This window comes from Blautia sp. 1033sp1_1033st1_G9_1033SCRN_220408, assembly GCF_040929965.1.
GTDB classification, from domain to species: Bacteria; Bacillota; Clostridia; order Lachnospirales; family Lachnospiraceae; genus Blautia_A; species Blautia_A ammoniilytica.
The window spans coordinates 1-57,671 of record NZ_JBFKZO010000013.1; the positions used below are offsets into that span (position 1 = coordinate 1).

Annotated in this window: 56 protein-coding genes and 1 tRNA gene (1 of these 57 running past the window's edge); 3 read left to right on the forward strand and 54 right to left on the reverse strand. The window is 42.2% G+C overall.

Annotated features, from left to right (window positions below):
• Window positions 1–523 precede the first annotated feature (523 nt).
• From AB5916_RS10525 to AB5916_RS10655, 27 genes are all read right to left on the reverse strand, one after another.
• The gene (locus tag AB5916_RS10525) at window positions 524–2,101 is read right to left on the reverse strand and encodes a helix-turn-helix domain-containing protein (RefSeq protein WP_368190720.1); all 1,578 of its coding nucleotides are present in this window, start codon (window positions 2,099–2,101) and stop codon (window positions 524–526) included.
• 4 nt (window positions 2,102–2,105) lie between these two features.
• The gene (locus AB5916_RS10530) at window positions 2,106–3,890 is read right to left on the reverse strand and encodes a sensor histidine kinase (protein WP_368190721.1); all 1,785 of its coding nucleotides are present in this window, start codon (window positions 3,888–3,890) and stop codon (window positions 2,106–2,108) included.
• 130 nt (window positions 3,891–4,020) lie between these two features.
• Entirely contained in the window at window positions 4,021–4,875 is an 855-nt protein-coding gene (locus AB5916_RS10535) for a carbohydrate ABC transporter permease (RefSeq protein ID WP_262582656.1), read from the reverse strand.
• A gap of 2 nt (window positions 4,876–4,877) precedes the next feature.
• On the reverse strand, window positions 4,878–5,774 hold the full coding sequence (locus AB5916_RS10540; RefSeq protein ID WP_262582655.1) for a carbohydrate ABC transporter permease: 897 nt from the start codon (window positions 5,772–5,774) through the stop codon (window positions 4,878–4,880).
• 96 nt (window positions 5,775–5,870) lie between these two features.
• Window positions 5,871–7,157 (reverse strand): ABC transporter substrate-binding protein, encoded by a 1,287-nt coding sequence (locus AB5916_RS10545; RefSeq protein ID WP_368190723.1) that lies wholly within the window; start codon window positions 7,155–7,157, stop codon window positions 5,871–5,873.
• Window positions 7,158–7,180: 23 nt separating this feature from the next.
• Window positions 7,181–7,972 (reverse strand): ThuA domain-containing protein, encoded by a 792-nt coding sequence (locus AB5916_RS10550; RefSeq protein WP_368190725.1) that lies wholly within the window; start codon window positions 7,970–7,972, stop codon window positions 7,181–7,183.
• 27 nt (window positions 7,973–7,999) lie between these two features.
• Entirely contained in the window at window positions 8,000–9,064 is a 1,065-nt protein-coding gene (locus AB5916_RS10555; protein WP_368190727.1) for a Gfo/Idh/MocA family protein, read from the reverse strand.
• A 239-nt stretch (window positions 9,065–9,303) separates the two neighbouring features.
• Entirely contained in the window at window positions 9,304–10,677 is a 1,374-nt protein-coding gene (gene radA, locus AB5916_RS10560; RefSeq protein ID WP_368190729.1) for a DNA repair protein RadA, read from the reverse strand.
• Between the two features lie 80 nt (window positions 10,678–10,757).
• Window positions 10,758–11,171, reverse strand: coding sequence for an endosialidase (locus tag AB5916_RS10565; protein WP_173726559.1), 414 nt, complete (start codon window positions 11,169–11,171; stop codon window positions 10,758–10,760).
• Window positions 11,172–11,289: 118 nt separating this feature from the next.
• Window positions 11,290–13,752: an ATP-dependent Clp protease ATP-binding subunit gene (locus AB5916_RS10570; protein WP_368190731.1), complete on the reverse strand. Its 2,463-nt coding sequence runs from the start codon at window positions 13,750–13,752 to the stop codon at window positions 11,290–11,292.
• Window positions 13,753–13,768: 16 nt separating this feature from the next.
• On the reverse strand, window positions 13,769–14,137 hold the full coding sequence (locus AB5916_RS10575; protein ID WP_158420680.1) for a GntR family transcriptional regulator: 369 nt from the start codon (window positions 14,135–14,137) through the stop codon (window positions 13,769–13,771).
• A 115-nt stretch (window positions 14,138–14,252) separates the two neighbouring features.
• A complete protein-coding gene (locus tag AB5916_RS10580; RefSeq protein WP_368190732.1) occupies window positions 14,253–15,017 on the reverse strand; it encodes an SseB family protein in 765 nt (254 codons plus the stop codon).
• A gap of 34 nt (window positions 15,018–15,051) precedes the next feature.
• The gene (locus tag AB5916_RS10585) at window positions 15,052–16,245 is read right to left on the reverse strand and encodes an FprA family A-type flavoprotein (RefSeq protein ID WP_173726556.1); all 1,194 of its coding nucleotides are present in this window, start codon (window positions 16,243–16,245) and stop codon (window positions 15,052–15,054) included.
• Window positions 16,246–16,259: 14 nt separating this feature from the next.
• Window positions 16,260–17,534, reverse strand: a complete 1,275-nt coding sequence (gene purD, locus AB5916_RS10590) for a phosphoribosylamine--glycine ligase (protein WP_158420677.1) — start codon at window positions 17,532–17,534, stop codon at window positions 16,260–16,262.
• 48 nt (window positions 17,535–17,582) lie between these two features.
• Window positions 17,583–18,209: a phosphoribosylglycinamide formyltransferase gene (gene purN / locus AB5916_RS10595; RefSeq protein ID WP_158420676.1), complete on the reverse strand. Its 627-nt coding sequence runs from the start codon at window positions 18,207–18,209 to the stop codon at window positions 17,583–17,585.
• Window positions 18,203–19,228 (reverse strand): phosphoribosylformylglycinamidine cyclo-ligase, encoded by a 1,026-nt coding sequence (purM, locus tag AB5916_RS10600; protein WP_158420675.1) that lies wholly within the window; start codon window positions 19,226–19,228, stop codon window positions 18,203–18,205. The genes purN and purM overlap by 7 nt, the downstream gene beginning before the upstream one ends.
• An 18-nt stretch (window positions 19,229–19,246) precedes the next feature.
• Window positions 19,247–19,747, reverse strand: coding sequence for a 5-(carboxyamino)imidazole ribonucleotide mutase (gene purE, locus AB5916_RS10605; RefSeq protein WP_173726552.1), 501 nt, complete (start codon window positions 19,745–19,747; stop codon window positions 19,247–19,249).
• An 86-nt stretch (window positions 19,748–19,833) separates the two neighbouring features.
• A complete protein-coding gene (locus tag AB5916_RS10610; protein WP_368190808.1) occupies window positions 19,834–21,852 on the reverse strand; it encodes an aminopeptidase in 2,019 nt (672 codons plus the stop codon).
• Window positions 21,853–21,867: 15 nt separating this feature from the next.
• Window positions 21,868–22,473 carry an HD domain-containing protein gene (locus AB5916_RS10615; RefSeq protein ID WP_368190733.1) on the reverse strand — a complete coding sequence of 202 codons (606 nt, stop codon included), beginning with the start codon at window positions 22,471–22,473 and terminating at the stop codon, window positions 21,868–21,870.
• Window positions 22,473–22,787 (reverse strand): hypothetical protein, encoded by a 315-nt coding sequence (locus tag AB5916_RS10620; RefSeq protein WP_158420672.1) that lies wholly within the window; start codon window positions 22,785–22,787, stop codon window positions 22,473–22,475. Before AB5916_RS10620 ends, AB5916_RS10615 begins: the two co-directional genes overlap by 1 nt.
• The gene (locus AB5916_RS10625) at window positions 22,771–23,244 is read right to left on the reverse strand and encodes a VanZ family protein (protein ID WP_262582652.1); all 474 of its coding nucleotides are present in this window, start codon (window positions 23,242–23,244) and stop codon (window positions 22,771–22,773) included. The genes AB5916_RS10620 and AB5916_RS10625 overlap by 17 nt, the downstream gene beginning before the upstream one ends.
• Before the next feature lie 38 nt (window positions 23,245–23,282).
• On the reverse strand, window positions 23,283–23,435 hold the full coding sequence (locus tag AB5916_RS10630) for a hypothetical protein (RefSeq protein ID WP_368190735.1): 153 nt from the start codon (window positions 23,433–23,435) through the stop codon (window positions 23,283–23,285).
• 15 nt (window positions 23,436–23,450) lie between these two features.
• Window positions 23,451–24,125, reverse strand: a complete 675-nt coding sequence (gene pyrE, locus AB5916_RS10635; RefSeq protein ID WP_173726549.1) for an orotate phosphoribosyltransferase — start codon at window positions 24,123–24,125, stop codon at window positions 23,451–23,453.
• 20 nt (window positions 24,126–24,145) lie between these two features.
• Window positions 24,146–25,051 (reverse strand): dihydroorotate dehydrogenase, encoded by a 906-nt coding sequence (locus tag AB5916_RS10640; protein ID WP_158420669.1) that lies wholly within the window; start codon window positions 25,049–25,051, stop codon window positions 24,146–24,148.
• On the reverse strand, window positions 25,048–25,830 hold the full coding sequence (locus tag AB5916_RS10645) for a dihydroorotate dehydrogenase electron transfer subunit (protein ID WP_368190737.1): 783 nt from the start codon (window positions 25,828–25,830) through the stop codon (window positions 25,048–25,050). The genes AB5916_RS10640 and AB5916_RS10645 overlap by 4 nt, the downstream gene beginning before the upstream one ends.
• A gap of 10 nt (window positions 25,831–25,840) precedes the next feature.
• Window positions 25,841–26,770, reverse strand: a complete 930-nt coding sequence (pyrF, locus tag AB5916_RS10650) for an orotidine-5'-phosphate decarboxylase (protein ID WP_158420667.1) — start codon at window positions 26,768–26,770, stop codon at window positions 25,841–25,843.
• Window positions 26,763–28,058, reverse strand: a complete 1,296-nt coding sequence (locus tag AB5916_RS10655) for a dihydroorotase (protein WP_158420666.1) — start codon at window positions 28,056–28,058, stop codon at window positions 26,763–26,765. Before AB5916_RS10655 ends, pyrF begins: the two co-directional genes overlap by 8 nt.
• 288 nt (window positions 28,059–28,346) lie before the next feature.
• On the opposite strand from AB5916_RS10655, the gene AB5916_RS10660 reads away from it, so the two are divergent.
• Window positions 28,347–28,547 carry a cold-shock protein gene (locus AB5916_RS10660; protein WP_008705499.1) on the forward strand — a complete coding sequence of 67 codons (201 nt, stop codon included), beginning with the start codon at window positions 28,347–28,349 and terminating at the stop codon, window positions 28,545–28,547.
• A 296-nt stretch (window positions 28,548–28,843) separates the two neighbouring features.
• Here AB5916_RS10660 and AB5916_RS10665 read toward each other — a convergent pair whose 3' ends face one another.
• On the reverse strand, window positions 28,844–29,104 hold the full coding sequence (locus AB5916_RS10665) for a hypothetical protein (protein WP_158420665.1): 261 nt from the start codon (window positions 29,102–29,104) through the stop codon (window positions 28,844–28,846).
• Window positions 29,105–29,188: 84 nt separating this feature from the next.
• Complete coding sequence (locus tag AB5916_RS10670) at window positions 29,189–30,028, reverse strand: DegV family protein (RefSeq protein ID WP_158420664.1); 840 nt, start codon at window positions 30,026–30,028, stop codon at window positions 29,189–29,191.
• A 168-nt stretch (window positions 30,029–30,196) separates the two neighbouring features.
• Between AB5916_RS10670 and AB5916_RS10675 the strand changes: the two genes are divergently transcribed.
• Window positions 30,197–30,700: a DUF5721 family protein gene (locus AB5916_RS10675; protein WP_173726463.1), complete on the forward strand. Its 504-nt coding sequence runs from the start codon at window positions 30,197–30,199 to the stop codon at window positions 30,698–30,700.
• Window positions 30,701–30,777: 77 nt separating this feature from the next.
• Here the strand turns inward: AB5916_RS10675 and AB5916_RS10680 are convergent, their stop codons facing one another.
• From AB5916_RS10680 to AB5916_RS10710, 7 genes are all read right to left on the reverse strand, one after another.
• Window positions 30,778–31,101, reverse strand: a complete 324-nt coding sequence (locus AB5916_RS10680) for a sporulation initiation factor Spo0A C-terminal domain-containing protein (RefSeq protein WP_158420662.1) — start codon at window positions 31,099–31,101, stop codon at window positions 30,778–30,780.
• A 313-nt stretch (window positions 31,102–31,414) separates the two neighbouring features.
• A complete protein-coding gene (gene htpG / locus AB5916_RS10685) occupies window positions 31,415–33,484 on the reverse strand; it encodes a molecular chaperone HtpG (protein ID WP_368190740.1) in 2,070 nt (689 codons plus the stop codon).
• A gap of 192 nt (window positions 33,485–33,676) precedes the next feature.
• Window positions 33,677–36,634: a hypothetical protein gene (locus AB5916_RS10690; protein WP_368190741.1), complete on the reverse strand. Its 2,958-nt coding sequence runs from the start codon at window positions 36,632–36,634 to the stop codon at window positions 33,677–33,679.
• Between the two features lie 136 nt (window positions 36,635–36,770).
• Window positions 36,771–37,028, reverse strand: coding sequence for a glyoxalase (locus AB5916_RS10695; protein WP_158420659.1), 258 nt, complete (start codon window positions 37,026–37,028; stop codon window positions 36,771–36,773).
• Between the two features lie 99 nt (window positions 37,029–37,127).
• Window positions 37,128–37,949: an HAD family hydrolase gene (locus AB5916_RS10700; RefSeq protein ID WP_368190743.1), complete on the reverse strand. Its 822-nt coding sequence runs from the start codon at window positions 37,947–37,949 to the stop codon at window positions 37,128–37,130.
• Window positions 37,942–38,607, reverse strand: a complete 666-nt coding sequence (locus tag AB5916_RS10705) for an HAD family hydrolase (RefSeq protein ID WP_368190744.1) — start codon at window positions 38,605–38,607, stop codon at window positions 37,942–37,944. Before AB5916_RS10705 ends, AB5916_RS10700 begins: the two co-directional genes overlap by 8 nt.
• 4 nt (window positions 38,608–38,611) lie before the next feature.
• Window positions 38,612–39,202 carry a Maf family protein gene (locus AB5916_RS10710; RefSeq protein WP_158420695.1) on the reverse strand — a complete coding sequence of 197 codons (591 nt, stop codon included), beginning with the start codon at window positions 39,200–39,202 and terminating at the stop codon, window positions 38,612–38,614.
• Window positions 39,203–39,387: 185 nt separating this feature from the next.
• Between AB5916_RS10710 and AB5916_RS10715 the strand changes: the two genes are divergently transcribed.
• Entirely contained in the window at window positions 39,388–39,765 is a 378-nt protein-coding gene (locus tag AB5916_RS10715; RefSeq protein WP_368190746.1) for a hypothetical protein, read from the forward strand.
• A gap of 55 nt (window positions 39,766–39,820) precedes the next feature.
• Here AB5916_RS10715 and AB5916_RS10720 read toward each other — a convergent pair whose 3' ends face one another.
• The 18 genes from AB5916_RS10720 to AB5916_RS10805 form a co-directional block, all read right to left on the reverse strand.
• On the reverse strand, window positions 39,821–41,488 hold the full coding sequence (locus AB5916_RS10720) for a glutamine--tRNA ligase/YqeY domain fusion protein (RefSeq protein WP_368190747.1): 1,668 nt from the start codon (window positions 41,486–41,488) through the stop codon (window positions 39,821–39,823).
• A gap of 91 nt (window positions 41,489–41,579) precedes the next feature.
• A tRNA-Thr gene (locus tag AB5916_RS10725) sits at window positions 41,580–41,652 on the reverse strand.
• A gap of 176 nt (window positions 41,653–41,828) precedes the next feature.
• Window positions 41,829–44,894: a SpaA isopeptide-forming pilin-related protein gene (locus AB5916_RS10730; RefSeq protein ID WP_368190749.1), complete on the reverse strand. Its 3,066-nt coding sequence runs from the start codon at window positions 44,892–44,894 to the stop codon at window positions 41,829–41,831.
• Window positions 44,887–45,522: a hypothetical protein gene (locus AB5916_RS10735; protein WP_368190751.1), complete on the reverse strand. Its 636-nt coding sequence runs from the start codon at window positions 45,520–45,522 to the stop codon at window positions 44,887–44,889. Before AB5916_RS10735 ends, AB5916_RS10730 begins: the two co-directional genes overlap by 8 nt.
• A gap of 2 nt (window positions 45,523–45,524) precedes the next feature.
• Complete coding sequence (locus tag AB5916_RS10740) at window positions 45,525–46,016, reverse strand: signal peptidase I (protein ID WP_368190752.1); 492 nt, start codon at window positions 46,014–46,016, stop codon at window positions 45,525–45,527.
• The gene (locus tag AB5916_RS10745) at window positions 46,013–47,287 is read right to left on the reverse strand and encodes a hypothetical protein (RefSeq protein ID WP_368190754.1); all 1,275 of its coding nucleotides are present in this window, start codon (window positions 47,285–47,287) and stop codon (window positions 46,013–46,015) included. Before AB5916_RS10745 ends, AB5916_RS10740 begins: the two co-directional genes overlap by 4 nt.
• On the reverse strand, window positions 47,271–47,948 hold the full coding sequence (locus AB5916_RS10750; protein ID WP_368190755.1) for a hypothetical protein: 678 nt from the start codon (window positions 47,946–47,948) through the stop codon (window positions 47,271–47,273). Before AB5916_RS10750 ends, AB5916_RS10745 begins: the two co-directional genes overlap by 17 nt.
• A gap of 116 nt (window positions 47,949–48,064) precedes the next feature.
• Window positions 48,065–48,760, reverse strand: a complete 696-nt coding sequence (locus AB5916_RS10755) for a hypothetical protein (RefSeq protein ID WP_368190756.1) — start codon at window positions 48,758–48,760, stop codon at window positions 48,065–48,067.
• Window positions 48,757–49,260: a SipW-dependent-type signal peptide-containing protein gene (locus AB5916_RS10760; RefSeq protein ID WP_368190757.1), complete on the reverse strand. Its 504-nt coding sequence runs from the start codon at window positions 49,258–49,260 to the stop codon at window positions 48,757–48,759. The genes AB5916_RS10755 and AB5916_RS10760 overlap by 4 nt, the downstream gene beginning before the upstream one ends.
• Window positions 49,261–49,668: 408 nt before the next feature.
• The gene (gene sigH / locus AB5916_RS10765; protein WP_173726451.1) at window positions 49,669–50,265 is read right to left on the reverse strand and encodes an RNA polymerase sporulation sigma factor SigH; all 597 of its coding nucleotides are present in this window, start codon (window positions 50,263–50,265) and stop codon (window positions 49,669–49,671) included.
• A 26-nt stretch (window positions 50,266–50,291) separates the two neighbouring features.
• A complete protein-coding gene (rlmB, locus tag AB5916_RS10770) occupies window positions 50,292–51,023 on the reverse strand; it encodes a 23S rRNA (guanosine(2251)-2'-O)-methyltransferase RlmB (RefSeq protein ID WP_158420647.1) in 732 nt (243 codons plus the stop codon).
• 17 nt (window positions 51,024–51,040) lie between these two features.
• Complete coding sequence (locus tag AB5916_RS10775) at window positions 51,041–51,463, reverse strand: Mini-ribonuclease 3 (protein WP_158420646.1); 423 nt, start codon at window positions 51,461–51,463, stop codon at window positions 51,041–51,043.
• Window positions 51,448–52,857, reverse strand: a complete 1,410-nt coding sequence (cysS, locus tag AB5916_RS10780) for a cysteine--tRNA ligase (protein ID WP_368190759.1) — start codon at window positions 52,855–52,857, stop codon at window positions 51,448–51,450. Before cysS ends, AB5916_RS10775 begins: the two co-directional genes overlap by 16 nt.
• Window positions 52,854–53,345 (reverse strand): 2-C-methyl-D-erythritol 2,4-cyclodiphosphate synthase, encoded by a 492-nt coding sequence (ispF, locus tag AB5916_RS10785; RefSeq protein ID WP_368190810.1) that lies wholly within the window; start codon window positions 53,343–53,345, stop codon window positions 52,854–52,856. Before ispF ends, cysS begins: the two co-directional genes overlap by 4 nt.
• A gap of 148 nt (window positions 53,346–53,493) precedes the next feature.
• Window positions 53,494–53,871 (reverse strand): RidA family protein, encoded by a 378-nt coding sequence (locus AB5916_RS10790; protein ID WP_158420643.1) that lies wholly within the window; start codon window positions 53,869–53,871, stop codon window positions 53,494–53,496.
• 142 nt (window positions 53,872–54,013) lie between these two features.
• Complete coding sequence (locus AB5916_RS10795) at window positions 54,014–55,462, reverse strand: serine hydrolase (RefSeq protein ID WP_368190761.1); 1,449 nt, start codon at window positions 55,460–55,462, stop codon at window positions 54,014–54,016.
• Window positions 55,463–55,621: 159 nt separating this feature from the next.
• Window positions 55,622–57,448, reverse strand: a complete 1,827-nt coding sequence (glmS, locus tag AB5916_RS10800; protein WP_158420641.1) for a glutamine--fructose-6-phosphate transaminase (isomerizing) — start codon at window positions 57,446–57,448, stop codon at window positions 55,622–55,624.
• Between the two features lie 100 nt (window positions 57,449–57,548).
• Window positions 57,549–57,671: the 3' end of an ATP-dependent DNA helicase gene (locus tag AB5916_RS10805; protein WP_368190762.1), read on the reverse strand. It continues 2,244 nt past the right edge of the window; the window shows 123 of its 2,367 coding nt (coding positions 2,245–2,367); its start codon lies beyond the right edge, outside the window; its stop codon occupies window positions 57,549–57,551.

Genomic DNA, 57,671 nt, shown 5'->3' on the forward strand with positions numbered 1-57,671 from the left:
CTTAGTTATCTCTCGTCATTACTGTTTTAAAGTTCATTCACTCAAACAATGAAGTTCGGTTTTTAAAAACCAAACCGTACTCTCACTAAACTCAGCTTCGCTTCGTCAAGTGATCGTAGTGTAAAAGAATTTTCGAGAATCGTATGTGTTTCACTGTTTAGTTATCAATGTTCATTGTTTCTCACTGTCTCTCGACAGCTTATTTAATTTATCATATCTTCTTTTGTTTGTCAATAACTTTTTTAAAGTTTTTTCAAACTTTTTCGAGAAGTTGATATCTGTCATTCTGTTTCAACGACTGAATTACTTTATCACAAGTTCAGTCATTTGTCAACATTGATTTTATATTTTCTGAAAACTTACTATTTTTTCAGTTGTCCAGAAACATTTTCTTGCGACAGCTTGTTTACTTTACCACACCCAAAAGCATTCGTCAAGCACTTTTTTATAAAATTTAAAATATTATGTTTTTTATATTTTTCTCGCAGAATATTACTTGTAACCTGAAAATAAATCTATTCTATTACTGATGCCTGAATTCCTTGGGCGTCATATGAAACTGTTTTCTAAAGCATGAAATAAAATAGGATGAGTCGCTAAATCCAACATACTCGCCAATCTCGCTGATGCGTAAGCCGCTATTTTTTAGTAATTCGGCTGCTTCCTTCAAACGAATTGTAAGTAAATATTTAGAAAAAGTCTCTCCTGTAGTAGCTTTAAAAAGCCGGCTCAGATAGGACGCATTCATAAACAACTGCCGTTCTGCAAGATCCTGTAACGAAATCTGCTGCTGATAATTCTCTTGTACATATTTGATAACCGTATCCACAATGCCCGAAGCATCATTGCTTTCTTCAAATGGAACGCTCATACATTTTTCCAATTGGCCGATAATGAAATTCTCTAATTCCCTCATACTGTAAAATCGGTACAAATCATAGGATCTTTCCTGTACTGAAAAACCAATGTTTCCCCATATGTTTCCGGCTTCAGCAGAATATATGCTTATAGTACTTAATATATCTGCAATTCCCTGATACACAGGATCTAAGGATTTTAGATTTATAAGGCGTTTATCATTAAAAAGTCCATGAACGATTTCATTTACTCTATTAGCATTGTTCTTTTGAAGTTCCTTTTTCAGCCCAATTTTCTGTCCTTCCGTAAATAAAACTGTAGAATCATTTTCAATATCTGAATAAAAAAAGATTTCATTCCAACCTTTTATCAAGCGCAGATTGATCGCCTCTATCGCACTTTTATAGGCAGTAATAAATTCTGATTTTCCACTCATTATGTCACTGATTCCAACGGTAAACCGGAAATTGACTTGGAATCCAATATAAATCGCAATACTGTTCATCAGCATTCTAATTTCATTTTCAGAGAGGGCTTTACACTGATCTGATAACACCAGCACCCACTCATGGCCTGTAGGAAAATGCCAAAGTACAGTTTGTACTACATGAAGCACCTGCCATTTCTTAAGTAATTCATGCATCTTCTTCTGCTGTTCTTCGTTATTATCATTGATCTGAATGACTGCAAGGCGGTATTTCTGCCAGGCATTATTATCCGGCACGTTTTCAATCAAACGATTCAGTAATTTCTCATTGGATACAAGCTGTCTCACTGATAATTGTTGTTTGGAAAATTCCAAGATGTCTTCCTCTTTTTGACGGTTCTTGGAGATTTCCTGTTGTTTTTTTCTGCTGATAATACGATCCACTGCATCAAGTAAAGCTGCCTGTTCAATAGGTTTTGTCAGATAGTCCTTTACCTGATATTGGATTGCCTGCTTGGCATAGGAAAATTCGGCATAACCAGATACCAGGATCACCTGTGTCCTGTATTTCTTTTCCATGATGCACCTTGATGTCTCCAATCCGTCAATGTCCATCATCCGAATATCCGTGATCAAAATGTCAACATCACCATCCGTTCTATTCAGATAATCTAGAACCTGGGCACCTGAATCAAACTCTCCAACAATTTCTATCGGAATATCTGAACGCAAAAGCATACTGGCAATTGCTTTTCTTGCAAGGATTTCATCATCCGCCACTACTATTTTCATTTTATATTCTGCCTCTGCGCCCATACCGTCAGCTCCTTTCCGAATCTATTCTTTTTAAATCCAGATAAACCTCTGTATTTCTGTTTTTCTTTTCAATGTGGACACCATAATCCGGTCCATAGAACCCTTTGATCCGTGCATTTACATTTCTAAGTCCGATTGTTTCCCATTCAGCCTCATCAAATTCATCTCCTGGAACATAAGATGCATTCTCAGATTCCAAGATATGATTCCAATATGTAACATCCTGTTCCGACATTTGATTTCCATTATCCCATATCACAATTTTCAGGTCATCTTTTTCACTGAATACATTAATTCCAATTTTTCCACCAGTGCGTACATTTTTCAGTCCATGGTTAATGGCATTTTCCAGCATAGGCTGAAGCAGAAACTTCAGCATACTCATAGATTCAAGACCTTCCTGCACGAAAAATTCCACAGTAAACATATCTTGAAAGCGAATCATTTGAATTGCCAGATAATCCCTGGCATTTTGCAATTCCTGTGAAACCTGAACGATTTCCCCTCCTTTCACATTGTAACGCATAATCCGTGAAAGGCTACCTGCCACCTGGCAGACACTGTCGATGCCTTCAATGCAGCCAATTGAATGAATGGTATTTAAGGTATTATAAAGAAAATGAGGATTGATCTGATATCTGAGCATCTGCATTCTCAGTTTTTGCTTGGCAATCTCGGAAGCAATCTCTTTCTCTTTGCTTTCATTTATACAAATAACCATTTCATTGTAGTTCTGAATCAATCTCCCCACGTCATTCTCATATGTTGCCGTATTGTCTGGAATCAATTCCAAATGTCCGTTTTTGCTTTTAGATATTGTATCATCTATAACCTTGAGCGGCTGACTTATAAAATATGCCAGTAAATAACTTACAACCAGAAATACAACTGCCAATCCAATCATCAGATACAAGATATCACGCATACTGTTGAATGCGTTTTCATATAAAGCATTTTCAGACTGATATTGTATAATACTCCATCCGGAGGTGTCATTTTGTATTGCTGTCAGCAAATAATATCCCTGATCTATCTTAATCCTTTGGAATGTATCATTTCCCATCAGGAAATTCCTTGTCTGGTTTCTGAACCGTTCCAATGATTCCGGATCATCATTCAGGGACATTTTAGATGAAGGTGACTGATAAATCAGTCCATGATCATTCAAAACTGCAATACCTGTACTGTCAGCCTTTTTTGCGCCATCATCCAGAACTTCACATATGGTACTGAAATTAATATCTACTGCCAAAAGCCCCAAGCATCTTTTCGTACTATAATCATATAGATACGACAGCATTGTCACAACTCCATACTTTAAAAGATCAATCTCTTCCTCAAAAACCTCAAGGTAAACGGTTTTGCCAATGCTGTCCAACTGTGTTTTTTCTGCTATATCAACTATCCTGCTTCTATATTCATCACTTACATAACCAAGAGTACTGTAAGTTTCATCCTCTGCAATAATGGTCGCCCTGATAATATTCGGGTTGAATTCTACCGCATGCTTCATCGCTCTTTCCATATATCGGATATTCTCCCAGCGCTGATGAATAGGCAGTTCACGATTATTCTCTCGCAGAATAGACTTGTACTTCTCATCATACATCTGGATGCTTTTCAGCTGATCCGCACTTGTCAGTATTGTAGTCAAAAGAGTATTAATGTTCTCATTCAACTGAGTCATATAACGGATGTTTTCCCTTTGGATATCGGTGATGGTTTGTTTGCAGAACAGCAGGAAAATACACCCAATCAATATCCAGAGCACACAAAATGATGCTATCATCTTCCCTCTTAATGAACGTCTGCAAAACCACTTTCTCACCACCACATATCCTTTCATATTACACAATGAATTATTTCGTTACTCTCTTACAAACATGTTACCACTTCCATTAATTTCATGCAATGCTCAATCAGCTCTTTACAGCGCCTTGTGTCAACCCATCCACAATGTAGCGTTGCGCAAAAATATAAACCAGAATAATAGGAACAATCGCCACCAGATAAGAAGCAAATGCCATATTATAATCGAATGTGTACTGTGATTTGAAATTGTACTGGAACAATGGCAGTGTCCAGGAGTCAGGAGATTTGTTTAAAATCATTAAGGACAGCTGGAAGTCATTCCAGATCCACATTGCATTTAACACAAGCACAGTAACAAGCATGGGACTGATCAGTGGAAGTACAATACGCCAATACGCTCCAAATGTTGTACATCCGTCAATCAGTGCAGCAGATTCCAGATCCTGAGGCACAGAACGTATGTAGTTCACCAATAAGAAAACTGCTTGTGGTGCAGCAAACGTAACATGTAACAGAATCAAACCAAATTGATTATTCAGATTCAAAGCAGCTGTATAATTAACAAGCGGAACCATAAGTGCCTGAAACGGAACAAAAAGTCCTGCCAGAATATACAGATAAACAAACTTAAAATACTTTTTTTTCATATTTCGCGAAATCGCATAAGCACACATCGGTGTTAGCAGCATGATCACTGCAACAGACACAACTGTGACAAAAATAGAGTTCATGAAATATCTGAGATAATTTGCTTTTTTGAATACTGACTTAAAGTTTTCCAGATATAAGCTCTTTGGAAAGGCGAAAAAGTTTTGTGTTGATTCAGCCGGAGACTTAAAAGCTGTGATCACTGTAATATACAGAGGATATAGGATCAGCAATAATCCTGCCAGCAATAGACCATATACAAGCACTTTAAACAGCACTGATTTCATTGAGATATGTTTTTTTGCTGCTTCCATAATCATTCCTCCCCTACCTGTTTACTGCTGGTCACTCTCATTGTGAAGAAAGATATTAGGCCAATCACAACAGTCAATACCATAGAAATTGTTACTGACTGGCTGTACTTGCTTTCCAGCAACGCATATTTATAAATCAGCAAACCGACTGCCTCTGTAGCTCGTCCAGGGCCTCCATCTGTCATTGCTTTAATATAGTCAAAAATAGTAAGACCTTCTTTGGTCTGCATAATAATGATCATATTGATAATTGGAATTAAAAACGGAACCGTAATGTTTTTAAACCTTTGAAAAGCACCTGCTCCATCAATTGTGGCTGCTTCATACAGTTCAGCCGGTACACTCTGAAGTCCGGCAATCAACAGCATAACTGGTACTGCACAGCCCTGCCATAAACTTACAATCAAAATTGCAACCATCGCCAGCTTTGGATTTCCCAGCATACTGGTACTCAGCCACTCGATACCAAGTTTTTGTCCGATTACCGGAATGACACGGAAAAATAATTCATTCCAGATCAATCCAACGGTGATCAAACTAAGTACTGCTGGTATAAAATATATGGATCGGAAAAAAGTAGAAAACCTTTTTATACGATTGATCATCAGTGCCACTGCCATAGAAATCACCAGTGTAAAAACAACAAGCAGTACCATATATACAACATTAAATTTGATTGCATTCAGGAAACGTGTATCCTTGAAAATTTTCAGATAATTAGAAAGACCTACAATCTTATAATCGCTGCTTAATCCATTCCAGTTTGTCAAACTGTAATAAAAACCTATTGCAATGGGAATCAGAAATAAAAAAGAATACAGAAATACGATGGGGAGCGTAAACCCAATCATCCCCCAGCTGTTTTTTTTCTTATGAGGAACAACACCTTCTTGTGACATAGTAATCTCCTCCCTTTATGTTGTCGTGCATAGCAGCCCTGCCCCACAATCTTTATCCGGTTGTGAGGCAGGAGCATCTTATGTATGAGTTGTCTCTTACTCAGCTGTCAGTTCTTTCCAGATCTCATCCAATTTGTTCAGACATTTGGTTATATCTCCATCCATAACCATTTCCTGAAGCTCTGCACGCTTCTCCTGCTCAAATCCTGCCGGTGGAGCCATGGCATCAAGGACACCGTTTTTCTCAATGGACTCCATCATCATCGGAGCCTCTGGAATATCTGCTACAACACCTTTAATAGCAGACGGCGTATGATCTCTGTCTGCAAAGATCTGTGCTGCTTCTGTGCTGGTCAGATACTGCATAAAGGTATCAACAGCCTCTTTGTTATCATTTTTATTATTTCCTGCTGCAATTGCCCAGTCAACATTTAACATTTCTTTTGGATCATCGTTGTATGCCGGCCATGGGAATACTTTAAAGCTAGCATCCGGATTACTGGTCTTAAGAGAAGGCAGTGCAAAAGAACCGGACGGCATCATCATGCCTTTTCCATTAACAAAATCTGTGATTGCCTGGTCATAGCTAACAGAAATGCTGTCTGTCTGTGCGTTGTCGATTACCCATTTTGCTTTTTCCAGGCTGTCTTTTGCTACTGGATTCTGGGAATAACTGTCTTTGCCAGCCAGCATATCTTCATAAAAACCTTGGTATGTACCAATCTCTTTTGTCATAATACCTGTCCACAGGTCAGAAATGGTCCAGCCTTCTTTATTGGAAAGAATAAAAGGAGTATCTCCGTTTTCTTGCATCTTATCTACTAAAGCAACCAGGTCATCCCATGTCTCCGGTACTTCGTAGCCTTTTTCTTTGAAGCGGTTTTCCTCGTAATAAATACCCAGATATGCTAAGGAAATTGGTGCAATATAATTCTTTCCGTCAATCTCTGCTGATTTCAGATAGTCCGGATTAATTGTTTCTGTACATGGCTTTCCTGTTATATCAAGAACTTTTCCTTCTTTAACAAAGTTTGTAAAGTCTGCATAGATTGGATAATGTGTAAATACATCCGGTAAATCATCTGCAGCCGCTCTTGTCATCAGTACAGATTCTCCATCTGGAACAGTAACCTGCTCCACATCAATATCCGGATGCTGTTTTTCAAACTCAGCAATCAAATAATCTACTGTGTCAACCGCTTCTTTTTTCATCTGAAAAAACTCAATATGTGTTACATCATCCTTCTTAGAGCTTGCTGTCTCAGTTGACTCTTTGGATGATGTCTCTTCTTTCTGAGTGCTTTCCTGACTAGATCCACATGCAGTAAGCATACCTGCGCTTAAAAGTGCCAGTGCAATTGCTGTTATTTTCTTCATCTTCATAGTGTAAAACCTCCCCATACTTATCAATTTGACTGATGTTCATGTAATCCATCGATCTCTGAAAAATCTTCCGCTTTTTTAAACTCAATGGTAGGAATTGTCTGATCCCATTGACGTGCGATTTTGGGGAAGTTAAGCGGCCTTGCCCATTTCACAGCATTAATAATAATCTGCTGGATTTCCGGAATTTCATAAGTTGGAAATGCCTCATGGCCACACCGTAAATAGAATACTTTTCCCATACCTCTGTGCCAGCAGCAGCCGGACCGGAATACTTCTCCGCCTTCAAACCAGCTGATAAATACCTGCTCGTCAGGCTGCGGGATCAAAAAGTGTTCGCCATACATTTCCTCATTAGGCAGCACGATTTTTTCAGGTAATCCTTCTGCAATCGGATGAGAAGGATCTACGATCCACATAATTTCTTTTTCCCCATCCTCTCTCCATTTAAGCCAACCGGTGTCTGTACCCATTAACTTATGGAAGATTTTTGAGTCATGTGCAGAATGTAATACAATCAGGCCCATACCTTCCATAATGATTCTATTATATACGCGCTCTACAACTTCATCACTTACTTCTCCCGGGGCAATATGGCTCCACCAGATCAGCACATCAGTCTCATTCAGCACTTCTTCTGTCAGTCCATGTTCCGGCTCCCTCAGGATAGCTGTTTTCACATCCATTCCGGCTTTCTCCAGAAATTCTGCAATGCAGCCATGGATTCCTTTTGGATATACCTTACGGATTTCCTCAAACTCTACTTCATGTATATTTTCATTCCACACCGTTACACGGATTTTATCTGTTTTCATTTTTTTCTCCCTTCTGAATTATGTATATTAAACTTCTTGCCAGTTTCCTGATTTTGCAGATTCTATTACTGCATCTATCACTTTCTGATCTTTCAGACCGTCATAAATATTCGCTGATAAGCCATCGCCTTTTTTCAGGCAGATATCTGCAAATGACTGCATCTGGTCTGCATAATACTTACTTGGAATTGGCAGCTTTGTAAACGTAGCGGCTGATGCATATGGTTCACCGATACACACTTCCAATTCGTCCACTCCAGGTGTTTCATCCAGTTTATAAATTAAAGCTCCCTTGCCGCCTGACAGTTCCAGTCTCTGGTAATTTCCTCTTCCATACCCAAACCGGGTAAATAACAGGGATGCGGAAATGTCGCCATCTAATTCAGCAAGAATGTGTGTAAAATCATCCACATCCACGGTTCCCATGCCACCTTCTACTCTGCAGCGTTCTTTTACATATGTGCCTTGATTGCCGATTACCTTTGTATAATCTTTTCCGGTTATGAATCTGACCAGATCAATTCCATGACTTCCTAAATCGCCAAGCACACCGGAGCCCGCATATTTTTTTTCATGATGCCAATACATGTGTTCATTCTGATAAGGCATGCCCCATGCCTGAGAATACTGCATATGTGCATGATAAATATCTCCAAGCTGTCCAGACTGTACCAAATCTCTGGCATAACGTGCAGCTGCTTTGAATCGATAAGAAAAGCAAACCATATGAGCCAGTCCTTTTTCCTTTGTCATCTCAGCCAGTGTATTTGCCTCTTCTGCATTCAGTCCCACAGGTTTTTCCAGATTATATGGTTTTCCTGCTTCTATTGCATATTTTGCAACAGGAAAGTGCAGATAATTCGGTGTACAGATATCTACTGCATCTACCTCCGGACAGTTGATCAAATCTTTAAAATCAGTAAAGCAATGTGCGTCATCAATTCCATACAATGCCTGTGCAGCTTTCACTGCCTCTGGATCGGTATCACAAATGGCCTTTAATTCTAAATCCGGGCATTTCTGAATACCAGGTAAATGAACACCAGTTGCGATCATACCCAATCCCACTATACCAATGCCTATCTTTTCCACTCATCTTCCTCCATATCATTTCGTTGAAATAGGTTTTTGTTTACTGTGTAATAGTAACAAATAATGTAAATTATTAATATTAATTTTATTACTTGTTTATATTATTATTTTTACCTAAAAGATAACACATGAAAAATAACCAATTTTTTTATTGTAAATAACCATATACAAAAAAATCCATCCAAAGATACTGCTCTTCAGATGGATTCCCTAAATTTTCAATATTCCCTTGATTTCTTTTATTTTTTCATAATATAAGTGATGGCGTCCTGGATCCTTTTTACAAACACCAGTTGAATCCCTTCTGGCTTCTCCACAGAGGTTTTGCACACTTCCGGCAGGATCACTGTGTCAAACCCCAGCTTTTTCGCTTCTTTTACCCTTTGGCCTGCCATACTCACTGCACGTACCTCTCCAGAAAGCCCGATCTCTCCAAAAGCCATCAGACCGTCAGGAATTACAATATCCTTCACGCTGGAAACAATGGCAAGGCAGATCCCCAGGTCAATGGCCGGTTCTGTCATCTTCATTCCGCCTGCAATATTCACATAGGCATCACTGGAAGCCAGATGCAGGCCAACCTTCTTCTCAAGAACTGCCATCAAAAGGTTTACCCTGTTAAAATCCGTCCCTACTGCAGTCCTTCTGGGAATCCCGAAATTGCTTTGGCATACAAGTGCCTGGATCTCTACAAGGATCGGTCTTGTCCCTTCCATGGAGCAGGCCACTACACACCCGGAAGCATTCTCCGGCCGGCCATCCAGAAGATATTCTGATGGATTGGCCACTTCCTGAAGACCTGATTCTTTCATTTCAAAAACACCGATTTCATTGGTAGAACCGAATCTGTTCTTCACTGCCCGAAGGATACGATAAGAAGCATGTCTGTCCCCTTCAAAATAAAGGACTGTATCTACCATATGCTCCAGCACACGGGGTCCTGCCACATTTCCTTCTTTTGTTACATGACCTACAATAAAAATCGTGATCCCAAGCCCCTTAGCGATCTGCATCAGCACATTGGTAGACTCTCTTACCTGGGAAACACTGCCTGGGGCAGAGCCAACTTCCTCCGAAAACATGGTCTGTATCGAGTCAATAATGGCCACCTCAGGCTTCAGCCTTTCCATCACCTGACGGACGGTATCCAGATTCGTCTCACACAGAAGCTGCATTTTGTCATTAAAGGTACCGATCCGATTGGCCCTCAGACGAATCTGTCCTAAGGACTCTTCTCCTGATATATACAGGACAGAATTACCATCCTGAGAAAGATTCCTGCACACCTGTAAAAGAAGGGTGGACTTTCCGATACCCGGATCTCCACCCACAAGAACCAGAGAGCCTGGCACAATACCACCGCCAAGCACTCTGTCTAATTCCCCTATCTCGGTTGTTTTTCTTTCGTCTTCGTCCAGCCGGATATCCTTCAGAAGCATTGGCTCTGCCCTGCCTGTCAGTCTGCCGGCTGTTACTCCGGTACTTTTCCTGACTGTGGATACCGGCTCCTCTACAAAGGTATTCCAGGCCTTGCACCCAGGACACTGCCCCATCCATTTTGCAGACTCATATCCGCATTCCTGACAAAAAAATACAATCTTTTTACTCTTCATTCTTTTAATTAAATTCTTTAATTCAACTTACTTATTCTTCTGGTTACCAATCAGCTTGCCTGATCTGAACCTGTCTCTGATTATCTTTTTACAATCTTTACAGCCACTTTTGCTGCATTGCCAAGCTCTACACTGAAAGAAAGCTTGCCGCCAAGATTGGTCTCAACAACACCTGTACTGGCATCATTAATAAAAACCTCATATCTGGTCTCAGCTTCCATCTCTACTGTGATCTGTGCGTCTTCTGCACCTTCTACAGTAAAGCTCATGATACTGCCATCCTGCTTCAGGTCAAACACTGCTGTGCCTGGTACTGACTCATAAACAAACATGCCATTTCTCTCAAGCTTTGTGATCTCTTTAAATGTCTTTACTTTATACATGTCGCCCTGATGCTGATAATCTGATAATTTTGACTTCTGGCTCAGTTCATAATCTCCAAAGCTGATAGTGCCATTGTCCTCTGTGCGGATCAGTTCTTTTACTACTGCCATGACTTTATGTCCTCCCTAAGACTCTTTTGTTGATCCAGCCGGTGATAAAAATACTTCTCCGGCGATGCTCTGATTATATAATAAATCCTCTTTTTTGACCAGTCTCTTAAGTGAAATATTATCCTTTTTTCACTGTAAAATGAACCTGTTTGTTTTTCATCTGTACGGAAATCAGATCTCCCTGATGAATCCTGCCTTCCAGCACCTCATTGGCCAGCGGATCCTCAATCTTTGTCTGGATCGCCCGGCGAAGAGGCCTTGCCCCATACTTACTGTCAAATCCTGATTCTGCAAGATAGTCTTTTACAGAAGCAGCTACCCGAAGGGTAATATTCATCTGCTCCTGGCACCTTTTTTCCAGTTTTTTCAGAAGAATGGAAACGATCTTCTGAATATCTTCCTTCTTCAGAGTATGGAATACCATGATCTCATCAATCCTGTTAAGAAACTCCGGTTTAAAGATCTTACGTACCTCTTCCATAACTCCGGCTTTCATCCGTTCATAATCCTTTTTTCCATCCTCCTCTGAGATAAAGCCTAACCGCTTTGGTTCAACAATAGCCTGTGCACCTGCATTGGAAGTCATAATAATAATCGTCTGTTTAAAGTCCACACGCCTGCCATGGGCATCTGTAATATGTCCGTCATCCAACACCTGAAGAAGAATGTTGAATACATCCGGATGTGCCTTCTCAATCTCGTCAAACAAGAGCACACTGTATGGATTCCTCCGAACCTTTTCGGAAAGCTGTCCACCCTCTTCATATCCTACATATCCTGGCGGGGAGCCGATCAATTTAGATACGCTGTGCTTCTCCATATATTCAGACATATCTACCCGGATCATAGCCTGCTCACTGCCAAATACCGCCTCAGCCAGTGCTTTGGACAGTTCTGTCTTACCAACCCCGGTAGGCCCAAGGAACAGAAAAGAACCAATGGGGCGATTAGGATCTTTCAGTCCTACACGTCCTCTTTTTACTGCCTGGGATACTGCCGCCACAGCTTCCTCCTGTCCAATCACCCTCTTATGGAGTTCCTTTTCCAGGCGTGCAAGACGTTTACTTTCCCCTTCTGTCAGCTTCTGCACAGGAATCTTCGTCCACTGGGATACAATATCCGCCACCGTCTTTTCATCAACCAACAGTGGTTTTCTTCTGGCTGCCTTCTGTGCTTTTTCCTTTCGTTTTTCAAAAGAAGCTTCCAGCTCCTTCTGCTGTTTCTGGATCTCTCCCGCCTTTCCAAGATCGCCGGCCTTTACTGCATCTTCCTTCTCCTGGATCAATTCCTGTATCTGCCTTTGCATTTCTTCCAGCTCAGGAGCAGTCTGAAACCCCTGCAGCTGAACCTTTGAAGCTGCTTCATCGATCACATCAATGGCTTTGTCCGGCAGAAAACGATCCGATATATACCGGATGGACATTTCAACTGCGGCCTTAAGTGCATCATCCTGTATCTTCACCTTATGGTGGCGTTCATAATAAGGTCTCAGGCCTTTTAAGATCTCAAAAGTTTCTTCTTCTGTAGGCTCTTCTACAGTCACTGGCTGGAATCTTCTTTCAAGAGCCGCATCCTTCTCAATATATTTTCTATATTCTTCCAGAGTTGTTGCTCCGATAATCTGGATCTCTCCTCTTGAAAGAGAAGGCTTTAGGATATTGGATGCGTCCAGGGCACCTTCTGCTCCCCCTGCTCCGATAATGGTATGAAGCTCGTCAATAAACAACAGGATTCCCTGGTGCTCCCGTACCTCATCTACAACACCCCGGATTCTTTCTTCAAACTCACCTCTGTATTTGCTTCCTGCAACCATGCCGGAAAGATCCAGTACAACCACCCGTTTGTCCTTCACTGTATCCGGCACCATCCCCAGAACGATCCTTTGTGCAAGCCCCTCTGCAATGGCGGTCTTACCTACTCCTGGTTCACCTACCAGACATGGATTATTCTTAGTCCTTCTGCTTAAGATCTGGATCAGACGGCCGATCTCCTTATCCCGTCCAATCACAGGATCCAGCCTGCCTGCTGCCGCAAGCTCTGTCAGATCCCTGCTGTACTTGTCAAGGACAGGTGTGGCTGATCCATTACCAATGGAACCGGCCTTGCCTGATCCCAAATTGTCATTTTGAAGATCTCCTTCATATCCCATGGCTGTAAGCACTGCACTGTACAGCTTCTGGATGTTGATCCCAAGGGTATAAAGAAGTCTGGTGGCCACACAGTCCGTCTCCCTGAGCAGTGCAAGTAGAAGGTGCTCAGTACCTGCCGGTCCTTCCTGCATCTCCTCTGCCAGATCCAGTGCCTCCTGGATCACTCTTTCTGCACGTGGACTGTAATGCTTTTCCCTAATCTGCACATTTCTGCTTTCAGCAGGAGGTGCAATCAACTTCTGTATCAAATCCAGCAGCTTCTTTGGCTCTACATGGAATTCCTCCAGAACTTTCCCTGCAGCACCTTCCTTCTCTGCCAGAAGTCCTAAAAGGATATGCTCTGTCCCTATATATCCGTGATTAAGATCCTTAACCACATCCTCAGCCAGTGCGAGGGCATTTTCTGCCTGTCTGGTAAATCTGTTATCCATAAATGTCCTCCTGAACTTATATATATTCGTCAAAAATCTCATCAATCAGCTGATGCACTTCTTGTCTTGTTACATTTTTGCAGCTTCCCCTGGCCAGTGCAACGGTAAGCTTTTCTTTCATTTCTTCCAGTGCTTTCACTTTATCTGCATCTACACAGATCACTGCCCCTCTTCTCCTGTCAATGGATACAAAGCCTTCCTGGCGCAGCAATGCATATGCTTTGTTCACTGTATGCATATTGATCCCGATGGTATCTGCAAGCTGCCGCACAGATGGAAGTGCATCTCCATCCTTCAGTCTTGATGTAGCAATCCCCATAATGATCTGATTAGTCAGCTGCATATATATAGCTTCATCACTGTTAAAATTAATCTCTATGATCACTGCTTCTGCCTCCTGTGTTACTGTTATATCTATACTAGCACAAATCCCGGCATTTGAAAAGACTAAAAAAGAGATGCTGCATTTGGCAGCACCCCTTTTCACAGGTAAGCTTTCTTTACCGTTTCAGGATCTTATTCAGCTGTTCCTTATCAAGGATCAGGTTAATTCCCATTGGATTTACTACCATTGCCTTTGCCTGTGGAATCAGCACATCCGGCAGCTTTGCAAAAGGCACTCTGGCTGCACGCAGCTTTTTGCCCTTGGCAAATTTCTCAAACTCCATAATATCAGAGAATGCAGGCTGAAGCACATCCCCTTCTTTATTCTTCAGGAATGGGATATTTACCTTATGAGGATCCTCCGGATCCTTATCCATAGCGATCAGGAAGTCAGATTTCAGAAGGTTTGCGATCAACTCTTCTTCCAGTTCGCGCATATTCTTCCGTTCTTCCTTTTTCACAGGACGGCGAAGCTCCTGCATAAAATAAATTCCTGACAACTGAAGGGTAGAATTAAACAAAGGCCTTTTGGCAGGCTCCAGCTTGCTTAAATCTGCCTGTTTTGCAATATCCGTCAGGTCTACCTCTGTACGGTCCTCCCCATCTGCCCAGATCACAGTATTAACACCTATGGCATACAATGTTCCGTAAAATCTGGGGAAATCCTTTTTTTCGTACTTCATTCCCATCAGAAGGATTTTATCTTCCAGTTTTTTCTTTCCAAATTCTTTAATGCCTTCTTCTGTGGAAAATACCCATGCCTGGTCATTAAAGCTTTCCTCATCACAGGTAACATATGGAAGCTTTGTAGCCTGTGAATAAGCTACAAATACAACGTCCCTATTCTGCAGTTGTTTCACTGCATCTGCTTTGTTTCCCATTTCTTATCCTTTCCGGCAGTGATTTGCACACTGCTTATCTTACCATAAATTCTACAATCTTATCCATCTCTTCCAGCTGGTCTGCTTTTAATGCAGACTTCACAGAGAGACATGGCTCCATGATCTCCATATTCTTCATCTGGGACAGCATCTCACGAATCTGCTTCCCGGCTGTGGCAGCCCATGTACCATTATCAAACACAGCCACCTTACGATTCTGGAAATTGTGAGCTTTCAGTTCATGAAGAAGTGTCTCCATCTTAGGGAATATACCTCCATTGTAGGTAGGGCATGCAAATATGATCCTGTCACAACGAAATGCTTCAGACAGCAGATAAGAAGGATCTGTAACAGAAACATCATACATTGCAATATTCTTCTCCCCTGCATCAGCCAGCTTACCGGCAAGGACAGCAGCTGCATTCTCTGTATTTCCGTAGATAGAGCCATAAAGAACCAGCACATTATGATCCTCTGGTGTATATGTGCTCCACTTCTGGTATTTGTCAATAAACCAGCCAAGATTTTCTCTCCAGACCGGGCCATGAAGCGGACAGATCATCTGGATATCCAGGGTAAGAGCTTTCTTTAATGCAGCCTGCACCTGTGCACCGTATTTTCCCACAATATTAGTCAGATATCGTCTTGCATCCTCCAGCCACTGGTTTTCAAAGTCTACCTCATCAGCAAAAATATTACCATTTAAAGCTCCGAAGGTACCAAATGCATCTGCACTGAACAGTACTTTGTCATATGCGTCATATGTAACCATTGCCTCCGGCCAGTGAACCATAGGGATCATAGCAAAAAACAAGGTATGCTTTCCTGTGCTTAAGGTATCTCCCTCTTTGATCATAACAGCACGGCTGTCTACATTAAGATCAAAGAACTGGCGGATCATACCAAAGGTCTTTGTATTTCCCACGATCTTCACTTCCGGATAACGAAGTACAATATCAGCGATCAGTGCACAGTGATCTGGTTCCATATGATTCACAATCAGATAGTCCAGGCTGCGCCCTGCCAGCACATGCTCCAGATTTTCCAGGAACTGTCCGCTCACAGATCTGTCCACTGTATCCAGAAGTACAGTTTTCTCATCCAGAAGCACATAAGAATTATAAGAAACCCCTCTTGGGATCGGATACATATTTTCAAACAAGGCCAGTCTTCTGTCGCTGGCACCTACCCAGTATAAATCTTCTGTAACTTTCTTAGTACAATACATCCCCATTCGCTCCTTTATGCCTCGTCAATGGCCTTTCCAATGTCATGACGCATATACTTGTTAGCAAACTGAATCCATTCTGTCGCTTCATAAGCATTCTTTCTGGCTTCCTTCAGGTCTTTTCCTTTTGCTGTAATGCCCAGCACACGGCCTCCGTTGGTTACGATCTGTCCATCTTTAAAGGCTGTACCTGCATGGAAACAGTAGTATCCGTCTTTGTCCTTAAAATTCTCAAAGCCCTGGATTGGAATTCCTTTTTCGTATTTTACAGGATAGCCCTCACTTGCCAGAACCACACATACTGCTGCATTGTCTTCAAACTGCAGATCTACCTGATCAAGGGTACCATTAATGCAGGCTTCCATCACCTCAATGATATCATTTTTCATTCTGGGCAGTACCACCTGGGCTTCCGGATCTCCGAATCTGGCATTATATTCCAGCACCTTTGGCCCATCCTCTGTAAGCATAAGGCCAAAGAAAATAATGCCTTTAAATTCCCGGCCTTCTTTTGCCATAGCATCTACAGTTGCCTGATAAATATATTTTCTGCAGAATGCATCTACTTCATCTGTGTAAAACGGACTTGGTGAAAAAGTGCCCATACCGCCTGTATTCAGTCCCTGATCCCCGTCACAGGCTCTCTTGTGATCCTGTGCAGAAGTCATAGTCTTAATAGTCTTGCCATCTACAAAGGACAAAACAGATACCTCACGGCCTGTCATAAACTCTTCGATCACCATGGTATTGCCTGCATTGCCAAATTTCTTATCTTCCATGATCTCACGCACACCGGCCTCAGCTTCTGTCAGATCCTGGCAGATCAGTACACCCTTTCCAAGTGCCAGTCCGTCTGCTTTCAGTACAATAGGGAATTTTGCCTGCGTTTTCAAATAATCCAATGCTTTCTTCGGATCATCAAAATTCTCATATGCAGCTGTAGGAATATGATATTTCTTCATCAGATCCTTTGAAAAAGCCTTGGAGCCTTCCAGGATTGCAGCATTCTTCCTTGGTCCGAACACTGCCAGTCCTCTTTTTTCAAAAACATCCACGATACCGCCAACCAGCGGATCATCCATTCCAACAATAGTCAGACCGATCTGATTCTCCTGTGCAAAATCAGCCAGTTTTTCAAATTCCATAGCTCCAATGGAAACACACTCTGCCAGTTCTGCGATCCCTGCATTTCCTGGCGCACAGTAAATCTTATCTACCTTTGGACTTTTTGCCACGCTACTGGCAATGGCATGCTCTCTTCCGCCGCTTCCAACGATTAATACCTTCATTGCATCCTCCTGTTGTCCCTTTGGGACACTGTTTCTTCTGTCTGCTTATTATTCACTGATGGTTACAATTCCGTTCTCCACTGTGACCCTGCCATTTGCGATCAGCTGGATGGCCTTTGGAAGAAGCTTCCATTCAGCCCGCTCCATAACTCTTCGCTGAAGTGTCTTCGGTGTATCGTCCGGTTCAATATCCACTGCTTTCTGCAGAATGATAGGGCCGGTATCGGTACCTGTGTCTACAAAATGAACAGTAGCGCCGGTAACCTTTACCCCTCTTTTCAGAGCTTCTTCATGTACATGAAGGCCGTAATAGCCAACACCACAGAAAGAAGGGATCAAAGATGGATGGATGTTAATGATTCTGTTAGGGAATGCTTCCACAATAGAAGATGGAATGGCCACAAGGAATCCTGCCAGAACCACAAGATCGATCTTAGCTTCCTGAAGCGTTCTAAGGAGTGCCTGGTGAAAGTCCTCTCTTGTATCATAATCTTTTGGGGAAATGCATACCGCAGGGATCTGGTGATCCTTGGCACGCTTCAATGCATATGCCCCTGCATTGTTGCTGACCACCAGTGCCACCTGGGCATTGGTGATCTTCCCTGCATCCTGAGCATCCAGGATCGCCTGAAGGTTGGTGCCGCCTCCGGATACCAGAACGCCTACCTTCAGCATAATGTTACTCCTTTTTCGCCAGCTTCAATATGGCCTACTACATATGGCTGTTCTCCCGCTTCTTTGATAGCGGCTACCGTCTTATCCACATCTTCCGGTGCTACAGCCACAACCATGCCAAGTCCCATATTATATGTATTATACATCATCTGCTCTTCAATACCGCCTGTACGTGCAAGAAGACTGAAAATCGGCGGTACAGGATAGCTGTCTTTTTTGATCACTGCACGTGTACCCTCTTTCAGCATACGGGGAACATTCTCATAAAAACCGCCGCCTGTGATGTGGCTGCATGCATGTACACGAACGCCAGCATTCTTAATACTCTTTAATGCTTTTACATAGATCTTGGTAGGAGCGATCAAAGCCTTTCCAAGAGTGGTGCCAAGCTCATCATAATAGGTATCCAGAGATTCTTTTGTCATGTCAAATACTTTACGCACAAGAGAAAAACCATTGCTGTGAACGCCTGAGGATGCCATACCAATCAGTACATCTCCTGCATTTAATGCTTCTCCTGTGATCAGGTCTTTTTTATCTACAACACCTACAGCAAAACCTGCAAGGTCATATTCATCTACAGGATAAAATCCAGGCATTTCTGCTGTCTCACCGCCGATAAGAGCAGCATTTGACTGCTGACAGCCATCTGCAACACCTTTCACGATCTGTGCGATCTTTTCCGGATAGTTCTTGCCACAGGCAATATAATCCAGGAAGAACAGAGGCTCCCCGCCTGCACAGGCAATATCATTTACACACATAGCAACACAGTCAATGCCAACGGTATCATGCTGATCCATGATAAATGCCAGTTTTAACTTGGTACCTACGCCGTCTGTACCGGATACCAGAGTAGGCTCCTCCATATCCTTGAAAGCGTTCATGGAAAAGGCACCTGAAAAACCGCCGATTCCTCCAAGCACTTCCGGGCGCATTGTCTTTGCAATATGCTGTTTCATCAGCTCTACAGACTTGTACCCTGCCTCAATATCTACTCCTGCGTTCTTGTAATCCATTTTTCTCTTCCTCCCAGATTAATATTCTTTACATCCTACTTCCTGAAGTCTTGCGTCCTTTGCTTCTACCTGGCTCTTTAACTCCTGGCTGTATGCTTTCAGCTTATCTAAAAGCTGTGGATCTGATGTAGCAAGGATCTTCGCAGCCAGAAGGCCCGCATTTGCGCCGCCGTTAATAGCAACGGTTGCTACCGGAATGCCGGAAGGCATCTGTACGATAGAGTACAGGGAATCCCTGCCTCCAAGAGATGTGGTATGCATCGGAATACCAATGACCGGCATAGGGAATATGGCAGCACACATTCCCGGAAGATGGGCTGCCATTCCTGCTCCTGCAATAATGACCTTAAACCCTTTTTCCTCTGCGGATTTTGCATAATCAAAAAACACATCCGGTTCCCTGTGTGCGGAAATGATCCTCATCTCATAATCAATTCCCAATTTTTCCAGAATATCAGCTGCCTTTTTCATGACAGGCATATCTGAATCACTACCCATTACAATTCCTACTTTTGACATGATCTTCTCCTCTCAGCCTTTCTAACCGTAAATTCTACTAAGAATCCCTTTTTCTGTCAACCAGGAAAAGGGATTCTTTGTATTTGTCAATGAAATGGCTCATTCAGCATTTCTGTTCCTTCCAGAACAAAACGGCCGTCTTCAATGATAGAAACCATATCACCATCATCCTGGATCACCCGGATACTGCCCAGTTCCTCATAAGGAATGGTAATATCTGTGTGACAGCCATAATATGCCAGTGATACATCATCTTTACGCATTTCTGAAATTTCATTATCCCTTGCTATAATCTCTTTTCCATCCGGATTATACACCGGTGTATCCTCTGCCCAGCTATAACAGGTATCCCCCACTGCAAAATGAGGTCCCATTTTCTCTGCGATCAGGATAGGAAGCTTGTCCTCAATCCCGTATTTTCTGGCAGCTACGTAAGCAGTGGTATTAGTACCAATAGCAAACTCACCCATAGCAAGCTTGGGATGATGAAACAGGATGTTGTCCTCTATATATTTTCTGTTGTCTTCTTCATTCTCAAAATTACTGCAGGTATAATCGATCACCTGGCCACAATCAAAGACCAGCTTCAGGTCACGGAACTGCAGTCCATTCAGATAAACCTTAGTCACATGAAGGATCCCACCGGTTCCTGCAAGTACAGGAGAAGTAAACACTTCGCCTACAGGAATATTTACATCAGCCACACAATTTTCAAAGTTGGTCTGTGTTTTTGGATCTGTAAGTTTATGAAGATGGATCAGGAGATCTGTCTCATTGTCTCCCTTCCCCTTAATCTCCACCCACTCACAGGTATCCAGAGTGTCTATGATCTTCTGCTGCACCTTCTGGTAAGCCTGATAGTCAAGAGTATTGATCTTTACAATCTCTCTGAAAATGTCAGGATAATCAGTACTGATCTCTGGTACCGGATAGGCAATGATCGTAAAGCTGCGTTCGTCTCCGTGGATATAGCGGTTTACGATCTGCCCGGACTCATTGGTCAATTCCAGATCCAGCTTATGCTGTGCCTCACTAAGACTCCATGCTTCCGGCTTACTTTCCGGTGAAAAAGGTGCTTCTCCAAAGGTCTCGATCACTGCTGGACCTCCGTGCACTGCTGCCAGATCCTTATACTGTTCATATGCATTCTGGAGTGCCCGCAGCCTTTTCTGAAGGTACTCCCCATCAAGAAACAGCGCATAATCCTGTCTGTGATCATAATCATACTGAGGATTAATGACCCCGCCGGTATATCCGATCCGGCTGCTGCCTCTTTTACAGGCAACATGAGGCGTGTGACGATAGATCACAGGCTCCAACCCCATCTTGCGGAACTGTAAAATTGCAGAACGTACCATTCTTTCAAATCCAAGATTGTACCGGATATTTACGGTTTTCTTTTTGGTAATATCTTTTCTTCCATTAATAAAACCGATCCTGTATCCTTCTGTATAGGTTCTTGCCATTGCATCGATCTCTTCCTGAGGAAGGGTATTCAAAAATCTGGCACTGCCCAGCTCGTTTTCGGAAATATATTCTCCGAATCTGTAAAGATAAGACAAATCTGAAAGGTCTGCTTCCATGATGATCTTTACTGCAAAATTCATTTCCGGATCCAGGGAACTGCGTACATGGTGCTCCATCATATCCTGGCAGTAATCATTTACATAGGAATACAAAATCCTTCGAACCACTTTTTCTTCCGGTATTTCTTCCTGGTCAAAAGCGGAATATACTTCCAGGAATAATTCCAGAGCCACTGTCATCTCCCAAAGATCCTTCTCATGGGCATAAACAATAGCTCCTCTTAATTCTCCATAAAGAAAAGTGAAATCCCTGCCATATTCTCCCAGCATTTTCTTTGCATAGGACGGGTTTCCATAGCTTACATTATAATTATCACCTGAAATATCCTGATATAGCATCTGGTTTCTTTCTTTTAATACTTCAAAAGAAAGTCCATCTCCTTTATCATCCATGATCTGTATGGTCTTTATAAGAAAATCTGCTGCCTTCTGAAAAAAATCCAGATATGGCTGTGCCACAGCCTGTTCGCCCGGTATCTGGGAAACTCTCATTTTGGCCAACTCATATCTTTCTATCATCCACTCGTCCAACTTTTAACTCCTATCGTCTATGATATTTCCTTTATTAATATTCTCCTGGATCAGTTCCTGCATATATTCCCAGATCTTTGCTGATCCATCTCCTGTAATACGGTTTCTTTTATAGATCTGGCTTCTTTTTACTTTATGTTCCTTCCAGCTGATCCCACCGGCTGCATGATTTAAAAATAAAGGCAGACTGTTATCCAGCACATGGGCAAATTTGGATTCCGGTGTATTGCAGGCTTCAAATTCATTCCACAGCCCTCGCATCCATGTGCCCTGTTCCTTAGGAAGAATACCGAAGATCCGGTCAGCTGCTGCTTTTTCTCTTTTTTCCTTGGTAAGAGCCCCAGCCTCATCATATGCATAAGTATCTCCTGCATCGATCTCTACCAGATCATGGGTCAGAACCATAGGCACCACTCGTGTCACATCCACTTTTTCATTGGAGTATTCACTGAGGACAAGCGCCATCATAGCCAGATGCCAGGAATGATCGGCGTCATTCTCTCTTGCTGATCCGTCTGCCAGATAATTCTGCCGCAGGATCTCCTTCATTTTATCAATCTCAAGAATAAAATCTATCTGTTCTTTTAATCTGTCATCCATACTGATCATTATACTCCTGTCAGATAAATCCCAAGCCAGAGAATCATAATAATCCCGTTTGTGATGGATCCGATAATGCTTGTCTTATGGCCTTTGCCAGCCTCTGAAAAGCTGAGCAGTCCCATGATAAATCCATAAATAGACAAAAGTGCTGCAAATAAACATACTCCGCCAGTTACAAATCCATACTGACCTTCCAGAAGAAAAGCTGCAGTCACTGCCCCACAAAACAGGATCAGGGAGATCACTGCCATAGTAACAGAGACCTTCCCTTTTCCAGCTTCCTTTTTCTTTGTAAATGAATATCTATATCTTCTTGCCATAGTATTTTCTCCTGATATGATTGCAGATCAGGAAGCACCCATAGCCTACCGCTGATCCAAGTGTGTTCAGAATAAGATCATCCACATCAAAGCAGCCCACTTTTGTCACCAGCTGGATCAGTTCCACTGTCAGACTTATGGAAAATCCCGAAAAAATAATAAGAAAACCGCTTCTCATACGGTTTGTGATCACAGGAAGGATAAATCCATAAGGGATAAAACCGATCACATTTCCAAATATATTGGTAAACAATGCAAAAGTACCCAGCTGCCTGCGATAAACCCAGAATCTGCGAATTTCCACAAACGGTATAAGATTATACCGGTATATCCGTTCTGCGTCTGCAACTCTGCCGTAAGACTCAGAAAAGAACAGGAAGTATATCAGCAGGATCACATATATTCCAAATAGAATGACCCCGCCTTGTCTGATCATACGCTTTGTTTCATTTTTCAATATTATCCCCTGCCTAAAAGTCCTGCCTAAAATTTGTATTACAGCAGGATTTCTGATTTTCTTTTCAGAAGCCTTGCGCCATTAATGATCATCAGAACTCCGGTAACAACCCCCGCTACTGCAGCAATAATACCAAGAATCAGACTGGAAACCCCTGTAGCAGACATAGTCTTATATATTTTTTCATTCATGGTCAAAACCTCCTTTTATTCTGCGCCATACTGCTGATAATATGCGTCAATGGAAGCTTTCAATGTATCATCAATGATCACTTTTCCTTTATATTCTTTGTTGTACAGATGCTCTACCACCTCTGCCATGGTAACAATGGCAGTTGTCTCAAGTCCGTATTTCTCCTGGATTTCTTTTAAAGCGCTTTTTGTTCCCTGACCACGTTCCATACGGTCTACAGATACAACCAGACCGATGGGATTTACATCGCCCTGTGCCTTGATAATAGGAAGTGTTTCCTGGATAGATGTGCCTGCAGTAGTAACATCCTCAATGATCACCACCTTGTCCCCATCCTGGATCGGACTGCCAAGAAGGATTCCTTTATCTCCATGATCCTTTACCTCTTTACGGTTTGAACAATAACGGATATCCTTCCCGTATTCTTCGCTAATAGCCATAGTAGCTGCTACTGTAAGGGGAATCCCCTTATAAGCAGGCCCGAACAGTACATCAAAATCCAGTCCGAACTTGTTATGGATGGCTTTTGCATAATACTCTCCCAGCTTGCGAAGCTGTGCGCCTGTTCTATAAAATCCGGTATTTACAAAGAAAGGGGTCTTTCTTCCTGATTTTGTAACAAAATCTCCGAATTTCAGCACATTGCAATCAATCATAAATTCAATAAATTCCTGTTTGTATCTTTCCATAGCAATCTGATTCCTCCATATTATTCCACACATCCAATGATCTCACCAAGATCCTGGATCTTCTGTTTTTCCATAAATGCCTGTATCCCTTCTGCGATCTGGATCGTAGCATAAGGGTTAAAGAAATTAGCAGTACCTACCGATACGGCAGTTGCACCTGCCATCAGAAACTCAATGGCATCCTCTGCTGTGGCGATCCCTCCCATACCGATCACTGGGATCTTTACTGCATGGGCTGCCTGATACACCATACGTACAGCCACAGGCTTTACTGCAGGGCCAGACATACCGCCGGTCTTATTAGCCAGGGCAAATGTACGCCGGTTAATATCGATCTTCATGCCTGTCAGTGTATTGATCAGGGATATTACATCTGCGCCCCCTGCTTCTGCTGCTTTTGCCATTACCGTAATATCTGTTACGTTAGGACTCAGCTTCATGATCACAGGCTGGGCAGCATATTTCTTCACTTCTTTTGTAATAGCTTCCAAAGCCTTTGGATCCTGCCCGAAAGCAATACCGCCTTCCTTCACATTGGGGCAGGAAACATTGATTTCCAACATATCCACCGGCTCACTGGCCAGCCGTTCCACTACTTGGCAGTAATCTTCCACAGACCTGCCACATACATTTACAATAATCTTTGTATCATAATTCTTAAGGAATGGGATATCCCGCTCACAGAAAACATCGATTCCCGGATTCTGAAGGCCTATGGCATTCAGCATGCCGCCACAAGTCTCTGTTACCCTCGGCACCGGATTCCCTGGCCAGGGCACATTTGCCACTCCCTTAGTCACCACTGCCCCAAGCTTGTTCAGATCCACAAACTCACTGTATTCACTGCCGGATCCGAAGGTTCCGGAGGCAGTCATTACAGGATTCTTAAGTTCCACCCCAGCCAGAGTCACTTTTGTATTGATCATAATTCTACCTCCGTACTGAGAAATACAGGTCCATCTTTGCATACCCGCTTATTATGCACATGGGAATGGTCATCCACTTCTGTAGACTGGCATACACAGCCGAGACATGCTCCTACACCACAGGCCATACGTTCTTCCATGGAGATCCAGCAGGGAATCTGATGCTCCAGCGCGTACGCTTTAATAGCTCGAAGCATAGGCTTTGGTCCACAAGCAAAGATCACATCTGCTGCAAGCTGCTCTTCTCTGACAGTATCCAGAACATTTCCTTTGGTACCGGCAGAGCCATCCTCTGTAGCCACGTAAAGCTTTCCATAATCTTGAAACTCTTTATCAAGAAACAGCTGATCCCTGTATCCCAGTACAGCTGTCACATCTGCCTCTGTCTCTTTTGCAGTCTGAAGCATAGGTGGGATCCCGATACCACCGCCCATAAGCAGAACTTTTTTCCCTTTTGCTTCCCCCAGGGGAAAACCATTACCAAGAGGCCCAAGTACAGGAATGGTATCTCCCGGCTGTAATCTGGAAAACTCTTCTGTACCAGTACCTTGTCCTGTTACTCTGTAAACAAGTCTTAGCCTGCCCTTTTCCCTGTCGATCTGACACAGACTGATCGGTCTTGGCAGAAGCTTACTCTGATCTTTACAATACAGGGATACAAACTGCCCTGGTACTGCTTCCGAAGCAATCTCTTCTGTCTGGATCCACAAGCTGTATATATCTGTTCCTATGCATTCCTGGCTGACTACTGTACAGATTTCTTTTGTCTTTTTACTCATATGCTTTCCCCTATCTTCCCTCAAGCGCTGTACTAATATCCAGGATCATATCCTTCACAGCCTGACGGGAAGCCTGTGCATATCCCTCTTCACCAAAAGATGCATATTTCTCCTGCTTGTAAGCAGCAATGATTCCTCTGGAAGAGTTCACGATAGCGCCAAGTCCATCTTTGTTAAAGAAGTGAACCAGATCCTTGCCTTTACCGCCCTGTGCACCATATCCAGGTACCAGGATAAAGGTTTTCGGCATCAGCTTCCTAAGAACCTTGCCCATCTCCGGATAGGTTGCTCCTACGACAGCTCCAACATAGCTGTACCCCTCTTTACCAACAGCATCCTTGCCCCACTGATCCACCTTTTCGCCAACCCACTCGTACAAGGGGCGCTTATCAATGAGACGGTCCTGAAATTCTCCGCTGGAAGGATTGGATGTTTTCACAAGAACAAAAATACCTTTTTTCTCTTCCTTGCATACATCCACAAAAGGCTTTACACCATCTGTTCCAAGATATGGATTTACAGTAGCAAAATCTTCATCAAAACCTGCATAGGACTTTCTTCCAACCTGTACTTTGCCCAGATGTCCTACTGCATAGGCAGTAGATGTGGATCCGATATCTCCTCTTTTAATATCGCCGATCACCACAAGCCCTTTAGATTTGCAATAATCAATGGTTCTTTTGTATGCTACAAGTCCTGGAATACCAAACTGCTCATACATAGCAATCTGTGGCTTCACTGCAGGGATCAGATCATAAACCTCATCTACGATTCCTTTATTATACTGCCAGATTGCCTCTGCAGCCCCTTCCAAAGTCTCTCCGAATTCCTGGTAAGCATCTTTTTTGATCTGCTCCGGAATATAATTCAGCATAGGATCCAGTCCTACTACAATTGGTGCTCCTGTTTTCTTGATTTTGGTAATCAGCTTGTCAATCATGATCTTCCTCCTGGTAAATAATCTTTCCATCACACAGGGTGTAAAGAACCCTGCCCTTTACTTCCCATCCATCAAAAGGTGTATTCCTGCCTTTTGAAGCAAATTTATTCTTGTCTATCTTATAAGGATGCTCTATATCCACAAGGATCACATCCGCCGGATGTCCTTTCTGGATCGTGCCACAGTCCAAACCAAGGATTTTTGCCGGATTCAGGCACATCTTTTCCACAAGCTGGCCCAATGTAAGCACTCCTGTTTCCACAAGATGTGTATAAATCAGTGGCAGACTTGTCTCCAAACCTACAATGCCAAATGCCGCACTTCTCATAGATCCATTCTTATCCTCCTGGCTGTGAGGTGCATGATCTGTACTGATGGCCTGAATATATCCTTCCTTCAATCCTTCACGTAAAGCCTCCACATCCTCCTTCTTGCGAAGGGGTGGATTCATCTTATAATTAGAATCATCAGATGGAATATCATCAGATGTCAGGATCAGATGATGAGGGCACACCTCTGCGGTTACATTGGTGATCCCAGCCTCTGACAGTGCCTTCATCATAAAAGCTGTCCCCTTGGTGGAACAGTGGCAGAGATGCAGCCTGGCTCCTGTCTCGCATGCCAAGATAATATCCCTTGCAGCGATCACATCTTCTACTGCATTGCTAATGCCTGGAAGCCGAAGTCTTCTTGCATTCTCGTCATCATTCATACACCCGTTCCCACGCAGGTCAATATCTTCACAGTGATCCAGCACCGGCAGATCACATCTTGCTGCTATTGTCATGGCTTCTTTGCAAAGCTTTGCATCCATTACAGATTTACCATCTTCGGAAAGAGCCGGTACTCCTGCATCTGCCATTCCTTTAATATCAGAAAGCTCTTTGCCCTGTTCTCCTCTGGTCATGGCTCCAGCCTGCAGCACATGGATCTGTGAAAGCTGTGCAGCTTTATTTTGTACATACCTTACTCGATCCGGCTCATCAATCACCGGTGTGGTATTGGGCATTGTCACCACAGTAGTCACTCCGCCTCTGGCTGCAGCCCTGGATCCTGTCTCAATCGTTTCTTTATACTCCTGGCCTGGATCCCGGAAATGTACATGAAGATCAACTATGCCTGGCATTACCACCAGCCCATCCGCATCAATGACCCGATCCCCTGCATCAGCTTTTTGCAAGTTCTCGCCAATCTCCTGGATCACACCATCGTCCAGGTATAAATCCATCACTTTATCGGTATTTGTCGCTGCGTCGATCACACGACCGCCACGGATCAAAACACCCATTCAGATCTCTCCCTTCTGAGTTGCCTGTTTTCATTCCATTCACAGAGTTATTCCAAAATACTCTAAGTTACATAATACACGAAAAATACCATTTAATAAAGCCCTTTTTCTTATTAATCCTTGACATTTAGAAAAACCGGATATATAATCAAACCATGTCAGGGATTATTAATGTAAAATCATCACTAGTTTTTAGAGATTATATGATTACATGATATAGTCTGTAAAATCTGGTGATTTTTTTCGCCAGAACTGCTTTTAACTTTTTATTTTTATGGAGGTAACAAGATGAACAAGGGAACTGTAAAATGGTTCAACGCTGAAAAAGGTTACGGATTCATCACAGGTGAAGACGGTGCTGATGTATTTGTACATTTTTCCGCAATCAACGGTGAAGGCTTCAAATCTCTTGAAGAGGGTCAGGCTGTAACTTATGATCTTACCGAGGGAGCTCGTGGAATGCAGGCTGCTAACGTTACAAAATTATAATTAATTTTGTACCCTGTATACTATTGAGTACTGACCAACAGCAGAAAGAGAATTTTAATATTTTCTGATAGCAGCAAAAGTCTCCGGATTTCCGGGGACTTTTTGTTATCCGGGATACAAAAAATATATTGCATAAAAGCCAAAAAGAATAGTGGAATCGGCAGAAATCTCTGTCATATCCACTATCCTTTATAATTTCGTAATTGTTCAGTACTTTCACAATTAAAACTTTATTCGCATTACAGCCTGTATCAAAGCTCTGCTGGTATTGCTGCTATCCGATCAGCAGGCAATTATCATTCTGCATCAGCAGCGTCAGTAGCGATCCCGGAAAGGTAATCATCCAGAGCGGAAGTATCCATCTCAGTATTTACCACTACTTCTTCTTTGCCTTCATTTACCTTGCTGTATACAGAAAATCCGATCCATACAACTGCAACTATACAAAACGCAAGGGCAATCAGCTTCTCAAGACGAAGAACCCTTTTTTCTTTTTTCATGATTTTTTCACGGTTCGCTTTTTCAGCTTTGTAAGCATCCACTTTTTTCTGGCTCATAATCTATCTCCTTTATATGCTCACTGCAAAATATTATTTCTGCATATTATAGCACACTCTTAAAGAAAAGAAAAGCCTCAAACCTTATACAACAACAATAATCCCGCCATCATTGGCATACATACTGCTGACTCCCGCAGTATCCAGAACCAGGATCTTCTTAAGGTTCATTTTTTCCTCAAGAGCCTCCTTCAGCATCTGGGCACGCTGTGCACAGTTGCAATGAGAAATAGCCAATGTCCGATTTACACTGTCTGTGGTTACTTCCTGAATGTGTTCTACCATCTTCACAAGAGCCTTATTCATACCTCTTGCCTGGTCAAGCTGACATATGGTACCTTCCTGAGTAGCACCCATCACAGGTTTGATCTTCAGTGCTGATGCAACCAATGCCTTCACCCTGCTAAGACGCCCGTTCTTACGAAGAGTTTCAAGATTCTCAAGTACAAAAAAAGTATTCTGCTGTGAAATATAATGTTCTACCGTATCGATCGTTTGCTTATAGTCCATCCCCTTTTCTTCACATTCCTGGATCTTTAATGCGATCAGGGTTTCTCCAACCGATGCAGAACAAGAATTAAATATATGGATCTTCTTGCCTGGATGCTTTTCTTCCACCAGACTTCTTCCCAGCATTGCACTGTTATAGGATCCGCTCAGCTCAGCTGATAAAGTAACGCAATACACATGATCCGCATCGCAGTCGAAAGCCTTCCTGTATCGTTCCGGTGATGGGCAGGCTGACTTTGGACATTCCGGACAATCAGCCACCTTTTTCAGAAAATCCGCCTGGTCAAAAGTACTATCATCTATGATATTCTCATTTCCAACAGTCAAAGTAAGAGGGACAGATTCAAATCTGGTATCCTGCTTCCATTCATCTAAAAGTTCTCCGCAACTATCTATCACAATCTTATAGCTCAATTATATCGTCCTCTTTTCCATAATATGTAGTATTGAATACCACATCTATATTAGCATATCATATTGTATTTGAAAAGTCTTTTTAGAAAACTCTATCCTTTTTTTTTATTTTCGTTTATAATGATGTGGGAATAGGTATCTTACATATTATGAAACAGAGGATTTTCAATGATTGCTTTAAAAATAACAGATCTTCGAGATTTTACGAACAAACTATTTATAAGAGAAGTATTTGATTCATTCTGGTTGAACCAGGCTGAGATTACAACTTATAATACATTTTCTATTGATGGGAAACTGCATACAGATTTTCTGGACAGTGACCAGCTTCAGATACTCCAGAAAAGTGGGCGCACCTACTCCCTTTGGAAAGAAACAAGACCTTTCTGCTGGTCCGTGATCCGTGGCAAACGCACGCCTCTTTCTTTCAAGATCGTTCTTCAGCTGTCCAAAACTCAGACACAGGCTCTTGCGGCTCAGGCCAGCCTTTCTGCTGCCCCTTCTGCCATCAGTGGACTTTATCTGAATCTTCAGTTCAAAAACAAAATCCTGCTATGTACAACAGGGACAGCTTTCAACACATTTATTCCAGACAAACGTCTGGAACAGTTATGGGACGGTATGGTACTGGACTTTTTTTCCCAGCATCAAATCATATTTGAAGAGATGTAATCTCCGGAGTCAGTTTCGCCATTCCGACTCCTGTTTCAGCTCTTCTTCATCCTTTGTCATCTTTCACATATGCTTTGTCAGATCTGCTCTTTCAGATAATATGCCAACATATCGACAAACTCACTGTTTGTAGGTTTATACTCTAAAGTGTAACCTGCAATTTCCTGTATCTTTTCACGGTTGTTCTCCCAACATATATTAATAACGGTACGTATATCATGCTCCACATTTACAGGTGTGGACTTAAATTTCCGTGCCAGACAGGGATATACATCTTTCGTGATCCGTACAGGCTTTTCTGCGAATCCCATTGACAATTTCACTGCTTCTGCAACAAAATAATAACCTTTATACTTTGAAGTAGCTCCAAGTGTTCTAATCAAGCCGTAAACCTTTCTCATAACTCTCCTCCTGTAAAACAATGTTTCCTTTACTTCTTACCTTGGTTCACACAGTGATACAATACGGCTTTTCTTACACTTTTCTGGATTCTATCTGAAAGAATCATCTGAATTACAACAATAACCCATTAATATTATACACAACAACTCCGGAAAAATATATATATTTTTTATAATTTTTTTTCAAGTCGAGCTTGCTGTTACTCACCACCTGAAAAAAGCGGGAATCTTCTCGACTGAGATAAAAAAAATCGCTGTCTCTGGTACAGATATAATATATCTTGTACCAGACAGCGACCTTCTTACGGCTTTATTAAGCTTCTGCCAGTTTCAGCAGAATATCATTGCTTCTCTTAACAAATTTTGTCATTTCTTCTGGTGAAAGCTGTTTATGGCTCATCATTGCCAGATCATACAGCTGTTCACAGATCATGGATGTATTCTCCCCATCTGTATGCTCTGCCACATACTGTACCAGCGGATGGTTTGCATTCAGGATTAGGGTTTCCTGACCTCCAAACATGGACGGATCCATGCCATACATATTATACATTTTCATCATATCCTGCATACGGCGGCTTTCCTCAGACAAAGTAACCATTGCTGCAACACCCGCATTTTTCAGCTTTTCAACCTTTACTTCCAATTTATCTTTCTTAAGGCTTGTACGGAAGATATCTGTCAGCTTCTTTACTGTATCTTCGTCAATGGCAGCATCTTCTTTCATTTCTTCAGAAAGGTCTGCATCAATTCTCTTAAACTGTACATGCTCATCTTTCTGCTCCAAATGAGTGATAAACGGAGCATCAATATTATGTTTCATGATCACAGCATCTTTGCCTGCTTCACGGAACATATTGATATACTGGCTCTGCTGGATCTCATCTGTCACATAAAAGATCGTTGTCTTTTCCGGCTCTTTCTTATCATCAGAAGTTTCTTCTTTCTTCTCTTCTGCTTCTTTTGTATCTTCAGCCTTCTCTTCAACATTCTGATCTTTTTTATTTTCTTCAATGCAGTCCTTCAATGTAAGATATTTTCCGTCAATATTCTTGAACAGAATGTAATCATGCATTTTATCTGCAAATTTATTATCCTTAATGCAGCCAAATTTAATAAATGGACTGATATCATCCCAGTATTTCTCATAGGATTCTCTGTCTGTCTTACACATACCAGTCAATTTGTCTGCAACCTTTTTGGTAATATATTCAGAAATTTTCTGTACAAATCCATCATTCTGAAGTGCTGATCTGGATACATTCAGAGGCAGATCCGGACAATCGATCACACCTTTCAGTAAAAGCAGGAACTCTGGAATCACTTCTTTAATATTATCAGCAATAAATACCTGATTATTATAAAGCTTGATGGTTCCTTCGATAGAATCATACTCTGTATTGATCTTCGGGAAATACAGGATACCTTTTAAGTTAAAGGGATAATCCATATTCAGGTGGATCCAGAACAATGGCTCCTTGTAGTCCATAAATACAGTCCTATAAAACTCTTTGTATTCTTCCTCTGTGCATTCATTTGGATGCTTCATCCACAGTGGATGGGGATTGCTTAAGGATACTGGACGTTTGTTAATCTTTACCTTATCCTTTGCAGGAGAAACTTCGACAACCTCTTTCTCTCCTTTATCATTTTCTTTCTCTTCAGTCTTAGCATCTTCATGAATATGCTCAACAACTACATCATCCTCACGAAGCTCTGACTCATCAATGGTTTCGTACTCCTGCTCCTGATTTTCCTTAGCAAGATAAATATTTACCGGCATGAAGGAACAATATTTCTGAAGTACTTCACGCATACGATATTCATTGGCAAATTCTACGCTCTCTTCATTCAGGAACAGTGTGATCTCTGTACCAACTGTTGTCTTATCCCCATCCTGCATATCATATTCTGTACCGCCATCACATGTCCAATGTACAGCTGTGGCGCCCTCTTTATAAGAAAGAGTATCAATATGAACCTCATCTGCAACCATAAATGCAGAATAAAATCCCAGTCCAAAATGACCGATAATCTGATCATCTGTAGTCTTATCCTTATACTGCTCCAGGAACTGGGTAGCGCCTGAAAAGGCTATCTGTGTAATATACTCTTCTACTTCATCTGCAGTCATACCAAGACCATTATCAATAAACTTCAGGGTCTTCTTTTCCGGATCTACAATAATATGGATCTCCGGCTTGTAATCATCCGGCAATGTATACTCGCCCATTACATCCAGTTTCTTCAGCTTCGTCACTGCATCACAGCCATTGGAAACCAGTTCCCTGACAAAAATATCATGATCAGAATATAACCATTTCTTTATAATTGGAAAAATATTGTCACTGTTAATTGATAAACTACCATGCTTTTCAGCCATGTAGATCACTCTCCTTTGATTTTTACTCTTATGCAATATATACTAATACTCTTCTTTTCAAAAGTCAAGAAAAATTTAGCACTCATGCAAGTTGAGTGCTAACAGCAGGCTTTGTTTCATAAAACAGCAGGCTTTTTAGGGAATAATAAGCTTCCCTAAAAAGCCTGCTGACAACATCACTATATTATGAAATCATTTTTTCTTTTTTCTGTAAACAACTACACCAATGATGCAGATCACTGCAACCACCAGAATAATCACAAATGTCATGATCGGTGTGTTATCACCGGTACGTACTGCATTTTTCTGGTTAGCATCTGTACGGTTCGCTGCCGGGGTAAGATCCTGGCCATCTGCCTGTGAAACATTGAAGTTGACCTGCTTAGCATCCTGTGCACCTGTATTTACCCAGTTACTTCCATCGTATTTCTGCTGATTGAATACAACTGTCATAGTATAGCTTCCTGCCTTAGCCATTCTGAATGTAGCTGAATAAGGAGCCTGCTCCCACTTTCTTTCTTCAAGAACCTTCCAGCTTGCCGGAATATATCTGGTATCTCCGGTTCCAGGATCGGTATTATTCATACCTGCACCATTTGCTGTGACGGTGATCTTGGTCGCTGTAGTATAAGCTGCGTTAGGATCAATCCCTGCAATAGTATTTCCGGATGGGTCTGCAAGCACTGCAGAACGTCCATTCACACTTACTTTTGCAGAAACAATAGTGCTGATCTGATCAGGATTGGTCACACCACTAGGTAATGTCACTGTTCCCTTTACAGTAAATGTCTGTGCATCTGTACTGTCCGGATCATAAGAGCTGCCATTTACATCCCATTTAACGGATGCTTTCATCTTTCCATTTGTAGTACTGATGACAACAGTCTCAGGAAGCTTCAGAGCCTTAGCGGATTTCTTCGTACCATTGGCAAGCCCTGTAATTTGAGAAGGTTTGGTAATCCCTGTCAGTTTAACCTCTGCTTTTGCAACTGTAAGGATTGCCTTTACACTTGTCTGGGAATTATCGCTTGCTACTACAATATCCTGATCAAACAGTCCTTCTGCAAGACCTGTCTTAGGTCTTATAGTAAAGGTTGCACTCTCACCTGGTGCAAGTGTCACTGCTGAAAGAGCACCCACCTCAAAATCACCGCCTGTTGGCTGCTTCAGATTGATGGTTGTATTACCTTCATTCTTTACAGTAACTGTGCCAGCCTGTGGTGCTTCTGTATAACCGGCTTTCACAGTACCAAAATCAACTATGCTGGGATTTACAGATAATCCAAATACATCTGCCGGTGCCACCGTCAAAGAAAATGTATATGTGAATACAACATTTCCGTCATTCAATACAGACACCTGACCTGTATAGGTACCAGCTTTCAACCCCATCTTCGGCTGAACTGCCAGAATAGCAGACTCCCCACCTGCTATAGAAGCCTGTGAAAGAGCTGCAGTAAATGCATTCTGTCCTGCCTCATCAAGAACAGCTGTCAGATTCGCTGCTGCATTTCCTGAATTGCTTACTGTAACAGACTTTGCATCTGGTGCTGCTGCATATCCTTCTTTTACAGAATCAAATGCAAGAGTACTTCCGCTTGCCGGATCTGCTGCCAGACTCGCTGCTGCCGGTGCATTCACTGTAAGGGATACAGGATAGGTAGCAAAATCCACTCCATTAACCTGTACAGTCACATTACCGGAATAAGTACCTGCTGTAAGACCAGCTACTGGCTGAACTGTCAATACTGAAGATTCCGTTGCGCCTACTGCTAAGGTATCTGCTGAAAATGCTGCTGTAAAAGCTGCCTGTGCACCTGCGTCAAGCACTGCCTTAAGCTGTGCCTCTGCTGTGCCTGCCTGATTGCTGAAGCTTACAGTCTTCCCTGCTGGAAGTTCTGTATATCCTGCTGTAACAGGATCAAATGTAAGGGCTGTTCCTGCAGGCACGTCTGAAGTCACAGAAGGTGCCGGATCAGTTTTCTGCTGATCCTGTGGTGCATTTGTATCCTCACCATTTCCATCTGTTACCTGAGCTGCTTCATTCACTGTGAAATCTGCTTCAAAGGAAGCCTGTGCACCTTCCTCGGTAGTATAGGTGATCGTGTCCTTATAAATACCAGCCGGTATACCCTCTCTTGGCTGAACCCATACATTTACAGATTCCCCTGCTTTCAAAGGCTCTGTAATATCCTGTACCATAAAGTGCTCTGGTGAAACACTGGTGAAATTCAAATCGCCTGTGCCTGTGTTAGTAATAGTCACATACTGCTCACCAGGAAGCTGTGTATATCCTGCCTCTGCACTGCCAAAATCAAGTACACCAGTGCTGTTATCCATAGATACTTCTGCACTGTATGTCAGTTCCGGAGCATCTGCATCTGTAGTCTCCGGAATATTAAGAGTCTCTTCATTATTGATCTGGATCGCACTGTTGTCTGTATCTGCCGGAATATCCTGGGCAGCTCCCGTAGTGCCGTCATCAGAAGCCTCTGGAATATTTGTATCCTGGGTATCTCCTCCAGCCTCCGGGATGTTTGCATCCTGGGCATCATCCCCAGCCTCTGGAATGTCTGTATCCTGGGTATCATCCCCAGCCTCCGGAATATTTGCATCCTGGGTATCATCCCCAGCCTCCGGAATGTCTGTATCCTGGGTATCACCCTGAACATCTACGTCTGCGTCTGAAGCACCCTCGCCTGCAGCCTCCGGAATCTGTACATCCTGCTGCGTAAGGTCATCTTCATTATCCTCATCCGGAGCAGGAGTCTCACCCTCTGCCACAACCTCCACACTAAGTGCCTTTAATTCACCTGTAAAACCAAGTTCTTCATTTCCTGTGATCTTAAGCTGGATCCTGTTGCCCATATCTTCCTGTACCAGGGTGTACGTTTTCTCTTTACCCACCTCAGTCAGTTCATCTCCAGTCTTTCTTGACCACTGGAATGTAACATCCTCGTCTGTAATCCCTTCAGGAATTACCTTTTTATACTCTGCTCTGAGCACACTTCCCACAGAAGCTGTTCCTTTGATCTTCAGCTTTCCATCAAGCTTCACAGCCTGTGCTTCCGATGCAAATACAAGTGACGGAAGTAACGAAAGAGCCATAAGCATTGCCATTAGAACAGATAAAATCTTTTTGGGTTTCATATGCCATCCTCCTTTACATTTTATGTCCGGCAAATCATATCACTAATTCTGATCCGGATATATCTGCTGTTTTATTTTCTATATGTATTATAGCAGACTTTTTTTTCTTCATGTAAAATGGATTTACCTGACAGTTTCACCCTTCTACGATCAAATATGTTCCATCAGGAAGAGGAAAAACTTCACTTTCTTCTTCCAGTTCTTCATCTGAAAGTCCATCTACATCTGCGCCCATTCCGGACAGATATACTTTTACATCCTTGATGGAATCTACCACAACCGCCATGCAGTCTTCCAGAAAAGCCTCTGCCTCTTCCGGATTCTCTGCTACTGGTTCATCAAAAAGCTGTCCCTGTTTTTTCAGAAATATGTTAATGCATTCTTCTGTATACATATTATTTTCCTCCTGCTGTTCAGTTTCCTATTTAGTTGTGTTTCCTATTTAGTTTTTAGTTGTGTTTTCTATTTAGTTGTGTCTCCTGCTTGCATGGAATTATCTTCTCGCCGGAGTAAGGGGAATTTTCTCTATATTTCCCTCCGACTGAAGAATAGCCTCCAACACCGGCTCTTCTCTTTCTGCCTCAAAATCTGCCGAAGCACGTACCCCCGGCTTGGAATGTGCCATGGCAAAGCTGTATTTTACTGCCTGAAGCATTTCAATATCATTGTATTCGTCCCCAAAGACCATACACTCATCTGCTGCAATGCCATACACATCCTGTAAAGCTCGCAACCCAATGGCTTTATTCGTCTGAAAAGGTATAAAATCAATCCATGCCGTTCCTGACGTCACAACCTTGCAGCGATCACTGAACCGGTTCTGCCAGTATTTTATACATTCATCTGTAACCCCTGCCGGCTCATATACTGCCATTTTCAAACAAGGAAGCGTGATCTCCTCCACACCTTTGATCACCTTACAGTCACATTTCACCACATTCTTGAGCAGATTGTAATATTCCTCTGTTTTCGGCTGAATATAGTAAAAATCTTTTGTAGAGCAAGAGTATTCTGCACCTTCCTTTTCATTTACTGCCTGGATGATATCTTTCATCAGGTCTGAGTCAAAGGTCTCCTGATACAGGATCTTATCATCTTTTACCACCAATGCACCGTTTTCACATATAAACGCCATATCTGATACAACCGGGGCAAACAGACGTCTCATATTCGCATACTGTCTTCCGCTGGCAGCAGCAAAAAGAATCCCCGCTTTTTTCAGTCTTGGAATCAGATCAAACATTTCCTCTGGCAGATCCTGCGCTCCGTTTAGCAGCAAAGTTCCGTCCAGATCACTTGCGATCAATTTAATCATCTTTTTTCTCCCTGTAAATTTTCCATATATCTTTCGGTGTTTCAAGCAGAAGATCTGCACCGTTTGCAATCAATTCGTCTTTTGTGCGATATCCCCAAAGCACACCCACAGTCAGCATGCCAGCCGCTTTTCCTGTCTGCATGTCTGTGCCAGTATCTCCAAAATACATACATTCTTCTGGCTTTACATTCATGATCTGTGCTGCTTTTAAAGGTTCATCCGGTGCAGGTTTCCTGCGAATCTGGGAGCTTTGTCCGATCACCACATCAAAAAGATCCCCAAACAGTTCCTCTACCACTTTTACAGAAGCAACATGTGGCTTGTTAGAACAAACAGCAATTTTAACCCCAGCTTCTTTTAACGCATTTAAAGCTTCCATCATATGCGGATATACAGAAACCTTATAAAGTGGATCCTGGTCAAACCTTTCTCTGTACATTTTTCTTGCCTCTTCATAATGGTCCAGCTGAGGATCTCCTGCATCTTCCAGACATCTGCGAACCAGCATATCTGCCCCGTCCCCACAATAATATTTAAATTTTTCAGTAGGAAGTTCTCTAAGTCCCAATTCTGTAAGCACCTGATTAGCCACAGTCGCCATTGAATCCAGTGTAAATGCCAGTGTTCCATCCAGATCGAAAATACACGCTTTTCTCATAATCTCATCCTTTCAGATTTATCCCCATTTTTTTCGTTTCGTATAAAAGCCGTCCAACAGGAAGGCCGATCACATTATTGTAATCTCCCTTGATCTCTTTTACATAAATCCCGAAAGCCCCCTGGATCCCATAGCTTCCAGCCTTATCCATTGGCTCGCCTGTTTTTACATATGCTTGGATTTCTTCCAAAGACACCGGGTAGAACGTAACATCTGTACATTCCCAGAACGTATTGGTAAGCCACTGGCCAGCCTGTTTTTTGAAAACTGTCACACCTGTGTATACCTGATGAGTATTCCCTTGAAGGCAAAGCAGTGTTTGTACTGCGTCTTTTGCATCTTTTGGCTTTCCAAGTATCTTTTCCTGATAAACAACGATGGTATCTGCTCCTATAACCAGAGTTCCCTCTTCCCAAAAATGGCTTTCAGCCACCATCTGTGCTTTCTGGAAGGATAACTGTTCCACCGCTTCCCATGGGATATCTGTACTGATCTGTTCTTCTCCTGTTGCAGGAAGTACTGTAAAACTTACTCCTGCCAGCTGCAGAAGTTCTTTCCTGCGCGGAGATGCAGATGCCAGAATAATATTATCCATAATTCCTCCTGCAAATTCTTTTTCTTCGATTTTTAACATGCTATAGTATACCCTCTCCCTTTCTGCCATGCAACTTCTTTTATATTTTTCTTTTCTTTTTCAGACAAAAGTATTACAATGGACACATTAGAAATGAGTAATCTAATCACTTGGTTTTACTCATAATATGAAAGGAGTATATCACCATGGCAAAAATTAATAAATACTGGGGATTTGTCGCTGTTGGCGCCCTGACAGCCGCTGCTGCTGGTGCTATTGCTGCAGCTTTTTTGAAAAATCGCACGGATCTTGAGGATTTTGATTTTGATGATGAAGACTTTGATCAGGACGAATCTGAAGAAAAGCCTGCAAAGGAATCTAAAGAAGCATTCCAGTCCTGGGAACCATCTCCAAACGATGAAACTGAAAATGACGTTACAGCCGCTTCCCAGGAAGATACAGCTGACGAAGCCACAACTGCTGACAACTCCCAGCCGGAAGCAAAGAATGAAACTGATAAGACTACTGATGCTCCCCAGGAAGATGCAGCTGATGAAACCACAACCGAAATTCCTGTGGAATAAATAATTCAGGGGATGCAGGCCTTTAATACAGGCTGCATCCCCTTTCTATTTATCTTTATGCTTTTGGAAGTTTAAAGCTGCTCTTCAATGATACAATCCTGTTAAAAACAGGCTGCCCTTCTTTTGAATCATGAATATCCGCACAGAAGAAACCGTTCCGCACAAACTGATAGCTGTCATATCCCTTTGCTCCCAACAGTGCAGGTTCCACATAGGCCTCTGCTTTAACCAGAGAATTCGGATTCAGGTTCAGGGAACCATCTTCTTTATTGTATACACCCTTTTCCTCATCTACAATGTTCTCATACAGACGAACCAGGACTTTTCCTGCATGGGTTGCTTCTACCCAATGGATCGTCCCTTTTACTTTACGTCCATCCGGTGCATTACCTCCCTTGGTAGCCGGATCATAGGTACAATGCACTACCCGTACAGTACCATCATCATCCGCTTCAAATCCGGTGCATGTGACAAAGTATGCATTCATCAGGCGTACCTCTGTTCCTAGGAAAAGTCTTTTGTATTTCTTAGGAGGTTCGATCATGAAATCTTCTCTTTCGATATACAATTCTTTTCCAAATGGTATCTTCCGGCTGCCCAGAGCTTCATTCTCCATATTGTTAGGAGCATCCAGATATTCAATCTGATCTTCCGGATAATTATCAATCACCAGTTTGATAGGATCCAGAACGGCCATCATACGCGGTCTTTTTAACTTAAGATCTTCTCTGATGCAGTATTCCAGTGCTGCATAATCGACAGAACTGTCTGCCTTGGAAACACCGCAAAGCTCTACAAATTTCTTAATAGATTCAGGTGTATATCCTCTCCTGCGAAGACCTGCAATAGATACAAGACGCGGATCATCCCAACCATCTACAATACCATCTTCTACAAGCTTTTTGATATAACGTTTACCAGTTACCACATTGGTAAGATACAGCTTTGCAAACTCGATCTGTTTTGGCGGATGGGGATACTCCAGTTCCTCTACCACCCAGTTATAAAGCGGTCTGTGATCCTCAAACTCCAAAGTGCAGATAGAATGGGTAATCCCTTCAATAGCATCCTCAATGGGGTGTGCGAAATCATACATTGGATAAATACACCAGGTGTCTCCTGTTCTGTGATGGGTACGATGAGCAACTCTGTAAATAACAGGATCACGCATATTCATGTTTGGAGATGCCATATCAATTTTGGCTCTCAGTACTTTCTCTCCATCACCATATTTGCCTTCCTTCATCTCTTCAAATAAATTCAGGTTTTCTTCTACAGAACGGTTGCGGTAAGGGCTTTCCTTTCCCGGCTCTGTCAGGGTTCCCCTATACTCACGGATCTGTTCAGCAGTCAGATCACAAACATAAGCTTTACCTTTTTTGATCAGCTTTACAGCAGCCTCATACATCTGTGGAAAATAATCAGACGCAAAAAACAGTCTGTCTTCCCAATCTGCTCCCAGCCAATGGATATCTTCTTTAATAGAATCTACAAACTCTGATTTTTCTTTGGTCGGGTTTGTATCATCAAAACGCATATTAAATTTACCATTGTATTCTTTAGCAAGACCATAATTCAAAAGAATAGACTTTGCATGGCCAATATGCAGATAACCATTTGGCTCCGGCGGAAAACGGGTATGAACAGTATCATAAACTCCCTCTGCCAGATCTTTATCAATAATATTCTCAATAAAATTCTTGGAAATGGTTTCGTTTTCCATCTTTTCCCCTCCTATTGCTAATGGTCTTACTTTTTCCCGCTTGTAAGCATTTTTATTTAGAAAAAAAGTCCTTGAAAATCAAGGACTTTAAAGCTGCTGACGGGAATCGGACCCGTGACCTCCGCCTTACCAAGGCGACGCTCTACCGACTGAGCCACAGCAGCACTGACTGCAAGCTTTTTGCCGCTCACAGTCAATTATATTAGCAGAGAACCGGTTAATTGTCAACACTTATTTTTGCCTGACACGCATATTTTTTTATGCCTGACACACATATTTTTTGTCTGGCACGCATATTTTTACCTGGCACATTAATTTTTGTCTGGCACCACTTATTTTTTCACTTGGCCGGAATGATCACATTTCTTACAAAATCCGTGTGACTTAAATATTCATCCGTTACTTTTTTATTCACAAATTCCGCTTCTCCATCCTGATTCCCAGACAGTTGAAAGTCTACACAGCCATCTGCAGTTATACTTCCATTTTTCACATTTCGTATTTCTTCCAGCATATATCTGGCTGTTTTTTCTTCAAAAGCCTGATACTGCCCGGCTGGCACCTGAAAACTTATCATCACAGAATACTCTTTTTTCTCCTGGATCCCAACCTCAGGAAAACGTACTTCTTTGAACAGAGTATATGATTCTCCATCCAGATCCTGGCCTGCGACTCCCAGAAAGAAACATGGCGTTCCATGCGCCTTTACGATTTCCTCACTATGAATGGTCTTTTGCAGTTTTATAGTTACATACTTTACATTCATAATCCTGAAGGACTGAAGCTGATCACTTGCTTCTATCTGACAGGTTACTGGTTTTCCTTTTTTATACCCTGCGGGTGCTTCCAATTCTGTCAATGTGTAAAGGCCTTTCGGTATCCGGTAGATCCTGTATGGTTTTTCACCGGAAACCCATGTTTCAACTACTGTTCCTTTGTCGTCTGTCAGTTGAAGTTTTGCACCTGAAATCGGCTGTCCGGTACTTTTATCAACTTTTAGGAATTCCGCTTTAATACAGGAATTTTCTACCAGGATCACATGCTCCTTCTCCCCCTGGCACAGCCCTTTTTCATCAATCACAAATTCTCCGGATATCAGGTCTCCGGCATAGCCTTCCGGTATGTTGGTTTCCTGATAACAATAGGTGCCAGGAATATATCCACTTAAAAGTATAAGCCCCTGTGAATCTGTAAAAAGTTTCTGTCCTGTTTCCTTTCCACTATCTTTATTCCAGACCATAAAACCTACGCCCTGTAATGGTGTATACTCATTTTCCCCATCCAGACGCTCAGATACTTTTTTCAGATATACTGTGGTCGGACTATTAATAAATACAGCTTCTGACGGCTGGTTTTCATATCCGGTGCTTTTCACTTCTACAGTCTGGGGAGTCGGATCTGCACAGTAACCTGCTGGTGGGTTTATCTCAGACACCGTATATTTTCCGGCATATAATGGGTCTGAAATCCCTTTCCCGGATGTTAGAGTAAGCTGCTGCACTATCGTCCCTTCCTCCAGAAGTAAAGCTCCTGCCGGAGAATAAATATTTTCAGCAGACCGGATCTCAAACAGGGCTCCAGGAAGTTCTTTCCCGGCGGCATCCGTTTTACGGATACAGATTTTTCCTTTTCCCAGTTCTTTTAATATAGTGTACACCGGCTGCGAAACAGCTGTCTTCGCCTGTGTATCTGTTTTATGACAACTTGTGACTGATGCACTATTGGAAATCCGGTAAACCAGATAATTACCTTCTGGTGTAGGTTGAAGCTGACTTGTATCCATCCTGACCCGTATTTTAAAAATATATGTGGAGCCATAAAAGTCGCTATTGGATAAGTGTACCGACTGAAAGGTGATGCCCTGACCTTCTGTAGAAATCTGGAACCATCCGGTAACATCTTCCCCGGTCTCTCCTTTGATTACCTGTACTGATCCATCATAAGCAGCTCCCACCGGAAGCATATCCGCAATAGTATATTGGTTATAATAGTATGCAGGTGCCTCTACGGGAACATGGTTTGTCAAATAGTAATAAAATGAATCGCCTGCTGCTCCAATCAGATTTTCCGTTTTTCCAGCCAGTTCTGCCAGGCTTACCTCCGTATTGCTTACATATTTGTAAATCTTCTGAGGATTCTCTCTTGCGCCATAAGATTCCCCATCCCAGGCAAGCAGCCCCATATCTACTCCTGTATCCTCAGGAAATTTTCCGGTGCTGTATTGTGCATATTTCTCCCTACTGGATTCTGCCGGTCTGCGTCCCTGTTTAGAGTTACCAGCTGTTGCGATCAACAGATTCAATTTTGAGCAATCCTTCAATTCCCAATATACAGTACCATCTATCCATTTTCCTGTTTTTCCGTGATAATCTGTATTCTGAGCAGCATTCACCATCTGGTAGGTCTGATTAAACCGGGGAAAATCATTCTGATAGTAAGCAGAACAGCTTTTCATTGCATATCGTCCTGCCAAGGTACCATCCAGGAGACGGATCCCGAATCTCTGGCCTGCATCAATATCCAGCCAGCGAAAACTATAATCCCCCTTTACCGGTATGCTTGTTCCATGTTTCAGAATCTCTATCCGGATATTCTGATCAGCTCCGCCAAATGCAAAACATAAACCATATTTTTTCCAGAATCCAAAAGCAGGATATATTCCCGATACTCCATTTCCATTATCATCCAGCACATAATCCTTATATCCTGTAACTGTAAAACGCATATCCAATCCGCAGTTCATTTCACTGTTAAACCCTACATTCTGCACAAGAAATCCATACTTTCCCGCCGCATTCATGTTCCTGGGGACAAAATAGATCACACCTCCCACTTCCAGATATGCAACATCATTTCCTGCATTGTTAAAAGGAACAAATACGAATTTCTTTCTGTTATTAGAGTCTCCCAGAAGATTATAGTTTCCCTTATAAACTTCACTGCCGGCAGTTACAAGCCTGTATTCAGATCCGGATGAAATGATGGCTTTGCCTTCTGTTACTGCAGTTATTTCATTTTTCAAATCCGGATCAGCAAGTTCATCCTCTATATGCTCATGGATTTCTCCATTCTCATCAGAAAACTCTTCATCTGCTTCCTGTTGGTTGAGTAAATCCGTTTCTTCCATAACCTCTTCCACGTCTTCAATTTCTTCAGGTATTTCAGATATTTCAGCAGCAGCTTCAAGATCAGATGCTAAATCATCCCCACTATTCTCGGACAGACTTTCATCAACATCCTGGATTTCCCAATTCTGATAAGTTTCTTCCAGTTCCTGGCTGCTTTGCCCATTCCGGCTTTCGGTATTTTCCGCCTGTACATATCCAAGACCACTTCCTGCCAAAAGCAAAACAGCCACCATACCTGCAAGCAGACGTATCCTGCCTTTCTTTTTCTTATTATACATACGATTCCCCTTTCTGGTCTGTCTGCTCCTGTTTCAAAAATTCCTGATAAATCAACGACAGGCTTTTTCCCTCCACATTTGTCTGGATCACCTGCGCTTTTACCTGAACCTTTAGCAGCTCATCTCCTTTCAGATCCCCTTCCAGATAATTCACCGCACGAATATTTCTAAATAAAGGCTCCGTCTTTTCTCCTGGTTTTAAGATTTCCGGATATCCATAAACATAGACCTGCTGATCTTCCTGTTCTTTCTGCCTCACCAGTTCCCAGCCTTTTTCTGCTTCAAAGGTAAATACCGCTCTTGATTCCTTGTTCATTTTCATCTTTGTATCGTCATTAACAACAGCTATCTCTCTTTTCGGTATACGGACTTCCAAAAACGCATATTCCTCATTTAACCCTGTATTTTTCACAACCGGATCCTTTTGGGTACTCTCACCAGGATGTAAATACATTTTCTTTTCCGGATTCCAGTGGGGTTCCTCTAATACAGCTTTTATGTTTCCTACAGTGATCACATTTTGCACCTCTCCAACCGCATCTTTTAAATAAGCTGCTGATGTGCCTCCTGCGATAAGACAGGTTCCCATCCCCACTGCTGCTAAAATCTTATATTTTTTTCTGTTCACCTTCAGCATTTATGTTTCTGCTTCTCCTTTCTTTTCATAAACAGACAGATCCCTTCTGCCAATACCAGAAGAATTATCAGTGTCACCATCCCGCATTTTGTCTTAAAAAACAAAATTCCATATCCCACTACAGGTATACACCCTTTGACGATTCCCTGGATCTGCTCTTCTTTCACCGGGCATGCATCCTGAATTTCATTTCTGTCCCCTTTTGTAAACAGCACCTTTCTTTTTTCGTCAATCCTTACCACCCGGTGGGTGACCGTACCTTCCTTCTGCCCTATCCGGTATGTGATCACATCCTTTGGTCTGATCCTGGAAAAGGATATTTTTCTCACATAAATCACAGCGCCTTTTGGAATTTCAGGTTCCATACTTTCGGAAATCACCGTATAACATTGCATTCCTAAAACCACAGGAACAGCCATCATAAACATGCCTAGATAGAATACCCCTTCCGTCATTCTCACCAACCAGGATCGAATGTCTTTCATTTTTCCGGATTTCCTTTCTTAAATTCAACTGCCTTCTTTTTGTATATTGCTATCATACTGATTCCAAGTACCAGAAGACATAAATTGGCTGATATTTCTGAACTGTCATCTGTTTTAGGGCTGATCCTGGCTGACATACCCATTTTGGTATCAGCATTGCCATATGATGAAGGATTCGCTACCTGATCATTTTTTCCTGCATCGTCTGCTGTTTTATTGTTCGGATCAGTTTCTTCACCATAAAAAACCCAGTCTACTTTTCCGGTAAGATTCTGGTATTCATTGCCCATTTCCGTATTCACCCAAAGCTTCACAACCAGTTCCTTTTTTGTTTTTCCCAAAAACCTCCCAAGCAAAATCCCTTTTGTCAAAGGTTGTCCTGATCCTTTCGTTTTTCCATTCACAGCACCCTGGTAAAGCACTTTATTTCCTTCCTTTACCTGTATAAATACATATTTTCCAAGAAAGGTCTCTATCTTTTTCTTCATCACGCCTGTCTGCGATTTCCCGGAATTATCCTCTGCTTTCAGATACAGATCCATACTGTTTCCACTTTGATTATTTATTTTTATGCTCTGTGTCCTTGCGCATCCTGGAAGAAGGTCTTTAAAATTTGCAAACAGATCTGCATCTCCTTCATTGATCACAATCTTAGAATCTTTCTTCACAGTAACCTTTGTTACCGTATCGCAGGCTCTGCATTTGCTTTCTGATACCCCCAGAACTTCTTTCTTTACCTTCCACAGATCTTCCAGTGCTGTGCTTGAAGCCTGTATGCTTTCTAATTCAACAAGGATTTCCCCATCCTTCCCCTTATACTGGTTGTCTGCTTCCTTACGAAGCCAAAAGCCTTTTAAAAGCGGCTCCTTTGTCGTCTTTCCCGGTTCCAGAATATCTGTATAATACCAGTAACCATCCCCCAGATTCTTCCATTTTTCCGTATTAAACTCCATTTGTATCATAGCCGGATCCAAGGATGGATCCGGTACCAGCTGATCTTCTGTATTCCTTTTCCCCAGAACTCCGGTAATGCGAAGTCTTATAAAGCTATCCCGTGTTCCGGTATTTTTCACATTCACGATTTTAGAAATCTTCTGGCCTGGATTCACATGATCTGGTATCTGATATTCCTCAATGATCCGATTGGAAAAAGAAGCTGTGATAAGAACATTTCTGGATCTTCCGGAGATTTTCCACGCTCCTGCTGCCGTACAGGTAAGCAAAAGAACTCCAGACGCTGTAATCATTATTTTTTTAAATATCTTTTTCATCTGCACCTCCTGTTAACTGATCCATAACAGCCCAGGCCTCCTTTGGTGCAGTGATTCCCTGTGCCTGAACTGCCTGTACAGAAATATCCAGCCTGTAGCCATCCACCAATTGAATCTGACGGTTATCCCAATCGGTTGGTATCACAATCGTGGTAAAAAGCATAGACTCTTCTCCATTATTCAAAATTCCGGTTCCGTCTTTTCCCTTATAATTAAAAATAAGACTTGCTTTCCCGGATCTGTATGTATCCTTTTCCCACAATGGGTTTATCATAGAATAAGAAGTCATCTCCTTCAGGGAATATCCTGGTTTCCGGTTCTGTACAAGCTTAATTGATTCTCCTGTATTGGTATAGCTTCCTTTAAATTCCGGATCATAATATATTGTTTTATAAATCAGATTTAGTTTTTCCATGTCAGAAATCGGTTCTCCCTGTTTGTCCAGGATTTCCACCTTCATCCGTACATAACAGGGTTCTTCCCCATGACTGCTATCTGTAATATTCTTAACTGTAGGATTTTTATATAAGGTACACCCCGGATATAGATTTTTACCATCATTATCCTTTTTGGGGTCCCACTCCGGTTCTTTCAATCCTACCGTCAGGTTGCCTGTGGTAAAACGGTTGATTTTTTCATCTTTATCTGTAAAAAAAGACATTGTGTCACCTTTCCATAACACAGCCGTACACAGGCATATACAAATCACTATTTTCCCTGCCCTTAGTAAAAAATTATTTTTCTTCATCCTGCAACAATCCTTCCACATATTTCATTCTACAATTCCAGTTCCTGGAACAATCCTGCCTGATAAGCCTCTTCTGGACTGTTTAGTCCAAAATACCTTTCCCCTTCCATCTGCTGAAGCACCCTTCCTGAAACTCTGATTTCCACACCGCCTATCTGCCTGATCTTTTCAGCCATCAGATTGTTTACTTCTTTCCTTACTTGTACCTGTGTAAATAATGGCACCGTTGTTTCTCCCTTCTCCGGAAGCTGACGTTCAAGAACTTTTTTATAATAAAAGCACTGCCTGACATCTTCCCTGCTTTCTCCTTTAAACCGGACCCAATCTGCCTTCTTTGGATCATCTGAATTGTAATCAATCTCGAATACCTGGCTAACTAGCTTCATGTCTTCCTTTGTCAGCTGTTCTCCTTTTTTTCTTTCATCAGAATCCCTGGTATAAACAAATTCCACTTTCAAAGCTACCAGTTCATCCATATCAATAGACGATGTATTCGTAACCTGTGGATCCTTCAAAAGCTTTATTCCCGGAATCACCAACAGGCCTTTTTCCGGTTCCCATGCCGGCTCTGTAAGAACTGCCTGCATCCCTTTCGCTCCTGCAAAATCCAGATGATTCACAACCTTTCTTTCATCTGTCAGATAAGCACCTGTTCCCTGATAAAGTGCCCCTGAAATGCAGGCAAGCGCCAGAAGCAGCCCTATAGCTTTTATATTTTTCCTCATTCTTTCCCTCCATCAAGCGCAGCAAATGCAGTCTCTGCATTTGTAAATCCGTAAGCCTGGACAGATTCAGTATAAACAATCAGATCGAATGGACAGATTTCTTCTTTTATCAAATCCGGCTTTAACTGAATTCTTTCAAATAAGGGCTCTGTCTTTTCACCTGCTGCCAATGCATTATCATAATAATAGTAGCCATCCTCTTGCCGGCTCCATTTTCTGTGGATCTGCAAAGGTTCACACTGTGACTCCCCACGCAAATCCGAAAAATGCACTCTGATCCGTACATAGACAGGAATTTTACTGTCATTGACTACCCAGGGCTTTTTGACGATCACATCGCCTGGTTGCGGATCCTCCGGTGGCTTAAATTCTTCTTCTATGTGTACTTTATTTTCTGCTGCCCTTATTTCATTTTGTTTCACATCATCATCAGTCAGATAGGCATAGGTAACTGCCCCGGCTCCCAGAACTGTCATACACCCCAATGCAAATAAGATCATGATTTTTTTTTTCATTTTCTGATAGATTTTATTTAGCTCCTTTCAAGTTCATTTTTTTCAGAAGTAAAAGTCATTCTCCCGCCCTTGTGCAAGCACAGGTGAGATCAAACCTTTTGACACTGTAATCATAGAATTACTGAATCAGCACAAGGGAATCACCTCCAGAAATGAAAAAAGACATGTACATGCTCCGGCATGTGCAAAAATAAATAGTACATATTTGCAATTAAAAAGATACAAAAATGAAAAAATGATCAGATTAAGATCAAAAGAAATTAGATTTATGAAATGTAACGCTGAAATATTTATAAGATGGCTATATCTTACCAAATAGAGAAAAAAAGTCAATGAAAGAACTATAAAGATCTATAAAAAAAGCCTAAAACTTTTCACACCTAAAAAAAAATGTTACAGAACATATTTCTTTTCCAGATAATTACGGATCTTTGTGCGGATCCTTCGTAAAGCATTGTCTACAGACTTAGGATTCTTGTCCATCAGCATCCCGATATCTGCATAGCTTTTTCCTTCTAAATAATAATTTAACACTGTATTTTCCATTGGGCTTAAAGCAGATTTGATTTCATCTTCCAAGGCACGGGTATTCTCCCTGTCAATGATGATCTCTTCTGGTGTTTCAACCCATGCTTGCGCCAGGGGGCTTTCTTCATCCTCCTGGCTTAGCGAAATATAGGTATTTAATGGCATATGTTTCTGTCTGTTGGAACTTTGAACAGCACTGTAAATCTGACGGTCAATACACATCTGTGCAAAGGTAACAAAAGAAGCTTCCTTTCCCGGATGATAATCCCTGACAGCTTTAAAAAGCCCAATCATCCCCTCCTGAATCAGGTCATCTGTATCACCGCCTATAAGGAACATTGCTCTGGCTTTCCGCCGTACAAGATATTTATATTTTTCGATCAGATAATCCGCAATTCCCGTTTCACCGGCACGCAGTCTTTGAATCAGCTCTTCATCACTATATTTACTGTACTGTTCCATAATTCCTCCTGCCCTTTACAGGCGTTTCAGGAAAGTCGCTGACGAACGATCTCGTATGCAAGTATACCTGCAGCAACTGAAGCATTCAGAGAATCAATATCCCCTTTCATAGGAATCGCTGCTGTAAAGTCACATTTTTCTCTGATCAGACGGCTGACTCCTTCTCCTTCATTACCGATCACCATACCGATAGGACCTTTCAGGTTCAGGTCATACATCCTATCACCATCCATATCTGCACATACAAACCAGATACCGGCCTCTTTCAGTTCATCAATTGTCTTTCCAAGATTTGTTACTTTTGCCACCGGTGTATAATTCAATGCACCTGCAGATGTTTTGGCAACGGTAGCTGTAAGGCCCACTGCCCTTCTTTTGGGAATGATCACTCCATGCGCCCCTGCCAGATTTGCAGTCCGGATGATTGCTCCCAGATTATGCGGATCCTCAATATTATCAAGCAGGAAAATAAATGGCGGCTCGCCCTTTTCTCTTGCTTTTTCCAGAATATCCTCTACGGTAGAATACTCATAGGCAGCAATCTGGGCGATCACTCCCTGATGGGAGCCTGTCTGGCTTAACTGATCCAGCCGCTCCTTTGGCACGTAATTGATAATCGTGTCTTTTTTTCTGGCTTCACGAGCAATACTTCTTACCGGACCATCCTGACACCCATCCAAAATAAAAAGCTTGTCGATCACCTGTCCTGAACGAAATGCTTCCATTACTGCATTGCGTCCCTCTATCTGCTCACTCATATTATTCCTCTTTCACCTTAATATTCCTGGGGTAATCCCAGCTTTACCAGTTCAAGGATCCTTGAAAAATCCTCTTTTAAATAAAGATACCCTACAAGCGCTTCAAACCCAGTGGCCCTTCTGTAATCAGACATTGTGGCATGCTTGGCCATTGTACCTGAATGGGCATTCCTGCCTCTTTTATAAACTCCATGCTCTTCCTCTGTAAGTACAGGCTCGATCTTCTCGATCATTGCAGATTGGGCAGACGCCTTTACAAGGCTACTGGCTTTTTTGTGAAGCTGGTTCACCGGACAGTTTCCACGCTTAACCAAAATGGTCCGTATGATCAGTTCATAAACACCATCTCCAATATATGCCAGTGTTAAGGGAGAATAGGTCCTAAGGTCCCTATCCTCCAATTGAAACTGCTGTTTAAGATTATCTAAATTCTTTTCCATTTTACACCTTCGCGTGTATCTTTAAGCTGAATCCCCTTTGCAAGAAGTTCATCTCTGATCTCATCAGCCCTTGCAAAGTTCTTGGACTTTCTTGCTTCCTGGCGCTCCTGGATCAGATCTTCAATCTCTTTATCAAGAATTTCGTCTTTTTTCTCCACGTTCAGTCCCAGAACTTCACACAGATCCTTCATTGTAGTGAACAACTGCCCTGCAAACTCTGCTGAGCTTTCTCCTGTTACATTTGTATTGGAAAATTTAACCAATTCAAAAACTGCTGCCAGAGCATCTGCTGTATTAAAATCATCATCCATGGCATCTTCAAATTTTGTAACAAAGCTTTCAGATTCTTTGATAAATTCTTTTTCTTCCTGAGAAGCTTCTCTGACTGCTGCATGGTCTTTCTGGTCCGCAAGCTTTCCAGCTGCCTCCACAATACGCTCCAGGGCATTTTTTGATGCCTCCATCAGATCTGCGCTGAAATTCAGCGGACTTCTGTAGTGTGCATTCAGCATGAAGAAACGCAGTACCTGAAGATCATACTGCTGGCTGATCTCACGGACTGTACGGAAATTACCCAATGATTTGGACATTTTACGGTTATCAATGTTAAGGAATGCATTATGCATCCAGTAACGTGCAAAAATCTTGTCATTGCAGCACTCGCTCTGGGCAATCTCATTCTCATGATGTGGGAAAATAAGATCTTCCCCACCTGCATGAATGTCGATCTCTTCACCAAGATATTTCTTAGACATTACAGAGCACTCTATATGCCAGCCCGGACGTCCTTTGCACCATGGAGATTCCCAGTAAGGTTCGCCTTCTTTTTTTGGTTTCCAAAGCACAAAATCCAAGGGATCTTCTTTCTGGTCTTCACCAGATACCTGAAGTGCACGGAAACCAGATTGGAGGTCATCCAGATTCTTATGGGACAGCTTTCCGTACTCTTTAAATTTCTTTACCCTGAAATATACGGTACCATCATTTGCTGCATATGCATAGCCTTTATCCATTAAGGTCTGGATCATACTGATCATCCCGTCGATTTCCTGAGTAGCCTGTGGATGAACAGTAGCAGGCTTTACATTCATTCCTGCCATATCCTTTTTACATTCTGCAATATAGCGTTCGGAAATCTCCTGTGCACTTACACCTTCTTCCAGTGCCTTTTTGATGATCTTATCATCCACATCTGTAAAGTTTGACACATATTCTACCTGATACCCTCTATATTCAAAGTATCTGCGGACAGTATCAAAAATAATCATAGGTCTGGCATTTCCAATGTGGATCAGATTATATACGGTAGGACCGCAGACATACATTTTTACTTTACCCTCTTCCAGAGGAACAAATTCCTCTTTCCTGCGGGTCAGTGTATTATAAAGCTTCATGATTCTCTTTCCTCCATCTTATTATTCAGAAGGCACACTGCCTGGGCAGCGATCCCTTCTCCCCTTCCTGTAAATCCAAGGCCTTCTTCTGTCGTAGCCTTAATATTCACACAGGACACAGGTATTTCCAATGTTTCTGCCACATTCCTGATCATCTCCGGAATATGGGGTGCCATTTTGGGCTTCTGGGCAATAATCGTCGCATCAATATTCCCAACCTCATATCCGCTGGAATCTATTAGTTTCTTCACATGGGAAAGCAGCACAAGACTGGAAATACCGGAATAGGCCGGATCTGAATCAGGAAAGTGCTTACCTATATCCCCAAGTGCAGCCGCACCAAGCAGTGCATCCATAATAGCATGAAGCAGCACATCCGCATCTGAATGCCCAAGCAATCCCAGTTCCCATGAGATCTTCACTCCTCCAAGAATCAGGTCACGGTTAGCCGTCAGCCTGTGAACATCATATCCCATTCCGATTCTCATTGTCAGTATTCCTCTTTCGTAACGATTCAGTACAAAATGCATTCCCCTGCTGAATAGTTACACTCTTTCTTTTTAAGCTGAAAAGCCGGGAATATCCTATCAGCTAATCGGATGTATCCCGGCTTTTATCATTTATTTATGTGCCTGATTATTTCTCGATGGCTGCAATCACTTCTACTTCGCAGAGAACATTCTTTGGAAGTGTTTTTACTGCAACACAGGAACGGGCTGGCTTATTCACGAAATATTTTGCATATATTTCATTGAACTGTGCAAAATCACCCATGTCAGCAAGAAAACAAGTAGTCTTAACTGCATTCTCAAAAGATGTCCCTGCCTCTTTAAGAACAGCGTCCAGATTCTTCATTACCTGCTCAGCCTGAATCTGAATCGTATCTCCTGCAAGCTCTCCTGTAGCAGGATCAACCGGAATCTGTCCGGATGTAAACAGTATATCATTCAGAATAATTGCCTGGGAATATGGTCCGATCGCTGCCGGTGCCTTATCTGTATAAACTACTTTCATTTGTCATTCTCCTTTCAAATGATTTTTCTTTTTTATAACTATTCAGTACCTCACAGGATACTGCCTGCTGAATAGTTACCTTTATTCATCATAATATATCATATAGCAAGTCTGGTCAAGCTATTTTCCTGAGGAGAAAGAGTCAGCTTCCCTCCGGCACATTTTCCAAATATTCATAAACCATAGCAGAAATCTTCCGTATATCATCTATGGCATCCTCTTCCTTAGGACACTTCTCTGACATCACACATAAAATATAATCTGTATGATTTCCATAAACAATGGCTATATCATGCTGGGTAGTGTCTGTTTCCCCAGTCTTATTTGCAATCGTTACAGATGCATCCAGCACCTGCGGAATCTTGGTACGATTCTTCTGCCCAAGCAGCAGTTCCAGCATTGCCTGTGAATCCTTACGGCTTCCGCACTCTTCCCTGTAGATCTTCTCCAGCAAAAGTCCGCAATCCTTCACAGAAGTGGTATTATTCTCTCCGATTCCAACCGGTGTTGTAGATGAGGGAGCAAGCGTATGAAGCACCTGCGTATCCTGATAACCCTCTGCTTTAAGATATTGATTGATTTTTCTGGCACCAGCTGCAAAATCGTATTTCTTGGTCTGAAGACGAACCAGTTCATTAAATGATTCATTATCACTGACTGTGATCATATTACTAAGAAGGGTTCCTATCTTCTTTGATATCTCCTTACTGCCAGCGTCTTTCTTGAGGATGCTTTCTTCGCTCTGTGTAACCACATCCATATTATCATAGGTCTCGGCCATTACAAAGGCCTTGATCAGGCTGGCGGATGCCATCCTCTGGTTGTTGATCACCAGCTTGTCATCTGTTCCAAGATCTTTTACATAGATGCTCCATTCCCCTTCAAAGTCTGTTACCATTTCCTGCAAAGATAGCTTCAGCCTTTGTATGCCGCCCTCATCCATATTCTGAATCCTGCCATCTGCATCATATACATAACCCTGGGAAGTGGTCCCTGCCTCTGAAGCCAGTACCCCGTTCTCTCCAAAATAATAATATCCATCAAAGCTTCTGCCATTTGAATCCATTGAAATATAAAAAATCCCAGGATCTGTATTCATCTTGCCGTTTTCATCGAAATAATAATAGGAATCATAGGTTTTTCCATTTAGAGTCAGCTGCTGGATATACCTGATCTGAGGTGCAGCAGAAATCCTGCCCAGATTATTGATCATATAACATCCATCTGCTGTATATCCGTCTTCCTCAGATGAAACAGAAAGGTTTTTCAGATAAGCCAAATATGGCACATGAGCCTGAAATTTCCCACTTTCATCATGATAATAGTATCCTTCAAAAACAGTCCCATCGATAGTAAAATTCTTGAAATAATGAACGGCTGGACGATTATCTCTGGATCCATCTTCTTTCAGACAATAAAATCCATCGCTTTTCAGAAGATACATCCCGCTTCCGTCCTGGATAGGACGCACCTGTGCTTCCTCTGTAACAGACAAAAGACTGCCACCAGCAGCAGCCTGAGGCTTAACTGTAAAAATAACGATCCCCAGTACTGCCACAGCCACGGCTATCACTTTTGCGTATCTTTTCATATACTGCTCCTTATATTCCTTATGCATCTAATACAGTGAATATTAAGTAACCACCATATTGGCTTGCCTTAATTTTCACTGCACTAGTCTCATCCTTGCGGAGCGTTTTATGTAATAGGAACATTACAGAGTAATTGCCGATTACATAAGAAAGTATCCCTACTCCACAGTTACGGATTTTGCCAGATTTCTGGGCTTATCCACATCCAGTCCTCTGCCTACGGAAACGTAGTATCCGAACAGCTGAAGTGGAATGATGGCCAGTGAGTTGGTAAAATACTGACTGGTCTTTGGAATATAAATCACATAATCTGCATTTTTCTCAATATCTGTATGTCCCAAATTGGTAAGAGCCATTACAAAAGCGCCTCTGGTCTTTACTTCCACAATATTACTGATCGTTTTCGGATACAGCTTCTCCTGTGTGGCTACTGCAACAACAAGGGTACCGTCCTCGATCAGGGAAATCGTTCCATGCTTTAATTCTCCTGCCGCATATGCCTCTGAATGAATGTAAGAGATCTCTTTCAGCTTCAGGGATCCTTCCATTGCAATGGCATAATCGATCCCACGGCCAATAAAGAACATATGACCGGCAGCCAGATAACGGTTGGCAAATTTTTGAATCTTCTCTTTCATGCCAAACAGGGATTCAATCTGATCTGGAAGCTGAATCAGGTCACTTCTCAGCTGTGCAAATTCTTCATCTGTGAGCATGCCTCTTACTTTGGCAAATTTCATGGAAAGCAGATACATAGCTGCAAGCTGTGCACTGTACGCTTTGGTAGTGGCAACGGAAATTTCCGGGCCTGCCCATGTATACATTACATTATCTGCTTCTCTAGCAATAGAGCTTCCTACTACATTGACGATACCCAGTGTTCTTACTCCATGATTCTTTGCGTCACGCAGTGCTGCCAGCGAATCAGCTGTTTCCCCTGACTGGCTGATAATGATCACTAGCATATTATCTTCATAGATAGGCTCACGATAACGGAACTCACTTGCCACATCTACTTCTACCGGAATCCTGGCCATGCTTTCAATCACATATTTAGCAGTCATACCTACATGGCTGGCAGAACCGCAGGCAACAATATCAATCTTACGGATGCTGCGTATCTCCTCATCTGTCATCCCAAGCTCCTCGATCACTACATCATCGTCCTTTAATCTGGGGCTGATAGTATCTCTCACTGCCTTAGGCTCTTCGTATATCTCTTTCAGCATAAAGTGCTCATAACCGCCCTTTTCAGCTGCATTAATATCCCAGTTAATGGTTGTAGGTGTTTTCTCAATCTCTTCGCCATCAATATTATAAAAATGTATATTCTCTCCGGAAAGACATGCAATCTCTTCATTCTCCATATAATATACACTTCTGGTGTATTTCAGGATAGCCGGCACATCTGATGCGATCAGATTGCCCATGCTGCTTGCACCTACGATCAATGGACTGTCTTTACGTGCTGCATAAATATGATGGGGATGATCCTTAAACATGATCCCCAGTCCATAGGAGCCTTCTACTCTATGCATCACTCTCTCGATTGCCTCTATCGGATCTCCCTTGTAATAATCTGTAAGCAGATGTACCAGTACCTCTGTATCTGTTTCAGACTGGAATTCATAGCCTTTATTTTCCAGTTTTTTCTTTAATTTGGCATAGTTCTCAATAATGCCATTATGTACTACTGCAATGGAATGGTCCTTATTAAAATGAGGATGTGCATTCACATCTGAAGGACAGCCGTGGGTTGCCCATCTGGTATGACCAATCCCACAGCAACCCTTCATAGTTTCGCCGCCATGCGTAAGTTCCTCCAGAACTTTCAGTCTGCCCATGGTTTTCTTGATCTGGATCTCCTGTCCGTCAAAGACAGCGATCCCTGCAGAATCATATCCTCTGTATTCCAGCTTTGAAAGACCATCCAGCAAAATAGGTGCTGCCTGCTTGTCACCAATATATCCAACTATTCCGCACATGAGATTACCTCCTGTTTTGTATGTATATAATCACTTTTTTCACCGAAAAACCTATAAACTCATAAACTTTCCCATGCTAAAAATATAACAAAAGTATACCCTAATTTTTCGGTCTGTCAAGTGCTTTCCAAAATCCCTCCAGCTTGCCCTCCAGTGTAGCCAGGCTGCAGCTTTGTCTGTCATCCCATTCCCTTGGGAACAATTCACCATATTTTCTGTCTGC

Coding starts and splice junctions, on each gene's coding strand:
- AB5916_RS10655 (WP_158420666.1), bottom strand. CDS start 28,058: ATGGGTGTTTTGATCCGTGGCGGTCGTGTGATCGACGCAGCGACAAAT.
- AB5916_RS10740 (WP_368190752.1), bottom strand. CDS start 46,016: ATGAAAGACATTCGATCCTGGTTGGTGAGAATGACGGAAGGGGTATTC.
- htpG (WP_368190740.1), bottom strand. CDS start 33,484: ATGGCTGAAAAGCATGGTAGTTTATCAATTAACAGTGACAATATTTTT.
- AB5916_RS10610 (WP_368190808.1), bottom strand. CDS start 21,852: ATGATAGAAAGATATGAGTTGGCCAAAATGAGAGTTTCCCAGATACCG.
- AB5916_RS10750 (WP_368190755.1), bottom strand. CDS start 47,948: ATGTCTTTTTTTACAGATAAAGATGAAAAAATCAACCGTTTTACCACA.
- AB5916_RS10585 (WP_173726556.1), bottom strand. CDS start 16,245: ATGTATTGTACTAAGAAAGTTACAGAAGATTTATACTGGGTAGGTGCC.
- rlmB (WP_158420647.1), bottom strand. CDS start 51,023: ATGAGTGAGCAGATAGAGGGACGCAATGCAGTAATGGAAGCATTTCGT.
- AB5916_RS10570 (WP_368190731.1), bottom strand. CDS start 13,752: ATGGATAACAGATTTACCAGACAGGCAGAAAATGCCCTCGCACTGGCT.
- AB5916_RS10550 (WP_368190725.1), bottom strand. CDS start 7,972: ATGAAAACAGATAAAATCCGTGTAACGGTGTGGAATGAAAATATACAT.
- AB5916_RS10530 (WP_368190721.1), bottom strand. CDS start 3,890: ATGATAGCATCATTTTGTGTGCTCTGGATATTGATTGGGTGTATTTTC.
- ispF (WP_368190810.1), bottom strand. CDS start 53,345: ATGAGAATCGGAATGGGATATGATGTTCACAGGCTGACGGCTAACCGT.
- sigH (WP_173726451.1), bottom strand. CDS start 50,265: ATGGAACAGTACAGTAAATATAGTGATGAAGAGCTGATTCAAAGACTG.
- AB5916_RS10630 (WP_368190735.1), bottom strand. CDS start 23,435: ATGAATGAAAAAATATATAAGACTATGTCTGCTACAGGGGTTTCCAGT.
- AB5916_RS10665 (WP_158420665.1), bottom strand. CDS start 29,104: ATGAGCCAGAAAAAAGTGGATGCTTACAAAGCTGAAAAAGCGAACCGT.
- AB5916_RS10695 (WP_158420659.1), bottom strand. CDS start 37,028: ATGTATACAGAAGAATGCATTAACATATTTCTGAAAAAACAGGGACAG.
- AB5916_RS10710 (WP_158420695.1), bottom strand. CDS start 39,202: ATGGATAATATTATTCTGGCATCTGCATCTCCGCGCAGGAAAGAACTT.
- purE (WP_173726552.1), bottom strand. CDS start 19,747: ATGTCAAAAGTAGGAATTGTAATGGGTAGTGATTCAGATATGCCTGTC.
- AB5916_RS10640 (WP_158420669.1), bottom strand. CDS start 25,051: ATGATCAATACAAAAGTGACTCTGGCTGGGGTGGAACTTAAGAATCCT.
- AB5916_RS10535 (WP_262582656.1), bottom strand. CDS start 4,875: ATGGAAGCAGCAAAAAAACATATCTCAATGAAATCAGTGCTGTTTAAA.
- AB5916_RS10545 (WP_368190723.1), bottom strand. CDS start 7,157: ATGAAGATGAAGAAAATAACAGCAATTGCACTGGCACTTTTAAGCGCA.
- AB5916_RS10565 (WP_173726559.1), bottom strand. CDS start 11,171: ATGGCAGTAGTAAAAGAACTGATCCGCACAGAGGACAATGGCACTATC.
- radA (WP_368190729.1), bottom strand. CDS start 10,677: ATGAAGAGTAAAAAGATTGTATTTTTTTGTCAGGAATGCGGATATGAG.
- AB5916_RS10795 (WP_368190761.1), bottom strand. CDS start 55,462: ATGAAAAGATACGCAAAAGTGATAGCCGTGGCTGTGGCAGTACTGGGG.
- AB5916_RS10680 (WP_158420662.1), bottom strand. CDS start 31,101: ATGAGAAAGGTTTACGGCTTGATTAGAACACTTGGAGCTACTTCAAAG.
- AB5916_RS10525 (WP_368190720.1), bottom strand. CDS start 2,101: ATGGGCGCAGAGGCAGAATATAAAATGAAAATAGTAGTGGCGGATGAT.
- AB5916_RS10705 (WP_368190744.1), bottom strand. CDS start 38,607: ATGAGAAAAGCGTGTATTTTCGATCTGGATGGAACACTGGCATTTACA.
- purM (WP_158420675.1), bottom strand. CDS start 19,228: ATGGATTACAAGAACGCAGGAGTAGATATTGAGGCAGGGTACAAGTCT.
- AB5916_RS10790 (WP_158420643.1), bottom strand. CDS start 53,871: ATGAAAGTAGTTTATACAGATAAGGCACCGGCAGCGATCGGACCATAT.
- AB5916_RS10675 (WP_173726463.1), top strand. CDS start 30,197: ATGATTGCTTTAAAAATAACAGATCTTCGAGATTTTACGAACAAACTA.
- cysS (WP_368190759.1), bottom strand. CDS start 52,857: ATGAAGCTTTATAATACACTGACCCGCAGGAAAGAGGAATTTGTTCCT.
- AB5916_RS10760 (WP_368190757.1), bottom strand. CDS start 49,260: ATGATCTTATTTGCATTGGGGTGTATGACAGTTCTGGGAGCCGGGGCA.
- AB5916_RS10745 (WP_368190754.1), bottom strand. CDS start 47,287: ATGAAAAAGATATTTAAAAAAATAATGATTACAGCGTCTGGAGTTCTT.
- purN (WP_158420676.1), bottom strand. CDS start 18,209: ATGCTGAAGGTAGGCGTTCTGGTATCCGGAGGCGGCACCAACCTTCAG.
- AB5916_RS10775 (WP_158420646.1), bottom strand. CDS start 51,463: ATGGAAAAGAATTTAGATAATCTTAAACAGCAGTTTCAATTGGAGGAT.
- AB5916_RS10540 (WP_262582655.1), bottom strand. CDS start 5,774: ATGTCACAAGAAGGTGTTGTTCCTCATAAGAAAAAAAACAGCTGGGGG.
- AB5916_RS10690 (WP_368190741.1), bottom strand. CDS start 36,634: ATGAAACCCAAAAAGATTTTATCTGTTCTAATGGCAATGCTTATGGCT.
- pyrF (WP_158420667.1), bottom strand. CDS start 26,770: ATGATTGACAAGCTGATTACCAAAATCAAGAAAACAGGAGCACCAATT.
- AB5916_RS10645 (WP_368190737.1), bottom strand. CDS start 25,830: ATGAGTAAAAAGACAAAAGAAATCTGTACAGTAGTCAGCCAGGAATGC.
- AB5916_RS10700 (WP_368190743.1), bottom strand. CDS start 37,949: ATGATTAAATTGATCGCAAGTGATCTGGACGGAACTTTGCTGCTAAAC.
- AB5916_RS10755 (WP_368190756.1), bottom strand. CDS start 48,760: ATGAGGAAAAATATAAAAGCTATAGGGCTGCTTCTGGCGCTTGCCTGC.
- purD (WP_158420677.1), bottom strand. CDS start 17,534: ATGAAGGTATTAATCGTTGGAAGCGGCGGAAGAGAGCATGCCATTGCC.
- AB5916_RS10720 (WP_368190747.1), bottom strand. CDS start 41,488: ATGGAAAACGAAACCATTTCCAAGAATTTTATTGAGAATATTATTGAT.
- AB5916_RS10580 (WP_368190732.1), bottom strand. CDS start 15,017: ATGGGAAACAAAGCAGATGCAGTGAAACAACTGCAGAATAGGGACGTT.
- pyrE (WP_173726549.1), bottom strand. CDS start 24,125: ATGGAAAGATACAAACAGGAATTTATTGAATTTATGATTGATTGCAAT.
- AB5916_RS10660 (WP_008705499.1), top strand. CDS start 28,347: ATGAACAAGGGAACTGTAAAATGGTTCAACGCTGAAAAAGGTTACGGA.
- glmS (WP_158420641.1), bottom strand. CDS start 57,448: ATGTGCGGAATAGTTGGATATATTGGTGACAAGCAGGCAGCACCTATT.
- AB5916_RS10730 (WP_368190749.1), bottom strand. CDS start 44,894: ATGTATAATAAGAAAAAGAAAGGCAGGATACGTCTGCTTGCAGGTATG.
- AB5916_RS10715 (WP_368190746.1), top strand. CDS start 39,388: ATGGCAAAAATTAATAAATACTGGGGATTTGTCGCTGTTGGCGCCCTG.
- AB5916_RS10615 (WP_368190733.1), bottom strand. CDS start 22,473: ATGATCAGTATGGATGACAGATTAAAAGAACAGATAGATTTTATTCTT.
- AB5916_RS10620 (WP_158420672.1), bottom strand. CDS start 22,787: ATGGCAAGAAGATATAGATATTCATTTACAAAGAAAAAGGAAGCTGGA.